This window comes from Ditibartonella choladocola (genome assembly GCF_002007565.1).
In the GTDB taxonomy this organism is placed as follows: Bacteria; Pseudomonadota; Alphaproteobacteria; order Rhizobiales; family Rhizobiaceae; genus Bartonella; species Bartonella choladocola.
On record NZ_CP015625.1, the window covers coordinates 2,532,672 to 2,590,342 of the forward strand.

A 57,671-nucleotide genomic window follows, 5' to 3' on the forward strand; every position below is an offset into this window, starting at 1 on the left:
GTATTGGCAGCCCAATCATTTGAAACCTTGGCCTTTATAGGTTAGGGATGTTTGGGATATACCCATTTAACCGAGATAGTAAAACAAAGCAGGATTAAACGTGCAAGTACTCGTTCGCGATAACAATGTTGACCAGGCGCTCCGTGCGCTCAAAAAGAAAATGCAACGTGAAGGCATCTTCCGTGAAATGAAGATGCGCGGTCATTATGAAAAGCCGTCGGAAAAGCGCGCCCGTGAAAAGGCCGAGGCTGTCCGTCGTGCCCGTAAGTTGGCACGCAAGCGCGCACAGCGTGAAGGCTTGGTGAGCGGCCGCGGTTCTGCCCACTAATATTCGGAATTTTGCCGGAATTCGGTTAGACTTGTAGGGTTTGCGCTCGCAAGGTTTAATATATTCAGGCAGAAGCCGGATTCTGCGAAGTCTAATTTCGCCTCATTCGAGTGGAGATGCAGAGCGCATTTCCACTTTTTTGTTATATAGTCTTGAAATATGTTGACGTGAAAATCGTAGAATCGTCTGTAACAGGATCGTGCCCGATGAAAAAATTGAAACTGTCCGCTTTCTTTCTTTTAGGTGCTGTTGTTTTGGCGGGGTGCAGCACGACCAATAGTGTGCTTGATCCTGAAGACGTTGCTCAAGGTTCGCACGAGAATATCTCCTCGCTTACAGCCGTTATTAAAGCCAATCCCCGTGACCCTGAAGGCTACAATGTACGCGGCTCGGCTTATGGACGTGCCGGACGCAGCAAGGAAGCGATTGCCGATTTTACGTCCGCTATAGCGCTCGACCCCAATTTCTATAAAGCCTATGCCAATCGGGCTTTGATTTATCGTAATACAGGAAATATGTCGGCAGCTATTGCCGATTACAATCGCGCTTTGGCGATCAACCCGAATTATGATGTTGCATTGATCGGACGCGGCAATGTTTATCGTTTAAGTGGCAAGCTTGATCTGGCCTATAACGATTTCAATAGTGCTATTCAGGCTGGTACAACCGACGGGCGTGCGTGGCACAACCGTGCACTTATCGAACAGGCACGTGGTGACCAACAACAGGCTATCGCCGATTTCGGTGCAGCCATGTCGCGCCAACCCAATGCGCCTGCCCCTTATAATGGCCGTGGTCTTTCTTATGCTGCACTTGGCGATTGGGACAATGCGTTCGACGACTTTAATGCGGCTATCCGTCTTGACAGCAACATTGCCGAAAGCTGGTCAAATCAGGCAATGGTTTATGAACACCGTGGTGACAAGAAGAAAGCTTATGCTTCCTATACAAAGGCTGTCAGTATTGATCCGGGTTTCAAACCGGCAAAAGAAGGCCAAAGCCGTACCCGCGGCTAATCACCGCCCGCTTACCATATCAAACAGGTCTGTCGTTACATAAAATCGCAGGTGTTAAAAATCCAAAAGCCCGAACAGGATTTGTTGCGGGCTTTTGTTTATATTTGTAACCAAAATCTTCGCTTTTTGAACGATGCCGCCCGTTTTACAAGCGGCATCAACAAAACGGAGTTTTCCTACATTCTGAACCGGAAAATCGCTGCAAGCGATTGGTGATTGGGAATATCGCTCTTGCGAACGGCAAGCACATGGCCGCCATTGGCAAGAACACGGCTTGCAATCTCGTCGACCACATTATAGGTATCCGGCCCCTCTTTACCGAAACTGACAGCTCCTGTTGTTTCATCAACAGTCCCGTGAACCATTTCGTCCATATCGGCAAGCAATGTATCAATCTGGCCGATGGTAGCCGCACGCGCTGCAAGCGCAATATCTGTTGTGGTACGCCCTTCGGCTGTCAGATGCTCGAACCGTGAACGGATATCGGCAACCTGGCGCTCGTAAAAACGGTCAAGAACGGGGCGCGCAAGATCACCGATTTCTGTCGGGTTTGCCCGATCAAGTCCTGCATTGACAATTTCGCCGATAAGGTTGTTGCCACTATAAACCGAACGGAACGCATTAATCATTGCTTCATTTCCGCCAATAATCAAAGGAACATCCGGCCTCGTCAGATAACGACGCAAAGCTGAATCAATCAGACGGCAATATTGTGTCAACCGCACCGAACTATTGGAACTGATTCTCTCGTTACTGGTTCCGACAGCGCTGTTGATGTCCTTGGGCATATCCGGCACTTTGACTTCAAATGGCTCGATATCACTTGCAATTTCGATAAGTCGGACTTTTGATTCTGCAATAACCACCACGTGAGCCGTATGGGCAAATGTAATCGAACGCAGAAGCGGACTAAGCATAAACCGGTCTGCAACTTCAACAAACGATTTCAAACGGTTTGCAAGACGGAATGTCCAGATACGATCAGGGGTGGCAAGAACCGCGAGACTGCGTGCCTGTTTCAACCAGAAATCTTCATAATCGGAAAGGCCGGTCAACAGTGATTCCAAACTTGCCAAACGTCGCTTGTCCGTCAAAGATTGGGATTGTGCCAATGCTTCCTTTACCTGATTGGCATACTCAATTTTACTGGCACCAATTTCGGATGTAATAGGTGTTGTCGGCAAGTATATTGATACACATGCATCCGCCCTCACCGCTCGTAATTTGTTAAAATCCGTCATTGATGGAATATCGACATGCTGCATTGAGAAATCCCTTTCCTCTCTTGTTTATTCAATATTGATATGGGCATTCAATATGTCCAAAAACAAGACAAATCGGATTTAATTTTTCTATCATGCAAAAATATAGTTAAAAAGCCGCACCAATAACGCTTATTTCAAAAATGATAATGATTGGAAAAATAAAGCTTCTATTTTTTAACGATATTGTCGGGGCTGTCCAATCTGCCTGATAGCCTCTCTTCAGGTTGCCCTGTGCATGAAGAAGTGTTCTCTACCGTTAAATAACCGGTGAGGCACAGTTCCAATCAACCTTCTTGTTCTTGGTAGAAGCCCTATTCTTGGTGCACGCCTTTCAGCTTTATTCCTCAACCAAGCCTTAAAAACAGGCTGCAAAGCCTAATAGGCATATTCCAGAAACACCGGATCGACAGAACCACCCCATACCGAATGGAATTTTGACAACAGACGTTCCGAATCACATTTTCCTGACAGCACAACCTCGAAAAGCGGATCAAGAAAACGCGTTTCATCATCGCCTTCGGCATTCAGCTTCTTCCGGTTGGCAAGGCCTTTGCGGGAAATATCCAGAGCCTGACGGGCAAGTTCGAGAATGGTGGCATTGCGGAATGGTGTTTTCAAACCTTTGACCGGTACATGGTTACGCATATCGAGAACTTCTTCAAAGCCCCAGTCTTTTGTCATTGCAAAAGCGTCTTCAAGTGCTTCCTCATCATAGAGCAAACCGACCCAGAAAGCTGGCAATGCGCAAATACGCCGCCACGGGCCGCCATCGGCACCACGCATTTCCAGAAAACGTTTGAGTCTTACTTCCGGAAATAATGTTGAAAGGTGATTGACCCAATCACCCATATTCGCACGATAATCGTCGATTTTGCCTTTCAAAGCACCATCCATAAATTGGCGGAATGTTATATTGGTGCAATCATGGTAGTGCCCGTCGCGGACAATAAAATACATTGGCACATCCAATGCCCATGCGGCATAATCGGCAAAACCGAAATTTTCATTGAATACAAAGGGCAGAACACCTGAACGCCGGTTATCGGTGTCGCGCCATATTTCCGAACGCCATGACATAAAACCGTTCGGTTTTTCTTCAGTGAAAGGTGATGTTGCAAAAAGCGCAGTGGCAATTGATTGCAATTTCATCGAAACCTGCATTTTCCGGCGCATATCGGTTTCCGATGAAAAATCGAGATTAACCTGAATTGTACAGGTCCGATACATCATATCAAGACCATGCCGCCCGACTTTTGGCATATATTCTGTCATGATATGGTAGCGGGATTTCGGCATTTGCGGTGTTTCATCAAGCTTCCATTTGGGGCTTCCGCCAAGGCCTAAAAAACCGATGCCGAGAGGCGCGGCAATTTCCTTGACCTGTGCAAGATGGGCGTTCACTTCGCGGCAAGTCTGATGAATTGTTTTAAGTGGAGCGCCCGAAAGTTCAAATTGTCCACCCGGTTCGAGTGAAATTGCGCCCGCTCCTGTCGGCTCAAGCAAACCGATAATTTTTCCTTCATCCAGTATCGGCTCCCAGCCAAGCATGGCTTGCATACCTTCAAGCAATGCGCGGATACTTTTTTTCCCTTCATAAGGGACAGGGCGGTTACCTTCGACAAAAAACGGAAATTTTTCATGTTCTGTACCGATACGCCATTTATCGGGAGTTTTCGAGCCGCCAGCGAGATAGTTTACCAGACCGTCAAAACCGTTGATTGTTGTTTCATCTTCAATATCGCGCGCCATAACTCACAATTTCCAATTTGTCTTGATTTGTTTCATCATTGAACTGTTTTCATTGCTCTTTCAAGTACCGCCGGCCTCACATTCTGCTTTACCCGTCATCTCGCCAATCCCCCAAAGTCGCTTCAATAACGGCAAGCGCGGCGACAGCCGCAGTATCTGCCCGCAAAATTCTGGGGCCTAGAGGAATTGGATGAACAAACGGAAATTGCCTGAGTTCGGAACGCTCCTTGTCGCTGAAGCCACCTTCGGGACCGATAAGAACTCCAAGTGGAGCCGGTGTCATTTTTTTCAAGATTTCCAATGGATTTTGCGTATCAGCGGCTTCATCACAAAAGATAAGATGACGTTCCGGCTGCCAGTTTGCCAAAAGTTCTGCAAGCGAAACCGGAGATCGGCAGGAACTGATCGATAAAACCCCGCATTGCTCCGAAGCCTCGATAATATTGGCGCGCATACGCTCTTCATTCAACCTCGTTGCTTGAGTAAAATGTGTGATAACCGGTTGCAAAACCGATGCTCCCATTTCAACCGCTTTTTGCACCATATAATCCAATCGGGCGTGTTTGAGCGGGGCGAAACAATAAACAAGATCGGAAGCGGGGGGTTGCTCTCTTTCTTTGGCGACAAGTTCCACAACAACAGATTTTTTCTTCACTTCGGCAATTTTTGCACGCCATTCGCCATCTTTGCCATTAAAAAGCAGAAGTTCATTGCCCTCCCTCATCCGCAAGACATTTTTAAGATAATGTGATTGATTTTCGTCAAGATCGAATTTTTCGTGAAATGACAAAGGTTCATGAACGAAAAGTCGTTGCAATTTATAATTGGCGCGCATTGCTTGAATCTTTCTCAAAAATGCTTTCGTGTTTTTTTAAATTCGGAACGACAATATCCGAATTGGCAAAGGTTTTGAACTTATTTGATTCCGCGCAAGGTTCGGATATTTTCATGCGTCTTGAAAGTTGTTTTCCAAAATTCAAGGCCAAGAATACCGTGTGCCTATCAACATTCGTAGTCACTTTTTACAGAAAGGTGACAAGTTTTACATAAAGGTGACTAGAAACTTTCTAAAAATAAAACTAAATATGAGAAGAAACTACCTTCTCTCAACGCTGTCAAATTGGTGATCTCGTAGGAAAGCAGCTTTATAGTGTTATTCCGGACAAAGGAGAACTCTCTTTTTGCCCGCTTATTGTGCTTATTTGAAAATATATGACTGTTAGCGTAAAACAACCGACTGTATGGGATGTCGTATTCTCGTTAAAAACTATCGCAGCCGCGGCTTTGGCTCTCTATATCGCCTTTTTGTGTGATCTTCCCAACCCCTATTGGACAATTACAGCCGTATATATTGTTGCCCACCCGCTATCGGGTGCTTTGACATCAAAAGCGTTCTACCGGCTTCTCGGCACTGCAATCGGCGGTATGGCAACAGTCATTATGTTACCGCAGCTTATTCCTTCGCCGGAACTCACAACTTTGGGGCTTGCCCTCTGGCTTGGCGGTTGTTTGTTTATCAGCGTATTGGATCGCAGCCCGCGCGCTTATGTTTCCATGCTTGCCGGCTATAGTGTCTGCATTATCGGTTTTATGATTGTTGACACACCGGAAACTGTTTTTGATTATTCGGCAAGTCGTGTTGAAGAAATCAGTGTCGGCATTATTTCTGCCGCACTCGTCGGCCGCCTTGTTTTTCCCCGCCATGCCGGACCGGTTCTTGCCGATCGTATTGATAAATGGCTGAAAAACAGCGCCGACCTTGCAATTATGTATATTAAAGGGCAAGGCAAAAGCGAAGACGCATTGCAAAAGCGCCAACATCTGGCGATTGATGCTGTTGATTTGCGCGCTTTTACCACCCATGTCACTTACGACTCGTCGACATTGCCATCGACAGTGAATGCAATGCGTGTGTTACAAAGCCGCATGGTCTCGTTGCTGCCAATGGTGGCAAGCTGTAACGATCTCATCAACCAGCGCAACAAAATGCTCGACGAGCAATGTGGCGGCAAGAGCAACAACACCAAACTTGACGAACTTATCGCGGAAACATCTGCATGGTTACAAACCCATGAACCGATGAAGCCGGAAGGCATTGCCCGTATCAAAGCTTTGAAGCAATCCGTATTGGATGATATTGGCCGCTCGAAAGTGTGGCTTGATCTCGTTTCACGCAATCTGACATTGCGCCTTGTCGATATTATGGAAATCTATTCCGACTGTCTGCATTTGCGCAACGACATCGTCAACGGCACCCAACATAAATTGCGTTGGCACCGTTTCGATTTTTTAGGCGAAGTAAGGTCGATTCACTACGATTTCGGCATTGCGTTTCTTTCAGCTTTTTCTGCAATCCTTGCCATTTTTATTACTGTTACTTTGTGGCGTATGACAGAATGGACACAAGGCGCAACCGCTGCCATGATGACCGGTATTTTCAGCAGCCTTTTTGCAACGAAAGATGATCCTGTTCCTGCAATTCGCGGAATGCTCAAGCAAATTCTCATTGTTCTTGTTATCGCCTTTGTTCTTCAATTCGGTCTTTTACCGCTCGTTGACGGCTTTTTGCCACTCATGCTCTGTCTGGCACTTGTGCTGATACCTGCCGGAATCATGATGGCCATCCCTTCAAAATTTGCCATGGGCATGACAATGGCAGTCAACCTGCCCAATCTGTTATTGCTGCAATCCCGCTTGAGTGGCGATTTTTATAATTTCATCAATATCAACACGGCAATGATTCTGGGAATTATTGTCGCTGCCGCAACAGCTTCCATTGTCCGTTCTGTCGGAGCCGAATGGAGTGCTTTTCGTCTCATTCGTGCAAGCTGGAACGATATTATCGAAGTTGCGGAAAGACCGACAGACACCAAAGCCTATAACGAACTTTTACACCGCATGCTTTACCGCTATGGATTGATTGCTCCCCGTTATGCCCTGATACCGATTCATTCACCCGTTCGCCAGACCGACATTCTCAAAGATGTGCGTGTCGGGCTTGATACGATTGAATTGCAACATCTCAAAGAATCACAAGGGCCGACCAATCGCCAAAATCTTGCCAATGTTCTGGAGGAACTGGCATTTTATTACCGTGTAAAAATCAACAGTACCGATGTGCCGGATGGCAAAGAATTGCTGGAAGCAATAGATACAACACTTGATTGGACGCTTGCTCTGCCTGATTCTGAAGATCACCAGAAAATCTCGTTTGCATTAACCGGTTTGCGGCAAAACCTCTTCAGTGATGCCGAACCTTACGAAGCAGTCTTGCCTCCAATTTTCAAAGGACATGACTCATGAACCCAGAGGTCGATATTTATGGTGTCTATATTCCGACAATCGGAATTCTGGCACTGGTCAGCTATTTTTTGAATGTTGGTCTCCAACGGTTCATCTTGCGTAAAGGGCTGGAGCGGTTCATCTGGCACCATGCGCTGTTTGCCGCAGCAACCTATTTCATCATTTTGAGTATTCTTTCTTTCATTGTAACTCGGATTTAACGGATATGAACAAGCTTATAGCCAATTCCGGTCGTATATTCTTCACCCTCGTCATGGCTCTGGTAGCCGGACTTCTTCTGTGGCAGCTATGGAACTACTACATGAATGACCCGTGGACGAGAGATGGCAAAATCAGTGCCGATGTTGTTCGTGTCGCACCTGATGTTTCCGGTTTTGTCACCGAAGTCCATGTGGTTGATAACCAACAAGTCAAACAGGGCGATGTTCTTTTCAAGATAGATCAGGCGCGTTTTACTCTGGCTCTGGAAGATGCTCAGGCTATGGTTGATAATGCCAAAGCCGCCCACGATCAGGCAAAACGCGATCTTGAACGCGACCAGAAACTTGATGACAAAACCATCACCCGCCAACAATTGGAAACGGCCGCAATGCAGGAATTGCAAACTGCCGCCACCTTGCGTAAGGCGATCGTCCAGCTCGATACAGCAAAGCTCGATCTTGAACGTTCGACCGTTCGTGCTGCTGTGAATGGCAAACTGACCAATTTTTCGCTTCAACCGGGAGAATATGTCACGCAAGGTAAGCCGGTTACGGCACTTGTTGACACCGATTCGTTTTATGCCTCCGGATATTTTGAAGAAAATAAACTCGACCGTATTCACATCGGTAGCCGGGCAACAATCCACATTATGGGTTCAAGTGCTGTGTTGACCGGTGTTGTTGAAGGGTTTGCTGCCGGTATCGAAGATCGTGAACGCACACAGACAACAAGCCTTCTTGCCAATGTTGCGCCAACATTCAACTGGGTGCGCCTTGCCCAGCGTATACCTGTTCGTATCAAGCTTGATCCGGTGCCTGATAACGTCCATCTGGTTTCCGGACGGACAGTCAGTGTAGCAATCGAAGAAAAGCAGCAATAACCGACTGATTTTGTCAGGTTTTTTTCGTCACCAAACTGCAACAGATTTAACTTTTTTTTACTTTAATGCAGAAAAAGGGATCACAAAAAAGGGTTCGTTCATTGTCGAAAAATAAACTTCGCTATATGACAACACACAATTTGAGATTCAATAATAGCCTTTGATCGGAGAGATAGAATGTCTGCCAAGAGAGCCACTCTGGTGACCGTCGCTGCTCTATTCACATTTATTCTTGTAGCTGCCGGAATCGGTTCGGTGGGTGCGGGAAATAACGAATTCATGAGTAAAGACGGTTATGGTGTCCATAGCTCGATGCACTAAATTTGGCCGGATTTCCTCGTCAGGAAAAAGCCGGTAACCGGAAACTTGAAAAAGGGGCCTTTTGGCCCCTTCTTTTTCATATATATCAGGCTTTATCTTCGCATTTGTCTTTGCGTTTTGCAAAAATGCCGATGAGGACTGTCTTCAATCCCTATCCGGAATAATAAATCCCCCTTGATTGACAGACCTTGAGGCAGCGCCGCTCAAGCTTGAACCTGCTGGCAGGCAAACTTGAATGAACGGGAAAAATGATTCCGGATTGTGTGGCTGAACGTTCAGATAGCGCAATTTATATTTATTTGACGGTTTTTTCAAAACCTCAAATAGAAGGCTCCCGCTTCTCCTCTTTCCGGTTACAGTTTTTCATCACAACGTTCTTCTGTCTCGTTACAAACCTATTACGCTTTTGAAATAGCATTTTGAATGCTGTGCTACTTTTCCAAAATCGTTTCAGGCTCGTCCGCGGCTGCTTCAAGTTCATTTCCGCGTCACCGGAGCCAACCGGCAAAAGCGAGGAAAAGCCCCCTACAAAAGAAAAAACTTCATGGATATTCCGCCGGAATAGCAATGTGTGGCTTAAAATTTCAGGCTTTTGTGTTCGTTACTTCCCCTAACCGGTAAAACGAATGACGAACACGCATTCATAAACAGGAAGCCCTATTCAATTAAACTTTATGGTAAAAAACACTGCGAATAGGGACAAAACAATAGAAACAACAATATTTAAGCCCGTTAAACCCCGATAACCAAAGCGACGCTGCAAAAAAAAGCGGCACCACAATGAAGGCGCCACTTCGATAATATCAATACAGTGGAAATTTCAACCTTGAAATTCGGCCGGATTTGGTCCCAATCGGCCATCGACTTTGTCGAGGGCTGCAATTGCATCATGATTGGCAGCGGTAAGCGCGAAATCGAATATATTGAAATTCTCGGCCATACGTTCTTTAGAACGGGATTTCGGAATAGCGATTGTGCCCATTTCCATATGCCAGCGCAAAATGATTTGTGCGACTGTTTTATGGTGTTCTGCAGCAATCTTTTTCAACACCGGATCATCAAGAAATTGCCCGCGACCGAGAGGAGCCCATGCCTCTGTCAATATGTTATTCTTATCGTGGAATATGCGTAATTGCTTTTGTTGAAAATGCGGGTGCAGTTCCACCTGATTGACAGCCGGAGCAACGCCCGTTTCCTTGATAAGCCGCTCAAGATCGACAATGCGGAAATTGCAAACACCGATTGAACGAACACGGTTTTCCTGCTTGAGCCTGATGAGAGCTTTCCACGTTTCCACAAAAAGATCGCGTGCCGGAACCGGCCAATGAATAAGATAAAGGTCAATAGCGCTTACACGCAAGCGCTTTGCGCTTTCCTCAAAAGCCTGCATCGTCTTGTCATAACCCTGATCGGTATTCCAGACTTTGGTGGCAAGAAAAATGTTCTTCCGCTCGATACCCGACGCGGCAACGCCAAGGCCGACACCTTCTTCATTGTCATAAGCTTTGGCTGTGTCAATGTGTCGATAGCCGGTCGAAATCGCTTGTTTGACAGCGTTTTCGGTCTCATCTTCCGCTATTTTCCAAACACCGAAGCCCAATTGCGGAATGAACAAGCCGTCATTCATCTTAAGCAAGGGAACCGATTTTTTTTGTGAAAGTTCTGGCATCTATTCTCCTTGATAATCTATTTAAAAATAAATTGTTTCTTCTCCGGCTTTAACGGACAAGCTTATAACCCGACATGTTATCAAAATATCATGTATAAAGATGATATTCCAAATCAAGTTCAACTTTTTCCATGATGCGCTTCAACAGGATTGAATGTCAATCAACTACATGGTTTCCGGTGTGTCAAAAAAAGTTTAAACCGGATTTTTTCAAGTAATATATTCGATTTCAATCGTTTATTTTTACGCATAACAAGTGTTTTTCGGTTTTAAATTATTTTTTAAATAAAAACCGGAGCGATTGATAAATTCAAGTCTATCCGGTTTTGGAGAGTTATTTTTCAAGGTGCGGCTGTAAAATATTGTTCAATCGCGAAATAACCAGACATCTTCCGGTTTGATAATAATATAAACTTCACCTGTCTCAAGTTTTTCCGGACCACTCGCCTTCAATTCCAACGCCCCGTAATGAAGACGGTATTCCCAACGGTCGCCAAGATAAAGACTGGCATCAAGATGCATCGGAATTGCTTCCGGAACCGGTTATTGGCTGACCTTGATATGTTCAAAGCGAATAACAGCTTTGACAGCCTCTCCTATCCTCGTATCTTCGCCTTCCCGCAACATTCCGGTCAAAGACCAGTTTTCAGCGCCGAAAGTGATGAACGCACCGTCTTTTTGCAATATTTGTCCGTGAGCGATGTTGTTGGCGCCAAGAAATTCTGCAGCATAAAAGCAATCCGGATTGGAGTAAATTTCAATCGGGCTACCATGTTGGACAATCCGACCATTTTGTAACAAAAGAATACGGTCAGCCGCCGCAAGAGCTTCTGTCTGGTCATGGGTCACCAGAATTGCACATATATCAAGTTCAAGATTGAGCTTTCTTATCCAATAGCGTGCTTCTTCACGCAATTTCGCGTCAAGATTGGACAATGGCTCATCAAGCAACAAGACACGCGGTTCATAGACCACTGCCCTGCAAATTGAAACACGTTGCTGTTGGCCTCCGGAAAGCTCGCTTGGATAACGGTCGGCGAGACGGGAAAGCCCCATTGTTTCAAGAATCCGGTCAACGCGGTTTTTTATCTCCGCGGCGTCAACATGACGTAATTTCAAACCATAGGCGACATTTTCACGCACTGTGCGATGTGGCCATAAAGCGTAGGACTGGAAAACAAGCCCGATGTCGCGTTGTTCGGGAGGAAGCTGGATATTGGTTTCACTGTCACGGGCAATTTTATCGCCGATTGTGATGCGCCCGACTTCCGGATTTTCCAGTCCGGCTATCGAGCGCAGAAGCGTTGTTTTTCCGGAACCGGAACCGCCGAGCAGAGCGACGATCGAGCCACGTTCGGCAGTAAAATTGACCCCTTTCAATATTTGCAAACCACCAAACCACTTTTCAGGCAAAATCATTTATCCGGTTGCGACCGGGAGCCGTTAACAAGGTTGATATAAAAACCCGCAAAAATGACATGCGCCAATGTTTCGGGAAAGATCTTTATAGGTTTCAGGAAGTATCTTAATAGGTTTCTTGAAGGCTCTTTATGGCAATTATCAAATTTCCCGTAGTGCCGGTGATTCCCCACAGTGCGGTGACAACAACTTTTATGCACACCGGATTTCTTAAAACCGGTTTGCCGTGACAAAGCGTTAAAGCCTGCCCCAAACAACAATTTATTTAAGAATTTTTGGAAACCTGCCGCCCAAGACTTAACCGAGCTTTGTCAAAAGCCCGAATGAGCGTCTCATGCCACACCGTTCAATCTTTTCGTCCAATCTTCTATCTCGTGGCTATCCAACCGCTTTTGTGCAAGCAAACGCCAGCTTGGAGATAATTCGTTCAGTGAAGCAATATGCGACAATTCTTCATAGTCATTTTTTGTCACATAAAAAGCCTTCCATATGCGATGGATAGTCCACATTTCATGGCATCTCTCGATCAATTCGAGTTCGTCACTTGCAGAAACTTCCCCCTCTTGCAAAACGCGGTAATACCAACCTGTTCGCCCGCTATTTTGCGTCCTTAACGCCATATCCGGAACACCGAATCTGACATTGAGCCGGAAACAGGGTTGTCTGCCTTGCGAAACTTCGATAATTGCCTTGCCTAACCGGAATATATCCCCGACAGCGATATTTTTTTCACTCAAGCTTGAGGTTGAAAGATTTTCTCCAAAGGCAGTCGGCGTGTCAAACACCTCTTTATGCCCCAGCTCTTTTTTCCAGAAAGCATAATGGTCAAAATCATAATGGTGGACCGCCTTTTCCGGTCCGCCATGGTGTTTCTTGTCTGCCTGCTCGTCACCGATAAAGCCGGTTTTGGTAAGCAAAAGCGGCCGATCGACCGGTTTTTTATCAATTCCGCTTTTCAAGTTTGCAGACCCGATCGTTGTTATCGGTCCAATCGACAGTGCCAGGAGTTTTACCATTTGTTTTAAAACCGATGCTAACGGACACACCGGTTTATTCCGTTCCTATTGCCTTTAATCCTGTTTTTCTTCTTTCATATTATTGCGTTCAAGGTCAATGGCACCATAGGGAAATTGACTGGCAGACAATGAAAACATCAATGGTTTGATAAGACTGTTGGAAACACATTCGACATCGGGGCAGACTTTATCCGACCGCGGAACTTTTTTAAGCACTGAATCAAGCTTGACTTCGTAGCCGTGGTTCTTACCGTCTTTTATTTGAAGATCGGCAGTGCCTTTCATAAGAAGTCGCCAATTTCCCATGTAGATGGTTGATTTATCAATCACAAGATTTTCGTCGGTGATGGTTGTTTCAATATCCCATTTATCAAAATCGGTTGACGCATGATCGCTTTTTTCTGCCCATGCTTTTTCACCGCTACTCAAGGCAAAACGCAATTTGTCAATGTCATAGCCTTTGAAACTGCCCGACGACATATTCAATGTCAAATGCCCCTGCATTCCGGATATAACTTCCGACCACCGGCTGAAAGGTGCATGCATGGTCAAAATAAGACCGGCCTTTGCATGAACAAAATCGGGATAGTGGAAAGCCCGCGCGATTGATGGCAAATCGACAGAACTTGCAGAAATGCGGCCTTCTATATTGGCTTTATCATTGTCGCGGGCAATCTGTATATTGGATTGAATAGCACCACCAAAAGCATTGGCATTGCCAAGATCGAAAATGCCTCTTCCATTTCTGATCTGGACGGCAGCAGCAAGATTATTGAGGGTGACATTTTGAAGCTTGGCTTCCGGTGCGGACATGCGGATGTCAAGCCCGATCATGTCGAAAACCGAAAGATCAAGAAACTGATTTTTTTCCTCGTCCGGAAAAAATGTAGCAACCAATGTATCAAGATCGAGCCTGTCAAAAGCAAGCGACCCGCTGATGACCGGCAAATCATCCTGATAGCCGGTCGCAAGTGCACCGCGAGCATTATCATTTCCAAGTTTGAAATTGATATTGTTAAACTGCATATGACCGGGTTGGGCGGAAAAATCCGACTCCCAGACAACCGGCGCTTTCAATCCTTGTCCGGGTAGATCGTGATAACCAAGCCACTCCATCGTCCTGTTCCAACCCGGTGAACGGGCCGAGAGCCGCCCGTCAAAAATATAGCTGTCGGAAAGTCGCCCCTTTCCTTCAAAAGTAATACCGCCGCTCAAAGAATTGAGACTGGCTCTTACATCACTCGTTCCACCTGAAAACAGGATCAGCGCTTGCATTGCATCAATACGCAAATCGGTTGCTTTGCCATGCCACGTTGCATTGGCACGAAAACTTGCCGCTCTTGTCGATTCCGGCCATTCAAGAACCGCATTCAGTGCCGTAATTTTTTCCGCCATCCCTCCCATATTCTTGCGATAGAGAAGCTCGCCATTGTCAATCACAATACGCCCGAAAGGCTGGTTGAGAAGGCGTGTTGTATCCGGATGGTCGGGGTTCTTTTTAACAATGTCACGAGCCTCGCGAACAGCCGAACCGAAACTGCCTTGCGAACGGGAAAGAGTGTCAAAAAAATCCGCAACCGTTTTGACCGGTTCTTCCATAACAAAATGCGGGTTGATAATGCGTGTTTGCGAAAATGTAATATGTCCTAACAGCGCATCGATCAGTGACAAGTCGACTTCAATGCGTTCGGCTTCCATCAGCGGAGCGGCCTCATCATTCATCGGAGTGAGTGTTACGCCCGACAATGAAGCCTTCGGATAAGGGAAAAGGTCAAGATGGGGAGCTTCCCGCAATTGCACGTTGTAGCCCGTCCATGCGCTCAAATCCTGCGCAAGGCGGATGCGGATCGCATCTGTCGAAACAAGAACCGGCAATAGCAGGAAAATCGCCGCAACGATCAATCCCGACACCAACACCAGCACCCCGACATATTTTAAAATTTTCTTGTGCACCTCGTCCCTTTACTTTTTATTAACCATAAATGATTAAAACCGAATTACATTTCGGCTTCCAGTGAAAAGCTTGTTTCTGAAATGCCCTTGTTTAAATTTTTGCCGGGTCCATTCGCCCGGCATTTTTTTAAATGAATTTTAATCGCACGACAATGCAATTGGTAAAAAAACGTGATTTATGCCCCGTTTAGCGCAATAAACATTTGGTTAGCGCAATAGACATTTGGCCAAAAAATGCAAAATTGTGTCATTGCGGCGAATACTGTGTCTGGGCAGTTCAAAGTCCCCCTCGTTCCCATGCGCACGTGATTTGACAGTTGTAACAGCAAAACTGTAGCCGGCATTTTTTACAATTGACTGAATTGCTTCATTTTCGTCGCCGAACGGATAGGCAAAAGATATGATTGACGTGCCAAGTTCTTTTTCGAGTTGGTGTTTGTTTTCAGTTATCTGGTGTTTTGCCTCTTCAAGCGGAATATCTTTCAAATGCAAATGGTCGAGCGTGTGGCCACCGACTTCGTGCCCGTGAGCTGCCCAATCTCTCATTTCGTCGAATGTCATTATTTTGTCGCGCTGTGAACGTTCATTGTCCCAAGAATTGTCTAGCCCCATACGCGAAGAGACAAAAAAATTGGTTGCACTGAACCCCAATTCATCAAGAACCGGCATAGCATCCTGATAAACAGATAGAAAACCGTCGTCGAAAGTTATCGCTGCCACTTTTCCCTTTTTCTGGCCCCGAATATAAGGCATTGCCTCTTTGAGTGACAATCCTTGAAAACCGATACGTTTCAGAACATGCATCTGTCTGGTGAATTTTTCGACCGTAACATAATTGGAGCGACCGGGGATCCCTGCCTTGGGGGGCGTGCCTATATGATGATAAAGAAGTATGGGAACAGCCATATCAACCTTCCTGACGTTTCGATAGAACCTTTATGCGATGCCTATAGAGCGGACGGGCCAGTTCCCGATAAAGGCGGGCGAAAAAGGAATGTTTGCTTTTGATCGTCGAGCCGCCGAGTTCGGCAGAAATCTCGCGAACCACCGGAGGTAGAACAACCTCCGGATGGACGCCGGTTTTCCAGTATAATTGTTCGGTCGTATCAACCGGACGATCGAATGTGGCTGTCGCATCAAGTAGTTTTCGGGCAGCGTTCCGGCCTACCAGTTGGGCAACCTGCCCCAAACCGATTTCTGTTGGCCTGATAAGTTTAATATCGCCTTTTTCGGCAATTATTTTGCCTGTTTCACGCACGCGAAAAGGAAAACGGATGAAACTTTCTTCATTGGCTTCCTGAACAGCAAAACGGAAAACTTCCTCAAATCGCTCCTCCAGTGCAACATCGTCTTCAATGATAAATCCTGCGTCCATGCCATCGTCGACAATTTTTTGCCAGGCACGCCGGTGGGATAAAAAACATGCAATTTCGTTTTTTGACAATGTGAAAGGATAAAAAGGGCGATAGAGTTTTTTTCTAAAAAAATGAAAAATTGTCTTGTCATCAAGGTCAAGACTATCAACCGCCTTCAAAACTATAGCAGGACATGGCAGAAGTCTTTCCAGCAATTCGACTTGTATTTGCCTCTCATCCGCCCGATCGAGATGGATAATCAGTGCTTTAATGGTTTTTAGTGAACCGCTCATATTCGACCCGGAGTTTGAAAACAGGCTTTTTCAAAAGCCTGTCATGCATAATAAGGGCGAACAGAAAAGTAAACAATGACGAAAATGTTGCCATTATTGAAGGAAATGGCATGTTCCCTCATCTATGCGCTCACGCACCCATTTTTCTTCTGTTGACCAGGCATGGTGTTTCCACCCCTGCCAGGTAAAACCGCAGATGTAAATTTCCCATTCCGCCAAATCGAACTGTTTCAAACAATCCCAAATGCCGAGATAGCCGGTCGACGGGAACCATTCCTTGAGTTTATTACCTTCAATGCCGATTTCAGCACAAGCTTCAAGATAAAACTGCGCGGATTTTATAACCACATCCTTGTTCGCCCCGCCAAAAACTCTAATAGCCTTATCGGTCCAGTCGCGCCTTCGGTGCTTTAACAATCGCGAGCTCAGGCGGGGAAGTGCAAAATAAGCCTTCAAAATATAGGGATGATAGACCAGTGTAATGAACTCTGCCTGTTTAAAAAATTTGTATTCCAGAAACGAATGATCTTCAAGTTTCCGCTGCATTGGCTTACCGGAGTTGCACATCATCAGACAACTGGTTTTAGTACCACTCCAGCCGTCAAGCAATCTGGGACGATTGAAGCGTAAAACATAGTCTGCACTATCTATCTCTTCAGAAAAATCCCTTGGTAAATCGGCATTTCCAACAACGATGAGTCGTCTTTTTTGTGTTCCCATAAAACTATTCCCAAGTTTGACGCTTCACGCCCCCGCGCTTTTAAATAACCGCACACAAGCGGTAATTTACTGTGTTAAATGGCAGAATAATAGAAATTTAATTGTCGGACGCAAGAACTATTCGCCAATATTTTAAGAGAATTTTGCACTATGTTGCTTCTGCACCTTTTTTCTTGGGTACAGGAAAAAACGGCTCATGATTTTATGCCATTATTTACCTTTAATGTTCCATCATGGTATTCACCTGAAAGCCGCAACCATTCGCGTGCCGCATAGGAAAGATGGCTTTGACTGCGCCAGATTAAAGCCATATGCCATTCAATGACTATATCGGTCATCTCTACCATTTTTACATTTTTGACATTGCGCTTTTCGGCAATCATGCGGGGTAAAAATCCTACACCCATACCGGCTGCAACGAGGCCGAACAGAAAGTCGATCTGGCTTGAACGTGCCGAAACCACCGGCTCCAGCCCCTTTTTACGGAATGTTTCAATGACAAGTGGTGTCAAAGCAAACTGGCTTGCAAAAAGAACAAACGGATATTCTGCAAGCTCTTTGGCGGTAATCTTTGTTCGCTTGCCTGCAAGGCTTGCCGGCATGAGCGCGACAACCGGATCGTTGCGGACATCCTGATAATCAAAACCGCTTGCAATCGGCACAAGCGAACCGGCAAGCTCGATTTCGCCCGACCGCACCAGCTCTTCCAATTTTTTACTTCCGTGTTCGACAATATTGATGTCGATATGAGGATGCGATGAAGTGTAACGCGCAAGAACCGGTGCAAAAAGTTCGGAACTGCCGATAGGCGGAAGCCCGATTTTCAAAACACCACGTTTAAGCCCCTTCAATTCGGCAATCTCGCGTTCCATTTGGGTTTCTTCCGCAAGAATACGTTGTGCGTGACGAAAGACATATTCGCCTGCTGCTGTAAGCTGCATTTTACCTTTGTTGCGATTGATTAATTTGGTTCCATACTGGCCTTCAAGCTGGGCCAGAGACTTACTGACGGTCGATTGCGTCGAGTTCAGAACTTTCGCGGCTGAGGAAAAGCCGTTCTGGCGTATAATTTCTACAAAGGCTTCAAGTGTTCTTATTTGCATAACTATTCTATATAGGAATAGTCTACATGAATTCAATTCATTTTACGAATGACACAGCATCACTTATCTAACGTTTTGTCAGGAGTAAATTAAATGATACATCGTCTTAGAGTTCAAACACGTCATCTCTTCCATCACAATATATTTGCGCAGATGGGACTTTTGTGCGCTTTCTGGATTATCGGCGAGATCATTACATGGGCTTTGAGCCTACCCATTCCGGGTGCAATTATCGGCATGGTGCTTGCTCTTCTTGCGCTCGCTAGTCGTAAACTCAGTATATTGAGCATGAAACGCGGTGCCGACTGGCTCATTGCCGAAATGCTTCTGTTCTTTGTTCCAGCAGTTCTTGCCCTTCTCAACCATAAAGAATTTATCGGCTTGTTGGGCATAAAAATTCTGGTCGTTATTCTGGGTGGCACATTCGTTGTTATGAGTATTACCGCTTTGACAATAGACCTTTGTTATCGCTGGATGTTGATGCGTCATGTTAAACATTGAATCAAATCTCGAACAATATATGGCTGATATAGAGCTTTATACCAGTCCGGTTTTCAAAACGGTTTTCTGGTCGCTCGTTACGATTTTGCTTTATATGGCGGCAAAAGCATTTTACCGCCGTTTTTCCTATTGGTGGCTGACACCATTGGCAGTAACACCACTTTTGCTGATGATCGTGGTGGTGCTGCTCAAGGGTGATTATGCCCATTATATCAAAGCAACCCATTGGCTTGTTGCCATTCTGGGGCCGGTCACCGTTGCCTTTGCTGTTCCGATCTGGCAACAACGCAGAATCATTGCCAAAAACTGGTTTATTCTGACGGTCGGTATTATCGTCGGTTCATTTGCTTCGATGTTGTCGGCATGGGGGCTTGCAACCCTTATGCAACTTGATCCGACTTTGCGGCTAAGTCTTATGCCGCGTTCGATCAGCACACCTTTTGCCATGGAAGTTTCCGGTGACATTGGCGGTATACCCGATCTGACGGCTGTTTTCGTTGTCCTTACCGGCGTTCTGGGTGCTGCACTCGGCGAAGTTATTGTCAAATATCTGCCGCTACGCTCTTCCCTTGCACGTGGTGCCCTTTTCGGCATGGGAGCACATGGCGCAGGCGTTGCCCGCGCCCACCAGATGGGGCGTCAGGAAGGCTCGATTGCAGGCCTTGTTATGGTCATGGTCGGCATTGTCAATGTTCTGCTGGCGCCGGTTCTGGCTTGGCTGCTGAAATAGGTGAGAAATTCTTGAAAGAAGCCGTGTGCAGTTTTGCACCTGCACACGAAAGAGATTGTTGAAACGCCGTAACGTTTCTTAAATCAAAATTTAAAAAAGTTTGAGATGCAAGATAAGATCCGCAATTGTGATAGATCGGCTGATTGAACCTGTTTCAGCTTTGGCAACATATCCATTCAAACAAAGAGTTGGCAGCATATTCATTCAACAAATAACATGACCGGGTCGGAATAGCGTTTTTCCTTGTAATCCCGTTTTTTCCACCCCGTTACCGGCAGAATCCGCTCTATCCGGTGTTTGAACGGGCTTTAACCATTTTTGGTCTTTCTCTTCTCAAAATGGATGACTTTTTGCTTGTCATCCATACCAAAGTGGCTATTTTGCACATCCCTTGTGCCAAACATGTACAATCTTGACACAATGATCTGTTTTATTTCAGGAATATGCTTTAAAGCAGAACAAAAAGCCTAGTGAAAGGAATCCTCTATGGCCAATGTGATTGACGGGAAAAAACTTTCTGAAGACATCCTTGCCAAAGTAAAACAAGAAACCGCGATTTTACGTGAACAACACAATATCCAGCCGGGAATAGCGGTCATCATTGTGGGGGAGGATTCTGCCAGCAAAGTTTATGTTGCTTCCAAGGAAAAACGCGCTGAAGAGTGTGGTTTTCTATCGAACAAATATGAACTGGACGAGAAGACCAGCGAGGCGGATTTGCTCGCCCTTGTCAAAGAATTGAACGAGGACAAAAATATTCACGGCATTCTGGTACAATTACCATTACCGGCACATATCAATGCCGATCATGTCATTCAGACAATCTCGCCTGACAAGGATGTTGACGGTTTCCATTATATCAATGCCGGTAAAATCATGACCGGTGCAATTGGAGACGCATTCGTTCCCTGCACGCCTGCCGGTATTATGGTGATGGTGGAACATGGACTGGGTAAGGATTTATCCGGCCTTGATGCCGTGGTTGTCGGTCGTTCAAACATAGTCGGCAAACCGGTTGCAGCGCTGCTTCTTGCGGCGAATGCGACGGTCACGATTGCCCATAGCCGTACCCGCGAAATTGATGATGTCTGCCGCAGTGCCGATATTCTTGTAGCAGCGGTCGGAAAACCCGAAATGATTAAGGGCGACTGGATAAAACCCGGTGCAACGGTCATTGATGTTGGCATTAACCGCGTTCCGGCACCTGAAAAAGGTCAGGGTAAAACCCGTCTTGTCGGCGATGTCGACTATAAAGCCGCAGAAAAAGTGGCAGGCTTCATCACCCCCGTTCCCGGCGGTGTCGGGCCGATGACAATTGCGATGTTAATGGCAAACACACTGAAAGCTGCCTGCAAAGCAAATAATTTGCCATTGCCTAAAATTTCATAACACCATTTCTAAACATCATTTGCTTCAGGCAAAAAATAAAAACGCTCCGGAACAACCAAATCCGGAGCGTTTTTTTTGAATATAAAACTCTAACCCAGCTATTGGCGCAATGGACCAACGACCACGCTTGCCCCTTGATCTGCCCGTCCGACAAATTCGCGGAAAACGCGGAAAAGCTCGCGTCCTGTGCCGAATTCATGTGCAGAAAGATCAGGATGTTCGATCTGTCTGTTGTTGAACTCCTGTTCATCGACGAGAATCGTCAAAGTTCCGTCATTGGCATCAAGCCGGATCATATCGCCGTCTTTCAACCGTGCAATCGGCCCGTTATCAAGCGCCTCCGGTGTAACATGGATGGCTGCCGGAATTTTGCCCGACGCGCCCGACATGCGACCATCGGTGACGAGAGCAATTTTTTGCCCGCGATCCTGCAACACGCCGAGAACTGTCGTCAGTTTATGCAATTCCGGCATACCATTGGCTTTCGGCCCCTGATAGCGCACAACGGCAACAAAATCCTTGCCGTCAAGTTTACCGGCTTTGAAAGCGTCTTGAAGTTCCAGTTGGTCATTGAAAACAAGAGCCGGTGCTTCAATCAACCAGCGTTCGGGTTTGACTGCCGATACCTTGATAATAGCAGCGCCCATATTGCCGGAAAGTACCCGAATGCCGCCATCCGCTTGAAAGGGTTTCCGCCATCCGGTGAGCACTTTTTCATCGCCACTTTTTTCCGGTGCCGGTTCACGCACAACTTGCCCGTCACTTCCCAGTTTCGGTTCGGTTGCATAAGCATCCAAGCCCTCGCCGACAACTGTGCGGACATCTTCATGAACAAGACCCGCTTCAATCAGTTGCTTGATAACAAATCCCATGCCGCCCGCGGCGTGAAAATAGTTCACATCGGCAAGACCATTTGGATAAACCCTTGCAATAAGCGGAACGACCGACGAGATTTCGGCAATATCGCCCCAGGTAAGATCAATGCCTGCTGCATGAGCCATAGCGATCAGATGAATTGTATGGTTGGTCGAACCACCTGTAGCATTCAACCCGACAATCGCATTGACAAAAGACTTTTCGTCAATCATCGCACCCACCGGCGTATATTCATTGCCAAGGGCGGTAATTTCGAGAGCACGCTTTGTTGCTTCGCGCGTTAATGCATCGCGCAAGGGTGTATTGGGGTTGATGAATGCGGCTCCCGGCATATGAAGCCCCATCATCTCCATCATCATCTGGTTGGAATTGGCCGTTCCATAAAAAGTACAAGTGCCCGGCCCATGATAGGAAGTCGCTTCCGACTGGAGTAACGTTTTACGATCAACTTTACCTTCGGCATAAAGCTGACGGATTTCGGCTTTTTTGTCGTTACCCTGACCGGTTGTCATAGGGCCAGAGGGCACAAAAATTGCCGGAATATGCCCGAATGTCAAAGCGGCAATGACAAGACCCGGCACAATTTTATCGCAAATTCCAAGATAAAGTGCTGCATCGAACACGTCATGCGACAAGCCGACGGCAGCAGCCATAGCAATCACATCGCGTGAAAAAAGCGACAGCTCCATGCCGGTATAACCTTGGGTAATGCCATCACACATTGCCGGCACACCACTGGCAACTTCGGCTACACCGCCGGCTTCACGCGCCGCAGCCCTGATAATTTCAGGAAAAGCTTCAAAAGGCTGGTGCGCAGACAACATATCATTATAGGCTGTGATAATACCGATATTGCCAACGACATCTTCCTCCAACCGTTCTTTATCTAGTGGCGCACAGGCTGCAAAACTATGAGCCTGATTGGCACAAGCAAAAAAACTGCGACGCGGGCGATTACGTGCTGCACGGGTTATCCGATCAAGATAGATTTCGCGACTTTTCTTTGACCGCTCACGAATCCGGTCTGTCACGGCAGCGATTGTGCCCGAAAGAGACATGTTCTTTCTTTCTCCTAAACTGAAACTGTATCAAATAACGAATGGGTTCCATCCGTAATCTGTTTTTCTTCTTCATTGGGCGACCAGTAGACCTGCACAGGATGGCGGGTGTTTTTCAACACTGCGCGAATTGGCAATTCTTCAACCGGTCCGTCCTGCAAAGCACGCTCGAAAACATCCAGTTTTGTCTGACCTTCAATATGAAGGGCAATGAAACGTGCTTCGGCAATCACCGGCAATGTAAGTGTCAGGCGGGCTTCCTTCAAGCCGCGTGCATGAATTGGTAAAACCAGCGCACGCGATTCCGGATCAATGGCCTGTTTCAAACGGTCACCGCCGGGGAAAAACGAAGCTGTATGCCCGTCGGTTCCCATGCCGAGAACAATGACATCGAAAGGCCGTGGCAAACCATTAATGCGGCTTGCTGCGGAAAAAGCCGCAAGCTCTGCAGTAATTGACGGGTTATAAAGGCCGTAAAAGCGGGCTTTTGAAGCAAAATTCTGTAACAGGCTTGAACGCACCAGACGTTCGTTGGAACGATCATCTGTCACGGGCACAAATCGTTCATCCACCAGAGTGACAAGAATGTTTTTCCAATCAATATCTGCCTTGGCGAGATAATGGAAAAAAAGTTCGGGCGTTTTACCACCCGACACTGCCAGCACTGCCTGTTTGCGTTCAACAATGGCAACACTCAATTCGGCCGCCACCCGATCGGCCAAAGCCGAAGCCAATGCAGAAGGCGTATCAAAATTCAACCGGTTTGTATCCATCAAGCTCATAGCAATACCCTAAACTGTATCGTTCCATGTCCGACCGTCCCGCTCGATCAGGGCAATCGACTTTGATGGCCCCCATGTTCCCGCGGTATATCCCTGAACAGGCATGTTTGTTGCTTCCCAACCTTCTTCAATCGGGTCGACAAAGCTCCACGCTGCTTCAACCTCATCACGCCGCATGAACAATGTCTGGTTGCCACGGACAGCATCCATCAACAGACGTTCATATGCATCGGGATTGCGAACCGGAAATGAATCGGCAAATGTCATATCAAGCGGCACATGGTGAAGGCGCATTCCGCCAGGCCCCGGATCCTTTATCATCAGCCATTGTTTGACACCCTCATCCGGTTGCAAACGGATAACCAGCCGGTTTGGTACAATTTCACCAGCTTCGCTGCCAAAAATATTGTAAGGAATGGGTTTGAACGTCACCACTATTTCCGACATGCGGGTTGCAAGGCGTTTGCCGGTGCGCAAATAAAAGGGTGCACCTGCCCAACGCCAATTGTTAATGTCAACTTTCAAAGCAACAAATGTTTCGGTATTGCTTTTATCTTTTTTAAGATCATCAAGATAGGAACCGACAGGCCCGCTTGTCGAAGCACCGGCCTTATATTGCCCGCGTACCGTGTGGGTTGTCACATTATGGCTATCAATACGGGAAAGTGAATGCAGAACTTTAAGCTTCTCGTCACGAACCACATCGGCCGTATTGGCTGAAGGTGGTTCCATCGCGACAAGGCATAAAAGCTGCAACATATGGTTTTGCACCATGTCGCGAAGCGCGCCCGCATTATCATAATAACCGGCTCTTCCCTCAAGCCCGACCGATTCGGCTACTGTTATCTGGACATGGTCGATATGAGCCGAGTTCCACAATGGTTCATAAAGCGCATTGGCAAAGCGCAACGCCATCAAATTCTGGACAGTCTCTTTTCCCAGATAATGGTCGATACGAAAAATCTGGTTCTCGTGAAAAACACTTGCCAATATATCATTCAGTTTTGTTGCCGTTTCGCGATCACGGCCGATCGGTTTTTCAACAATAATGCGGCTATCATCGGTGACCAGACCATTTTTTCCCAAGCGTTCGGCAATGCTGCCGAAAAGAGCCGGACTGACCGCCAGATAAAAAGCCCTGATAGCTTTGACCGAGGGAATCTCGATGGCTTTTTTCAATTGATCCCAACCCGCGTCGGTTGTGGCATCAACCGGAACATAACTCAATCGCTTTAAAAACCTGTCAACTTCACTTTTATCAATATCGTCGGCAGAAACATGTTTCTCGATCGCTTGGCGCGCAAAATTACGGTATTCTTCGTCTGTCAATTTCGAGCGGGATGTACCGATAATACGTGTCGGCTCACTGAACTGCCCTGTGCATTGGCGGTGATAAAGTGCAGGCAATAGCTTTCTTTCGGCAAGGTCGCCCGCACCGCCAAAAACGATACAATCAAACGGGGGAATAGGAATTATTTTACTTACCATGGAAATATCAAAGTCCTCGGACGCTTCACCTTAAGTGCTCAATCTTGTTCATATCACAATATATATGCCTTGAGGTGCTGAATAAGCTGTTAATTTGGCGTTCACTTCACCGTTAATTTTATCTTTCAAGTCATTAAAATTTGTCAGAAACGCTTTTTTTAAAGGTGCTGCGCAAACAATCGGCTTCTTTTCTTGCCGCTTCCGGTGGCTCAACATTTTTTTGCGGCTCGTTCCGCCACTTTCCGCGCCCCGTATTGGTCGGCAATGTAATAAGATTGAAGCCGAGAAAATTTTTAAAAACTTCAAAATCTATCCATTAATGCAAAAAACCGCATTGCCAGCCAAAGAAGCGGCCTCCTTAACGTTTTTCCACCCGGAAAAGGCGAAATTTTCAGCTCTTTGAAAGAGTGGATACGATCACCTTTGCCGGTTATGCTTTCTGCGTAAAGCTTTCCCATAAAAGGAGCAAGCATAACCCCATGACCGGAATAACCGCCGCAATAAGTAACATTTTGCATAATGTCACGGATATAAGGCATCCGCTCGACCGTTATCGCAACAGTGCCACCCCAACAATGCGTCAGTTCGATTTCACTTAATTTCGGAAAAATTTCTACCATTTGCGCACGAATACGATCGGCGAGATGGTCGGCTACAGCTTTATCGTAACTTTCAACACCACCAAAAAGCAGACGGTTATCAACGCTTTTTCTGAAATAGCGCACGACAAAACGCGAATCGTCCACCGCCTCTCCACCACGCAAAATCTCGCTATCAATCGGCAATGGAGCAGTCGCACCGATATAGGAACGAATCGGAATGATTGTGCGGTCTACAAAACCGCGTAAAGTTTGATTGTAGCCATTGGTGGCGAGTAACACATGCGCGGATTTGATATAACCGTCGGGGGTGGTTATAATGCACTTGTCATTCTTGACTTCAAGCGACGTTGCAGGCGTTTTTTCATAAAGTTCCGCTCCCGCTTTTGAAGCGAGAGAAGCAAGTCCGACAACCAGTTTTAACGGATTGATGTGACCGGTACCGGTATCGCGAATACCACCATAATAGAAATCCGACCCCAAACGGTCTTGCGTTTCCTTGCGGTCCATGAATGACAATTGGTCATAACCATAGCGCAGCATGTTTTCGACATGCGCCTGATAAGCTGCAATCTCGCGTTTCTTATGAATAAGCGACAATTGTCCGGGGAAATAGTCGAGATCTATTTTGTTACCAAGTTCCAATATATCTTTTTTGGCTTCTTCCGCCAGATCGAACAAAGCTTTGGCTCTTTCGTGCCCAAGTGCTTTTTCAAGCTTTTCCACCCATTGACGCTGCCCCGTTCCAAGTTGTCCGCCATTGCGGCCGGATGCGCCATCGCCAAAACGCGCCCCGTCGACAAGCACAACGCGAAGCCCTGCTTTTGCCAGATGATAGCTTGCGGAAAGTCCGGTGAAGCCACCGCCTATAACAGCAACATCGCATTCTTTTGTTTCATGAAGAACGGGGTATGTCGGACGTTCGGCTACGCTGAATTCATACCATGATATACCCGGCGAAATGGTATTGTCGTGAAACATCATCCAATATCCTAAACATTGAGCAGCAAATATTCCCGCTCCCAAGGACTGATAACTTCCATGAAGGTTTCAAATTCTTGCCTTTTGATTGCCGAATAGGTGTTTACAAATGCATCCCCCAACACTGAACGCAACCGTTTATTTTCATCAAATAGCGCTACAGCTTCGACAAGGCCCCTTGGCAAATCCACATGATCGGCATTGACAGTTTGCGAGGACGGTTCATCAGGCTTGAGTTTATCGACAAGCCCTATGAGGCCGCAAGCAAGAGATGCCGCAAGTGCGAGATAAGGATTGGCATCGGACGACGGAAGGCGGTTTTCAACCCGTCGTGCCTGAGGCGCCGAACGGGGAACACGGAAAGCGGTTGTGCGATTGTCATATCCCCAATGGAGATTGACCGGTGCCGAAAGATCGGGAACCAAACGGCGATAGGAATTGACATATGGTGCAAGCATGACCATTGCACTTGCCATATGTTTTTGTAACCCGCCCAGAAAATACCGGAAAGCCTCACTTTCACTGCCATCCGCGCGGGTAAAAATATTGTTGCCGGTCTTCATGTCGACAATAGATTGATGAATATGCATGGCCGACCCCGGTTGGCCCTGAATGGGTTTCGCCATAAAAGTCGCATACATATCATGTTTGAAAGCCGCTTCACGTATCGTGCGCTTGAACAGAAAAACCTGATCGGCAAGTTCGATCGGGTCGCCGTGACGCAAATTGATTTCAAGCTGGCCTGCCCCTTCTTCATGAATCAATGTGTCGATTTCCAGGCCTTGCGCCTCGGAAAAATGATACATATCGTCAATCAATTCATCAAATTCGTTAACACCGGCAATGGAATAGCCCTGCCCGCCGCCGATTGCGCGACCGGAGCGGCCGACGGGAGGTGTCAACGGATAATCGGGATCAGGATTTTTCTGGACAAGATAAAACTCTATTTCCGGTGCAACGACCGGCTTCAATCCCAATTTTGTGTAGGATTCAACGACATTGCGCAAAACATTGCGCGGCGTAAATTCAACCCGTTTACCGCTCTGGTAAACAATATCGCAAATAACCTGCGCGGTCGGATCATCTTCCCACGGGACAACGCTTAAAGTCGCAAGATCGGGTTCGAGACGCAAATCACCGTCATCGGCGGGATAATGGAAACCGTTGCCATCTTCGGGATAATCGCCGGAAATTGTTGCCATAAACACAGCAGATGGCAGCGCAAGTGACGTATCGGAGGTAAACTTGTTTGACGGCATCATTTTGCCGCGAGCGACACCGGCCTGATCGGGGGTAATACATTCAATGTCTTCAATACCGCGAAAAGCCAGCCACTCCGACGCTTCGTTCCAATTTTTCACGCCATAAATATTCTTGAGATAAGCGTGCTGTATTTTTGTATTTTTATCTTTTGCCTTTTTTGTTTTTTTTACCGTCATAAAACACCAAATCGAAATTTATATCGTCAACAGAGAATGATTATCTACTTTCAAAAAATGTGACAGGCAAAAATTGTGACGGGCTTGGCCTTTTGTCAACCGGTTGTTCGTTTTTCACGTGCTTTTTGCCAAATCATGAAAACCGTTTTGAATTCATTTTCCGGTTTTGCCTTAAATTTATCGCAGCGGTTGAGTTTTTCCCTCCGACAACAGTGTCGCGCATTTTCATTATATAGATTATACAAGTTCCTGCCTTATAAAGGTTAGTCAAAAGGAAGATATCTTCTAAAAATATTTCTTTTTTCAATGTCCATCATTTGAAAGCAGGCTTTCCATTTTCGCAATGACGAACGCCCCGTTAATTTCTTGTCTTAGCAAAAAAGACAGCCATTTTTCTTTCACTGACGCGCAAAAGTCCCACAAAACAGGCTTATGCGATGAAATGCCTATCCGTTGATATGATTTATCTTTAGCCGGATATAGCTTCAAAAGAATTTAACGTCGCCTGTTCTGCTTGCTATTTTTTACGTTATTCGATCCATCCGCCGTGATAGGGAGTCTTGAAAAACAACAGCCTAATCATTCATTTTTTTAAATTGGATGTTCTGGCTTTTAACCATCTTCAACAGGGATAAAACGCTAACTCCGGAACCACAAAAGGCCGGACTAAAATAAAAGAAATCAAGCTTGAAAAAAAATGGTACGGTTGGTGGGAGTTGAACCTACGACCTCTGGTGCCACAAACCAGCGCTCTAACCAACTGAGCTACAACCGCATCGGCGGAATTAAACATTCCGACCGGTGACATACGGAAGATCGAACAATTTTGCAAGTGCCTTAACGCATTTTAACCCTATTTATTGGTATTTTCGTCGGGTTTTTGTTTTTTATAAAATGCAAAAATAGTGAAGATTGCCGTTTTTTCAAATAGCCGAGCCGAAGAAATCCGCCGATAGCGAAGAAGTTAAAAACTGTCCAAGAGGGTTATTGCCCCTTTGCCATACGGAACGTTGATAGAATCATGGCTAAAAAATCGGCTTTCAACTTTATTGAATGTTTAAGCCCCAAATAGCGATTATCTTCGCGTTATATTTTTCTAAAAAACGCTTCGCACTTTTCAGGCACTGCTTGGGCACTTTCGGGGAACCAAGTCTTTAATGCACTTGGGTTTATCCCAAAACCGTACTTTTTACTTGTCGCAGTGCTTTCTCTGAAAACCGCTTCGCACTTTTCAGGCACTGCTTGGGCACTTTCGGGGAACCAAGTCTTTAATGCACTTGGGTTTATCCCAAAACCGTACTTTTTACTTGTCGCAGTGCTTTCTCTGAAAACCGCTTCGCACTTTTCAGGCACTGCTTGGGCACTTTCGGGGAACCAAGTCTTTAATGCACTTGGGTTTATCCCAAAACCGTACTTTTTACTTGTCGCAGTGCTTTCTCTGAAAACCGCTTCGCACTTTTCAGGCACTGCTTGGACACTTTCGGGGAACCAAGTCTTTAATGCACTTGGGTTTATCCCAAAACCGTACTTTTTACTTATCGCAGTGCTTTCTCTGAAAACCGCTTCGCACTTTTCAGGCACTGCTTGGGCACTTTTGGGAAACCAGGTTTTTAGTGCACGTGCTCCTAATCAGGGATTTTGCGGTTTGCCCATTCATCGAGAGACAGGTCGCGATATTCCCCTATCTTCCCCACTCCATCTTTTTCCATGGTTTCAAGCACATTTTCCAGAATGTGTCGCGCAAGCCCTGCACCTTCGTAAACCATCGCACTATAAAGTTCGACAAGATCGGCTCCGGCTTTGATTTTTTCGAGTGCCGTTTTCGCATCATAAACGCCGCCCACCCCGATGATCGGTTTTTGCTGCTGCAATCTCTTGCGCATTTTTGCAAGAATAATTGTCGAGCGTTCAAATAACGGCTTGCCGGAAAGCCCGCCCGATTCGCCGCTGAAGCTTTTATTTTGAAGACCTGTTCTGGAAAGTGTCGTATTGGAAACAATAAGCCCGTCAACATCCGAGGCGAGAAGTTCGGCGGCTACATCATCAAGCCCTTCTTCAGTCAAATCAGGAGCTATCTTTAAAAAGACCGGAACATGAACACCCGTCTTTTGTTTTTCTTCCGCTCTCGCCCCGCTCACCGACAGGAGCAATTCCTTCAAACTGTCACGGGCTTGCAAATTCCGTAAGCCCGGTGTGTTCGGTGATGAAATATTGATGGTGAAAAAGCTTGCAACATCATAAAAGCAATGAATGCCGCGCGAATAGTCGAGAATACGATCGTCCGAATCCTTGTTCGCGCCGATATTGACCCCGACAATGCCCTGCTTTTTGCGCTTGGCGAGGCGTTTATGGGCAGCTTCATGCCCCTCATTGTTAAACCCCATGCGATTGATAACAGCCTCGTCTTCACGAAGACGAAAAAGACGGGGTTGAGGGTTGCCCGCTTGTGGGCGCGGCGTGATTGTGCCAACTTCGCTAAAGCCGAACCCCAAACGCAATATTTGATCGGGAACTTCGGCATTTTTATCATATCCGGCAGCCAAACCTAAAAAGTTCGGAAATTCCAGTCCGGCTATGTTCACACTCAAACGTTGGTCATGGATTGCCTCCCCCGAACCGAAGCCCGCCTTCAATGCAAGGATGGAAAGCTTGTGGGCTTTTTCGGGTGAAAGGCAAAAAATCAACGGGCGCAAATAAGAACGATAAAGGTTCATGGCAATACCTCGCTGAACTCGAATAGGCCGTTTTCGTCAGCCTCGAAAGGACTGACACCGACAACAGCTTCAAGCGACAAGTTGCCATAAAGATGAGGAAAAAACGCCCCGCCACGAGACACTTCATAACGCAGTGCCTCTTCATCAAGTTCATCTTCGTCAACGGCGATAAGCAAAAGACCGGTTTGACCTTTAAAATGTTTGTTTGCCGTTTCTGCCACCTGTTCGGCAGTTGAAAAATGGATAAAACCATCGGTAATATCGACCGCAGCACCAGAAAAAACGCCTGAATCTTCGGCTTTTTTCCATTCGTCTTTCGACACAATCTTATAAATCAAGGCCATAGCTTTCGAGCCAATATGCTATTTCGTTGAACATCAAAGTCCATTGAACGGGAAATATTTTTGTTCATCCCTATATAAAGGATATGAGAGTTTCAACCAAGGGATAAAAATGTCGACTTTTCTTAAAACACTTGTTCTTGCATCCTGCTGTGCCATCGGTTTGACAACAATCGGTTCTGCAGCCGATCATCGTTTTGAATTTCAAAAAGTCGATGACGGTTATTTGCGCCTTGATACCGATACCGGCAGCATCGACAAATGTCTTGATAAAGACGGGAAAATAACCTGCGCTATCTCCGGTGACGAACGCGCGCGCTATGAACAGGAAATCAAGACGTTGAAAGATAAAATAGCCGAGCTTCAACAAAATAAAGCCACAACGGGTCTGCCTAGCAAACAGGATATGGATCAGGCTTATGACACAATGAAATATTTCTTCGACAAGTTTAAAAACGACTTTAAAAATAACGATAATCCACCCGAAAACGGTGGCAATAAACTTTAATTTTTCAAACTATACGCGATATTTTCGTGGTAATCTGGAGGAAATAATAACAAAAGCCTTTTCTTACTGTTATTGTGCCATATTTTAGGATCGTAGCGTAATCAACGTTGATTATTGTGAGAATTGAAAACGACTATGAAGAGGCGAGGAAAAGGCTAATGCTGAAAGAATTTCGGGAATTTGCACTAAAGGGCAATATGATTGATCTGGCCATCGGTGTTATTATCGGCGGTGCTTTTGGCGGCCTTGTCAATTCTATTGTCAACGATTTGCTCATGCCGGTCATCGGGCTTATTACCGGTGGCATAGACTTTTCCAACATGTTCATCCAGCTTGCCGGTCAAAAACAGACAACTCTTGCAGCAGCGCGCGAAGCCGGTGCTACAATTGCCTATGGCCATTTCATTACATTGCTCATCAATTTTCTTATTATTGCATGGGTGCTGTTCATTGTCGTTAAAGCAATCAATGCAATGCACCGTAAAGAGCAGCAGGCCCCTGCACCAAAGCCGGTTCCCCGGGACGAGGTATTGCTGACCGAAATACGCGATCTGCTGGCTGCCAAAAAATAATGCCGAAAAATAATATTTGTGAATAAGCGTTTTGATAAAGCGCAATTTACAATAAAATTAAAAAGCTCATGAGTGCGATCGTTCAGGCATTGGAATTGCCCTGAGAAATCATACAAAGTGCTGGCCATTCGAGAAACCGGAGTGTGCCAGCCCGCTTAAAAACACTTAAAATTCCGGCTTGATTTAAAGTGATGCAGTTCCCCCTTATCAAATAACGCCTGCATTGAAGATCTTATTTGCGCATATGCTGAGTCAAAAAATGCGGTTTTGAATGCGCTGTTTTAAGACCCGTTATATTTTTAAAAGGCTTTTCAGGACGAGCACTTAAAATTTCCGCTTTATTTCACAAACGGTGAACGGGGAAAAACACTTCTACTGTTGTTCCCTGTCCCGGTCTTGATAGCAGGATAAGCCTTCCGCCAATTTTTTCGACAAGCCCTTTGGTCGTCGGCAGGCCAAGACCGGTACCGGTAAAGACTGCATCTCCCGCACGTCCGTCTTTTCTTGCAACCTGTCCATAAGGTTGAAGGGCGCGTGCCATTTCTTCCTCATTCATGCCGATACCATTATCGCTCACCGATAATTTTACATAATTTTTGTCTGTCGTTGAAAGATGCACCACAATTTGCCCGCCACGTTGGGTGAAACGGATAGCATTTGACAGAAGATTGAAAATAATTTGCCTGAATTCCTGTGCCTCAATTCCGATTGCCGGTATTTTTGGCGGCATGGTAATGCGAATGATAATGCCGTTTTCGTTTGCCTGATTTTCAAACAATGCAACCGATTTTCTCAATTGCTGGATAACGTCAAAACTTGGCACTGACGATTGACGGTTGTCTATTGCCGTTTCGCTATTCGTTTCTCCAGAGCGCGTTTTTTCTTCGTAACGCGATTTTGCCTTTTCAAGAAAGGAGTTGACGAGTGACAAGATATGTTTTCCGGAAGAAACAATATCGCGCAAATAGCCGCGATAACGCTCGTTTTCTATGCGGCCGAACCGTTCTTCCCGCATAATATCGGCAAAACCGATCATGGCATTAAGCGGCGTTCTGATCTCGTGGATGGTTTGCGCAAAAACCTCGTTATCATAAATTGGCTGGCTTGGAACTGATACATTCGTCATATCGCGCAAAAGACCCGCATATCCTTTTTGATTGGTCAGCGGTACAAGAGTGACAAAAACACGAATGTCATCGCCAGACTTTGTTTGAATATCAGCCGATTGACCGCGGTTGAACAATCGTTTTGCACCACCGCTTTCAAGTGCTGCAAGATAGTCGTTTATTGCTTCTTCGGAAGTCGTCCGGAACAAGCTTTTAAACGGTCGACCGGCCACATCCTCTTTATCATAGCCGGTAAGTGCCGAAGCGGCTGCGCTAAACCCCTCTATAGAGCCGTCATTATTGAGAAAAACAAAGCCGTCTGTTGCTGTATCCAGCAAATTGAGAAGCGAAGACCGTTCGGGGATAAACTTGTTTTCTCCGGATAATTGTTCGTCATGAGCTGTTTTATCGGTTTTTACAGCTTTTGAAAGCGGCCGCGCCACGGCGGGCAATTGTAATTCACTGCGCAAACGTTCTGCAATTTCACGAAAAGCCGAGCGTTCCGAACTGTTCAAAGCCGAACCGGTATCTTGCTCTTGCAATGTTTGATTAGATTGATTTTCTTGGCCCCCAAGAGCCGTTTTGTCTGCGTCCTCCGGCGCGCTTCCCGTCGATAATTGCGATTGAATTGTTTCGTTTTCAACCGGCTTTTCCGGTTGTGGTGCTAACTTATTTTCGACGGTTGCAACAGAAGCAGCATTCTGATTCCCGTTCTGTGGATTTAGCTGCCCGTCGACCGGAGCCTTCACTGTGCCAAAGCCGCGAAACCCGTCCAATTTTCCATCAAGCGACAAAACAGGAAGGCCTGACAAAGAGACTTCCAAATTCGCGTGTTCCCTTTTAGTTGGAAAACGAACAACTTCGTCTTGAAAGGCGATGCATTGCGAAATTTTTTCTTTGAGTTTTAGAAAACCGGCATTCTTATATTCATTATCAAGATCGGCAAGCGAACGGCCAAGCAATTTTTCAGCGTCACCACCACAATCATAAAACGCGTCGGAAAAATTGCTGAACGCACCGTTTTTGTCCATTTGCCATGTAAAACGGGCCGGCTTTTCATTTGTCTTCAGATTGTTCCGGTCGGCTGCGTTTTCATTTATAGTCGCGATATTGAAGCAAAGAACGAGAAAACGTTGCGGTGTTTCGCAAAGGCGAATAGCATTGACCTGTACTTTTCCCCCGCCATTTTTCATCAAGGTTTTAACGGGTGAAAAACCGTCAATAGAAGAAAGAAAAATTTGCAATGCATCGCCAAGCGGCTGAAAATTTCCTGTCTGTGCAAGAATTTCGTTTCCGTCACCAAAAATAGCAGCCGAAATATGATTGTCTTCCAGTCCTTCAAGAAGTGCTTCCGGTTGAGTGATTAAAAGATTCCGATTTATTTCATTTGCCGCTTTGCTTGACCCGTTTGCTGCTCCGGTCGAATGAACTTCCGAGACAAAGATAAACTGTTTTTGATCGTCTCGCGCATTTTTCCCATGCATTTCATTTAATGCATGAGCTTCGCCGGATATGAGTGAAAGTTTGAAAGAGCGTGCCGATCCGCTTTTCCCGCGCAAATGAACCGGACGACCGCTTTTGATGCCATTTTCGATCTGGCGCTTGACTGCACTATCGAAAATCTCTTCCCGATCAAGTGCATCGGTGAGTGATGAAAAGCCGAAAAACGAAAGAGCAGCACCGTCAAGCCACAATAAAACCGATGCATTGCGGTCAAGCACGAAAGAACACTTGCCGCTCAAAAAAGCGTTTCTGATTGTACTTTCAGATAGAAAATCCAGAAATGCCAAGAATTGCTCCACCGGTTAAAGAAATGTTAATTTGTTCTTTTACAGGAAAGAGCCGAGAGTTTCAAAAGGAATCAGGAAATATCGTTATCAGCGTTTATAAATTTTTGCCTCGCTCTTCGGCTATCGTTCAAACATATGCCGAATTCCGTCGTTTTTTTGGGAGATTATCAATCACCCCTAATATTTAAAACGGTGCTATCCATTTTTTAAAAATAACGGGATTTGATCTCTAAAAAGCAAAAAGGTGCAGACATCACTGTCTACACCTTCTCGCGAATTATTCCGGCCACTGAATTATCAAAATTCATGACCATGGTTTAGTAGAATTTCACGTTTTCCCACATGGTTGGCGGGACCAACAATGCCTTCAGCCTCCATGCGTTCAACCAATGTCGCGGCCTTGTTGTAACCGATACCCAAACGGCGCTGGATGTAGGATGTTGAACATTTCTTGTCGCGCATGACAACTTTGACCGCTTGCAAATAGAGTTCTTCGACATTTTCTCCCGCACTGCCTGCGGCCACAATATCGGCAATGGAATCAGCGTCCTCGATAGATTCTTCTTCATCTTCGCCATCCGTCACCGTTGCAAGATAATCGGGTGTGCCTTGTGTCTTTAAATGTGCCACAACGTGTTCGACTTCTTCATCCGAAACAAAGGGGCCGTGAACACGAACAATCCGGCCACCGCCTACCATGTGGAGCATATCGCCCTGCCCCAGCAATGTTTCTGCACCTTGTTCGCCAAGAATCGTGCGGCTATCAATCTTGGAGGTAACCTGAAATGAAATGCGGGTCGGGAAATTCGCCTTGATTGTGCCGGTAATAACATCAACCGAGGGGCGTTGCGTTGCCATGATAAGGTGAATTCCCGCAGCACGTGCCATTTGTGCCAAACGCTGGATTGCACTTTCGATTTCTTTACCGGCAACCATCATCAGGTCGGCCATTTCATCAACAATAATGACGATATAGGGAAGGCGCGAAAGATCCATTGCCTCTTCATGATAAAGCATTTCGCCGGTTTCCTTGTCGAATCCGGACTGGACACGACAGGTAATGGTTTCGCCTTTTTCGGCAGCCGCACTGACTCGCTGGTTGAAGCCGTCAATATTGCGCACACCGAGTTTTGCCATTTTGCGATAGCGGTCTTCCATTTCGCGCACCGCCCATTTCAACGCCGTTACAGCCTTTTTAGGGTCGGTCACTACCGGAGTGAGAAGATGCGGTATGCCGTCATAGATAGACAGTTCAAGCATCTTCGGATCAACCATGATAAGGCGGCATTGCTCCGGTTTCAAACGATAAAGCAGAGACAAAATCATGGCGTTAATTGCCACCGATTTACCCGAACCCGTGGTACCGGCAACAAGCAGATGCGGCATTTTTGCAAGTTCTGCAATGACCGGTTCACCGCCGATATTTTTACCCAGAGCAAGCGGAAGCTTGTAATTGCTATCCTGAAATGTCTTGGACTGGATAATCTCGCGTAAATAAACGGTCTCGCGCACTTTATTCGGCAATTCTATGCCGATAACATTGCGCCCCGGAATAACCGCAACACGTGCGGAAATGGCCGACATTGAACGGGCAATATCATCAGAAAGACTGATAACGCGCGATGATTTGACACCGGCTGCCGGCTCGAATTCATACATGGTGACAACCGGCCCCGGACGGACATGGATGATCTCGCCTTTTATACCGAAATCTTCCAGCACGCTTTCAAGAAGTCCGGCGCTGCGTTCGAGTGTTTCCTGAGAAATCACCGCACCATCTTTATGTTCCGGCTCCTGCAAAAGGTCGATTGAAGGGAAAATATAAGAATCGTCGCTTTGGGATTTCGGGCTCGGAATAAAAGCCGGATTGAGCGTGCGGAATGGCGCAGAAATCGTCGCTTTTGTTGCCATTGGCGCAGTTGTTGCATTTTGCGCGGTCGTTGCGACTGGAGCTGTTGTTGCAATTTGCGCAACAGCTTGCGATTTTTCCTTTTGTTCGGGAGCCTTTTCTTCTCCGCTCTGCTGGGGCGTTACAGCCTGTGAAAGCGATTGACCGGAGGGAGCATCGGCGGTTTTTACCGGTTCAATGTCTTCAATAATTCCGGCAGATGGAGCAATTGGCTGTTGCTGCGCCGACGGGGAAGCGGTAGCCGGATTTTGCGGTGCTGCTTGGGATATAGTAACGCTAACAGGTTCACTCGTTTGCGCGTCACCGGCCGTATTTTGCAGATTCTTCTCGACACCTGCATTTTCAATAACCACTTGCCCCTGATTATTGAAGCTGGTGACAACAGAATTGTCAGGCAATGGTGTTACGACTTGTAGAACAGGCGTTTCAGTCAATCGGGGAGTGATTGCCGGACTGACACTCGACAAGGATACATTTTCCGTTACCGCTGTTTGATTGACGATAGATTGCGGTGCGGCATCAAAGATAACTGTATTTGTATTTTCTACACCGGCTCTCGCCGATGTTTCAGGCGCTTGAACTGCCGCATCATGTGCAACAGGAGTTGCAGCCCCTGATTCAGTACTTGTCGACTGAGTAACATCGGGTGTTGCCACCTGTTGTTCTATTGGTTGTTCCGCTTTTTCTGTTGGTTTTTCAGAAACACTTCCATGCTTTTTCGGGAAACGGCATTCCAGCACCCGATAAAGGTCGGCAATAGATTTTTCCTCAACTTTCAAGCCGCTTTTTTCTTCGCTTGCATTGCCCGTCATTAAAGTGGAAGCCACTGGCGGTAATTGGGAAGCAGACGACGTGAGCGCCCCGTCAAGTGACATTTTTTGTACAGTCACAACGGGCTTCTTTTCAACCGCAACAGGAGTTGTATCCATTATAGGCGGATTTACGTTCGTGCTTGTTTCCTGAGCGATGGTGTTTTCACTTTTAAGCGGCGTTTCAACTGCTCGAGGCTCGCTTTCATTTTGCGGCATGAACGTTGCCAGTTTTTCCAGAATATCCGGACCGCATTCAAAAAATGCCGAATCGGAAAGATAAAACGGTTTTATATCGGCAGGCGTATTGATTTCGGATGCCTGTTTTTCTACTTCGACCACCTTTTCTACTTCGGCCACCGCTTCTTGCGTAGAAGTTTCATTCCGGATTTGAGCGGCACCACTATTTTGAGGGCGGGTGTAAACAGATTTGACGCTATAATTCTGTTCGATATTTTTGCGTTGGACAGAAGCAATTACTTCGTCTTGCAAGGAGCGAACTTGAGTCTTTCCCTGCTCCAAGGGCGTGGTTCCGGCAAGTGTAACCGATTCTTTATTTTCTGAAAGCTCCTCTTTCAAGGCCACGTTTTCACGCTTTTGCCTTTGTTCAAGCTCGAAAGCCTTCAATTTTTCCGCAAAATCGGGATCATTTTCAACCCGTTTGCGCACAAGCTCGACTTCCGGTGTGCGTGTGAAACGTACATTCTGGCCGAGGGCAAAAGCCTTTTTCCATATGGTGGGATATTGCGTTTGTGATGGTGCGCCAGAAACCGCTTCATCTGGCTTTGTAGTGGCGCCAGAAGCGGGTTTGGCAACAGGATTTAAAGAGACCGGATTTGTTTTCAGATTACGCATGGCACTCAAACTGGATTGCGGCAATTTTTAAAGATTGCCTTTTAACGAAACTCATTTTTTCAACGTTAAAGTGCGAAAGTTAATAACCTTTTTCCAAAGTCGCTTTATCAACAAAAAAACCACCGGAACGGATATTCCGGTGGTGATGACTATATCTGCAATCAGCAATAATCATTGCCGGTCTTCAGCCGATTGTCATCAGGCTTGCATTGCCCCCTGCTGCGGCTGTGTTCACCGAAGTCGAAACTTCTTCAATAAGATAACCTAGATTATAGGGGAGTTCACCTGATGCAAGCTCCTCGCTTGTTGCTGCTTGTGTGAGAATTATAGGACCTGAAAGGGCTGCTATAATTTTCTGTTTCTCTATAATGCTATTTTCATCGCCTTCAATGAGCGCACCCGCATAAGGCCCGTCGGCATTCAAATTTTCTGACCATTTGACATTCGGTAAAAGCTGCTTTGGCAAATCCGAAAGCGATTGTTGCAATTTGCAAGCCGCGTCAATCACGGCAATATTGCCGGTTGCAAATGTCGCTGCAAGCTGCCGGTAAAGCCCGCTTTTTGTTTGCGGAAACAAGAGAATTTTTCCGCGGCTATGAAGGGAATAGACATTGCTTTCCCCAACCGGCCCCGGCAAATTGATGGCGACGCCAAGCGGTGACTTCCCGTTTAATGATTTTGCAAAAGCTGCATCGGATGAGTCTCCGTTTTTTTGAAGCCAATCGGCAAAACTGTCGATGAGTTCATTTTTGCTTTGCCCAACAGAAAATTGCGGGTCGGGAGCCTGTTTGACGAGGCGGCCGATATATAAAGGCCCACCGGCTTTGGGGCCGGTTCCGGATAATCCCCTTCCGCCGAATGGTTGCGAGCCGACCACCGCGCCGATGATATTGCGGTTGATATAAATATTGCCCACTTGAATATGGCTTGAAACATAATCGACAAAATCATCCAGTCTTGTATGAAGCCCGAATGTCAGACCATATCCGGTTGCATTGATTTCGTTGATGAGCTTTTCAATATCTTTGCGTTTATAACGCACAACATGCAAGACCGGCCCGAAAACTTCACGCTTCAATTCACCAATCGAATCGATCTCGATAAGAGTGGGGCTTACATATGTTCCCTCTTTTGCAATATCGGGAAGGGAAACTTGGGTCACTTTATGGCCCATAGCGCGCATTGTTTCGATATGCGTTTCGATATTATCCCTGGCTTCTGCGGTAATCACCGCGCCAATATCGGTACCGATAAAATCGGTGCGTCCGATACGCAATTCCTGCATTGCGCCTTTAAGCATGTCCAGAATGCGGTCGGCCACATCTTCCTGTAAACACAAAACCCGCAAAGCCGAACAACGTTGGCCTGCACTGTCAAAAGCCGAGGCGATAACATCTCCCACAACCTGTTCGGCAAGAGCTGACGAATCGACAATCATGGCATTCTGCCCGCCGGTTTCGGCAATAAACGGAATGGGTTTTTTATCCTTATTAAGGCGGGTTGAAAGCTCTTTCTGGATGAGACGTGCAACTTCGGTCGAGCCGGTAAACATAACACCTGAAGTCGCTTTCTCGCCAATCAGTGCCGCACCGATTTTTCCATCTCCCGGACAAAATTGTAAAACGTCCTTCGGGATTCCCGCTTTATGCAATATGCGCACACCTTCAGCAGCAATAAGCGGTGTTTCTTCGGCCGGCTTTGCCAGAACGGTATTGCCCGCCGCCAATGCAGCCGATAATTGACCGATAAATATCGACAACGGGAAATTCCACGGGCTGATACAAACTATCGGCCCCAAAGGTTGTTCATTGCCTTTAAAAGTTGCGCGCAACTGTCCGGCATAAAAGCGCAAGAAATCAATTGCTTCTCTCACTTCGGCAATAGAGTTCGGAATAGATTTTCCGGCTTCTCTTGCCGCAAGTGCCAGAAGTGAAGGCATACGTGCCTGCATAAGATCGGCTGCTTTTTCAAGAATTTCGGCGCGCGATTGATGGGAAGTCTTCGCCCATGATGAAAACGCTTTTTCAGCATGAGAAACCATCTTTCTGGCTTCACTTTCATCAATCTCGATAACCTCGCCCACTTTGTCGCGATGGTCTCCGGGATTAACGATTGGGCGTGATTTTGCGCCCTTTTCGACATTCGCCGGTGCTGCTTGCCAGCTTAATGCCGAACTTTTCTCAAATTCTTTCGAGAGTTCTGCAAGCACTGTTTCGTTCGATAAATCATAGCCGTCGGAATTGCGGCGGTCTTTCCCGAAAAGATCGGCAGGTGAAGCAATCTTGTCATGCTGGGCACCGGGAACAGGCATATTACGCACCACATCCACCGGATCCACAACAAGTTCATCAACCGAGATAGACTTGTCGGTAATGCGATTGACAAAAGAAGAATTGGCACCATTTTCCAACAACCGCCGCACCAGATAAGCAAGCAAAGTTTCATGTGTTCCGACCGGTGCATAAAGGCGCGCGGGACGCTGCATTTTATCTTTGCCTACGACCTCGTCATAAAGCGGTTCCCCCATGCCGTGGAGACACTGGAACTCGAATTGTTCGACAGTGTATTTATCAGGCCCCGCCAAATGATAGATCGTTGCCATGGTTTGCGCATTATGCGTTGCAAATTGCGGGAAAACAGCATCGGGAGCGGAAAGAAGTTTTCGGGCATTGGCAACATAGGAAACATCTGTATAAACTTTACGGGTATAGACGGGAAAACTTTCAAGCCCGTCAACCTGCGCGCGTTTGATTTCAGCATCCCAATAGGCACCTTTGACAAGGCGCACCATCAACCGATGGTGACTGCGGCGGGCAAGATCAATGAGATAATCGAGTACAAACGGGCAGCGACGGCCGTAAGCTTGCACAACAAAGCCGATACCGTTCCACCCGTCAAGATCAGGATCGAAACAAAGGCTATCCATAATATCGAGTGAAAGTTCGAGCCGGTCGGCTTCCTCGGCATCTATATTGAGGCCGATATTGTAATTTTTACACAGCAAAGCCAATTGTTTGACGCGCGGCATGAGTTCGCCCATGACGCGGTCGGCTTGCGAGCGGAAATAACGGGGATGAAGTGCCGACAATTTAATGGAAATACCCGGCCCCTCATAGACGCCGCGCCCGTTCGAGGCTTTGCCGATAGCGTGGATAGCCGTTTCATAATCGCGATAATAGCGATCGGCATCGTCAGCCGTTGTGGCGGCCTCTCCCAACATGTCATAAGAATAACGAAACCCGCGTGCTTCCAGCGGTTTCGAGCGCTCCAGCGCTTCGTCAATGGTTTCGCCGCGCACAAATTGTTCGCCCATCATGCGCATGGCCATATCCATTCCTTTGCGGATAACCGGCTCGCCGCAACGCGCGATAAGCCCTGTCAAAGAGGAAGACAGTTCCCCTTCCCTGACACTCGATGATAATTTGCCGGTAACCACAAGTCCCCAGGTTGCAGCATTGACAAAAAGCGATTTTCCACCACCCAAATGCGCTTTCCAGTCACCGCCTGCCACCTTGTCGCGAATGAGAGCATCACGGGTTGCTTTGTCGGGAATGCGCAACAGCGCTTCTGCCAGACACATAAGCGCCACACCTTCCTGCGACGACAAGGAATATTCGTGAACCAGACCTTCAACGCCATTGCCCTTATATTTTGCCCGCATTGTTTCGATAAGATGACGGGCTGTGGCAGCAATGTCTTTTTTGGTTTTTTCGTCAATTGTTGCTGCTTCGAGAAGCGGTTTCAGACATTCGGTTTCCGGACGGCGATAGGCTGCGGTGATTTTCTTGCGAAGTTCGCTCTGCTTGGAGACGGGAGGCGCAAATTCGGCAAAAAGTTTTTGTGTTCTGGTCATTATTTCATTCCACTCTGGATAAGATTTCTAGAACTTGAAAAAGATTGGGGGATATGCATTTAAAGCTTGTTATGCCGCGATCATAGCACCGGCTATAGTTTACTTCTTGCATAAAAAACGGTATTTTTTAGCGTTTTTTCTTATTTTATAGCTATCTATTGGGGTTTTTTACATTAATGGAAGAAAAAATAGTGAAATTGACCGCATTGATAATCGTATTATTGATGCGCTTGTTGAAAACGGCCGTATATCTATTACCGAACTTTCCGAGAAAGTCGGCCTATCCAAAACGCCTTGCCAATTGCGTTTGAAAAGGCTTGTCAATGAAGGCTATATCACCGGCTTTCGTGCCGTTCTTAACCCTGCAAAAATGGGACTTGAACATATTGCTTTTGCGGAAGTGAAACTTTCCGACACAAGAGAAGAAGCTTTGCGGGCTTTCAACGCCGCCGTTAAAAAAATACGGGAAGTGGAAGAATGTCACATGATTGCAAGCTCGTTCGACTATCTTTTGAAAGTGCGAACCAGCGACATCAAGCGTTACCGTATTGTTCTTGGCGAAAAAATTTCGACCTTGCCCTATGTGGCAAGTACATCCACCTTCGTCGTTATGGAAAATGTGGTTGATGCCGGTTTCAGACGCTGAATGATAAGCCGGAAACCTCCGGCACCTGCCCTGTATCTATCAGGTCGGCCAACGGGCTTTGAGGGCAAAAAGCCGGTTGGTCGTCAACAAGCCGCAACAAACACATTTTTCAATCACAACAAACACATTTTTCAATCAATTGAGTTTCGGGTGTTGATCGACAAGATTTTGTCTCTGTTCCTCAAGGTCGGAGATTTTGTTTTCAATCTCGTTGACCTGATCTTCGATATAATCGAAATGTTCCTGCAAAACTTCTTTTGCTTCGGTTTTGGATGAAGCAACCGGCGTTGCGTCTTTTAACGGGCGATTGGCCGTTTCGGGCATTTTGACTGCTGCAATAAAGCCGAAAACCGCAACCACCATAAGATAATAGGCCGGCATATAAAGAGATTGTAAAGTTTCAACAAGCCAGGCTGCAATGGGAGGCGTAAGACCGGCAATCAACACCGCAATATTAAAGCAGATTGCAAGCGTTCTGAAGCGTACATCTGTCGGGAAAAGTGCCGGAAGGATAGAAGCCATAACACCAATGAAACAGCAAAGAAGAACCGCAAGAATGGCAATTCCCCCTGCAATCATAAACACATTGTGATGCATAACCATATAAAAAGCGGGAATTGCAAGAAAGAATTGACCGACAGAACCTATAAACAGAAACGGTTTGCGACCGATTTTATCGCTTAAAAAACCGACAAGCGGTTGCACCAGAAGCATGAAAGCCATAACAACAATGATAATAAGAACACCATGGTCATAGCTGTAACCGAGATTGACGGATAAAAAGTTCGGCATATAGGTGAGCAACATATAATAGGTCGAGTTCACCGCAACCACCAAAAGACAACTGATAACAATGCCGTTGAGGTTTTCCTTGATGATCGTACCGACAGATGTTGTCTCGACTTTTTCCTGTTCTTCTGCCTCGATCGAATTGTTATTTTGGGCTTCATAAGTGGGCGATTCATCCAATGATTTTCTCAAAAAAAGGCCGATTAACCCCAGCGGCAGTGAAATGAAGAAGGGGATACGCCAACCCCAATCGCCCATTGCATCCTGCCCGATCACAAGAGAAATCGTCGACACCACCAGAGCCCCGACGAGAAAACCGGCAATGGAACCGAAATCGAGCCAGCTTGCCATAAAGCCGCGTTTTCTATCCGGTGAATATTCGCTGACAAAAACCACCGCACCGGCATATTCGCCACCAACGGAAAGCCCCTGTATGATTTTAGCGAGAAGCAGCAAAAGCGGGGCAAATACCCCGATTGTCGCGTAAGAGGGAATGAGGCCGATGGCAAATGTGCTTGCCGACATCAAAATGATTGTAAAAGAGAGAATGTTTTTGCGACCGTATTTATCGCCAAGATAACCGAAAATGGCGCCGCCCATCGGCCGGAACAGAAAAGGAATGGAAAAGGTTGCAAGCGAGGCAATCAATTGAACCGATTGGGGAGCGGAAGCAAAAAACGTGTGTCCGATAATGACTGCCAGAAAACCGTAGACACTAAAATCGAACCATTCAATGGCATTTCCGAGACCTGCTGCACAGATAACTTTTCGCAGTTCCTTGTTTCCGACAATGGGAATATCTTTGACAGTGAGTGGTTGTAGTGTCGTTTCTGACATATGTTCTTCCTTCTTCCTGATATGTCTTTTTTAAAGCCCGCATTTTTTCTGCGCGCAAAACATATCTCTTCATCAATAAGCGTGCGAATGACGCGCAAATGAAGACCGTTGCATTACCAAATCTCACGATGTTGAGGTTTGCCCTTTTCCCGAATAAAAACAAACAGATTCGCTTCAATCAAATCTTCCGTCAAACAAAACTGAAAATTTGATAAAGGGCTAAAGACGATTGGATAATTGCCCACAACAACGATAAAGTTTATCGTAAAAATTAGGGTCGGATCAATAACCGTCAACCAAAATCACATATATGAGGGGTATAGTATAATAACATAAATTAAAAATAACAACCCGACCGCTTAAGAAGGAACTTTTGATGTGGATATATCCTTTCAACTGTGAGATGTGGAAAAGCATATTCCGTCTGTTATCATCTTATAATTAAGAATTCTGCTTTATAATTCGGCCCGAATGAAATTGACGATGACCAAGCCATGGAAGAACTGATCTATATATTGCCATTTGACCTGCACGGTATCGAGATCGTCGTTACGATACTCATAATCGCGTTGGTATTGTTCTCTATCGTCATGAGGCTCCTGAAAGTACCACAGAAACTCATGGTGATTGCCACCGGTGCTCTTGCAATGAGTGCCTATATGGCTTTCCAGACCGAAGGGCCAAGCCCGATCCAGCCATTAATCAACCTTGCCCAACGCCAAAAACAGCTTGATCGGCAATTCAAACACAGCGTGCTGAAGTTCGACGTTGTAACCTTGACCCATGTTAAAGTGCGCGCGCATTCGCTTACGCTGACTTTGAAAACGAACGAGCCTCTTGCCGAAGGTTCCACAAAAGACGATCTTGAGGCCTATGCCAACAGTTATCTCAATAAAAATCTCGGCCAATATTGCCGAATTCTCAAGGCCGAACAGGCGCTTCCCTACCGTAAAACCAATCAACGATATTTTGATTTGACGATCAATTCCTATTACGTCAAATTTATCGACGCAAACCGAACTGCAAATATGGAAATTCCCGTATCAAGTTGTGAGAACAGGACAATAACAAGCCCGACAACCGGAACAGGCCCGACAACCGGAAAATAGATCTTGCCAAAAACCGGAAATTGAAAATCCGGAAATTGCAGGCATGGATTTTATGAAACCGGATTTCAGGACGTTAAGGTTTAAACAAGCGCATTTTTTGGACTTGTCCGGTTTTGTGCTTGTCTGACACCGATAATTCTGAAAAATTGGGTTTCCTACAAACCGGCTTGATTTTTCAAAAACCGGAATTTTCAAAAAGCCGGTTTGTTCGCACATACCGGAATGGCATATTTTTAACATAAAAGTTTTGCCGACATCAGCGTCTTATCGCTTTGGATAGAGGTGAAACGGATATAAACGAGTTGGCGAGGACTTGAAGGGATAAACTATGTTGGATAAACGCAAATTCTATATAAATGGTGCATGGGTGGAACCGGTTGAAGCACGCGATTTGGAGGTCATTGATCCTTCAACCGAAGAAGTTTGTGCTGTCATCAGCAATGGCACCGAAAAGGATGCCGATCGGGCCGTCGAAGCAGCAAAAGCAGCCTTTGAAGGGTGGAAACACACCGACCCGCAAAAACGTTTGACTTTTGTCGAAAAGATATTGGCCATCTATAACCAGCGCAAAGGCGAGATGGCAAAGGCAATTTCGACCGAAATGGGTGCGCCTATCGATATGGCTATTGAACAGCAGGTCGGTGCAGGCGGTCGCCATATTGAAACATTTATCGACAGTTTTTTACATTTTTCATTCCAGTCCGAACTTGTCAAAGGTCATAAGGATAGTGCTTTACAATATGAGCCTATCGGCGTCGTCGGTCTCATTACGCCATGGAACTGGCCAATGAACCAGATTACTTTGAAGGTCATTCCGGCATTGCTTGCCGGTTGTACCATGGTTTTGAAACCGTCGGAAATTGCACCTCTTTCCGCTTTGCTTTTTGCCGACATCATCGATCAGGCAGGGGTTCCGAAGGGTGTGTTCAATCTTGTCAACGGCGATGGTGCGGGTGTCGGTACACGTCTTTCCGGCCATCCTGACATTGCAATGATAAGCTTTACCGGCTCTACCCGCGCAGGCAAGGCAATTTCCAAAAATGCCGCCGACACATTGAAACGTGTGGGGCTGGAGCTTGGGGGCAAGGGCGCCAATCTGGTTTTTGCCGATGCCCGTGAAAATGCTGTCAAATGGAGTGTTTTAAGGTGTTTCAATAATAGCGGCCAGAGCTGCAATGCACCGACCCGTATGTTTGTCGAGCGTTCGATTTATGAAAAAGCCAAAAAAACGGCGAAAGAAGTAGCAAATAATGTCAAACTTGCTGTGGCAAGCGAACACGGTAACCATCTGGGACCGGTTGTATCCAAAGCCCAGTTTGAAAAAATCCAGGGCCTTATCCAATCGGGTATCGACGAAGGTGCAACACTTCTTGCTGGCGGAACGGGTTTGCCCGAAGGCATCAATCACGGCTATTTTGTTCGCCCGACTGTTTTTGCCGATGTCACACCGAATATGAGAATTTTCCGCGAGGAAATTTTCGGGCCGGTTCTGTCGATGATTCCTTTTGACAGCGAAGAAGAAGCCATAGCGATGGCCAATGATACAGATTATGGCCTGACCAACTATGTCCAATCCGAAGACAAGGAAAGATGCCACCGCGTTGCCACAGCATTGCGTTCCGGCATGGTTGAAGTCAACGGTTTGACCTTGCCGAAGGGAAGCTATTTCGGCGGTGTCAAATATTCCGGCCATGCCCGCGAAGGTGGCATTTGGGGAATTACAGAATTTCTTGATACCAAAGCCATCTCGGAATGGTAAAATAAAGTGACTGTTTCCGGCAAGAAGGAGATGACTTTTTGCCGGAAATGCAAATTTACGACTTTCGCATATGAGCAGGATAAAATTTGATCAGACTGGTAAGTGATGACTCGGCCGAAGGCCAACGTGTCGACCAATGGCTGGCAAAAAAATGTCAGGAAATGTCGCGTTCGCGTCTTCAGGCACTCATTCGCGAAGGACAATTGAAAATTAATCGGATTCCGGTTCTGGAGCCGAAAACCAGATTGAAAAATGGCGATTCAATCGAGTTTTCTTTGCCGGAACCGGTGGCTGCGCGCCCACAAGGTGAAGCAATAGATCTTGATATTCTTTATGAGGATGACGATCTTATAGTTATCGACAAGCCTGTAGGCCTTGTTGTCCATCCCGGCAACGGGAACGAGACGGGAACAATGGTCAATGCTCTCATTCACCATTGCGGCTCTTCGCTTTCGGGTATTGGTGGCGTAAAACGCCCCGGAATTGTTCACCGGCTGGACAAGGATACGAGCGGGGTCATGGTGGTCGCCAAAAATGACCATGCCCATAATATGCTGAGCCGCCAATTTGCCGACCATGGCCGACAGGGTGCGCTTGAGCGGAGCTATCAGGCTGTCGTTTGGGGTGCTTTCGAGCGACAAACCGGCGTGGTTGACACCTATCTTGGACGTTCATCGCGCGATCGCACGAAAAGAGCTGTTGTCTCGCCAACACAGATGGATGCCCGCCATGCAATTACGCATTATCGGGTCATAGAAACATTCGGGGGCAACAATGAAAAAGAAGCGATTGCAAGTCTGATCGAATGCCGTTTGGAAACAGGCCGCACACACCAGATCCGTGTACATATGGCTCATATCGGCCACCCTTTGGTCGGCGATCAGGTTTATGGCGGTGCTTTCAAAACCAAAGCCAACATATTACCCGAAGAATTGAAAGCAATTGTCAGCACTTTCCCGCGACAGGCTCTTCATGCCGCGACACTTGCCTTTGAACATCCATCCAGCGGGAAAATCATGCGCTTTACGAGTGGCCTGCCAACTGATATGCTCGACCTTATCGGGGCATTTCGGAAATTTAGGTGAAACTATTCTGGCTTTGGCGGGTTTGTTTGATGGAACGTCAACCTGACATCTGCTTGTTTCTTAAAAAGGCCATATAGAAGGTGTAATATGCTTGTTACATCCTATTCTAAAAGGATATTTTTCGTTTTCGCCTATGACGGGAGAACGCGCTAAAGGAGGGTGCTTTATGGCCCAGACAAATTTACCATCAGTTGCCAACGGTGATGGGGGACTTGCCCGGTATCTGGAAGAGATACGCCGGTTTCCTATGCTGGAGCCGCAGGAAGAATATATGCTTGCAAAGCGCTATCGCGAGCATAACGACCCGAAGGCAGCACATAAACTTGTTACCAGTCATTTAAGACTCGTTGCGAAAATTGCAATGGGTTATCGTGGTTACGGGTTACCGATCGGCGAGGTTATTTCCGAGGGGAATGTCGGCCTGATGCAGGCTGTCAAACGTTTCGAGCCGGAACGCGGTTTCAGACTTGCCACTTATGCTATGTGGTGGATCAAGGCTTCCATTCAGGAATATGTTTTACGCTCGTGGAGCCTTGTTAAAATGGGCACCACCGCCAATCAGAAGCGGCTGTTTTTCAATTTAAGAAAAGTCAAAAGCAAAATTCAGGCTCTGGACGATGGAGACCTCAATCCTGAACAAGTGAAAGAAATTGCAACCCGCCTCAATGTCAGCGAGGATGATGTCATCTCGATGAACCGTCGTCTGTCGGGCGACACATCGTTGAATGCACCGATCCGTGCCAGCGAAGGTGAAAGCGGAGAATGGCAGGATTGGCTGGTTGATGATTCAAGAAGCCAGGAACAGCTATTGATCGAAGAGGACGAGCTTGAAAATCGCCGTGCCATGTTGGAAAAGGCTATGGATAGCCTGAACGATCGTGAAAAAAAGATTTTTAAAGCCCGCCGTCTGTCCGATGATCCTGTCACTCTGGAAGAGCTTTCGACCGAGTTCGGAATTAGCCGTGAGCGTGTTCGTCAAATTGAAGTGCGTGCTTTTGAAAAAGTGCAAAACGCAGTCAAAGCAGAAGCTATTGCCCAAAAACATGCGCTTTTACCGACCACACAAAAGAAAATTGCATCGGCAACTGCGAAGTAAAATGGCTTGAACAGCGTTTCAAGCTTTTTGATTTCGCTTTTAAAGCAATAAGAATAAAAACGGTAGAATTTCCTCTCGATCCGGCAAATCAAAAAGGCTCGCAAGAGCCTTTCTGTTTTTAATGTTCAGCCGTGACGGGAGTGAACCAATCATCGTGAAAGCAACAGCAAAAGATACTATTGCCATTCTTAAAGCTGTAACCGGAATTTTATCGCCCGCATCCGGTTATTGTCTTTTCTTTGCTTTCTACCAATTGCCGGAAGAGTGAACTGTAAGGTCAATTGTTTGCCGACAGGCCATGAAGAATTGAGCTGGATGTCGGGATTAAGAGGAAAACGAATAGAAGATATTATTCGGTATCCTCTTCCCCTCCATCGGTTGCCTCACCGTTATCCGGTGTCTTACCGCTATTTGTTCCTTCAATATTCAAATTCGATTGATTATCCTGCGACTGACTATCAGGATTACCTTCCCCATTATGACCGGTTTCGCTGTTTTCACCGGAATTGCCCTGTGGCGCAACTCCACCATTTCCGCCTTCCTCACCTCCCTGATTATCGGTATTTTTAGTGGTAGAATTCTGCTTCTGATCGTAGAGGGTAGGCTTGTTGTTCTGGTTCAACCAGCTATCGATAACCTGATTGAAAATAGTTTCACCATTTGGTCCTTTGGAAAAAGTCAATTCCGAAATACGGCTGTTTTTGTCGGTAATAACCAGCCGGATCCACCCCAATTGCTTCATAAGTTGCAAGTTGCGATCCCTGAACGGATTGGCACCACTTAATGCAAAGAGGAAGAAATCATCGTCGATCTTCGCCTCGACTGTTCCAGTCAACTGTTGTCCGGGAGCCTGTTCGCTATCCTTGAATGTCAATTCATGAACATTGTCGATTGCCTTGCCTTCAAAATCATCGGGGACAATAAAAATAGCTTCAATAAGATAGGCAGCAGGTAATGACGGATCCGTATTGCGCCGGATCGTCAACCTTAAAGATAATTTCTCGTCGGGAATTGTAACATTGCCGCGCACCGCAAGTTCTTCCGGATTTTGCGCATTGGCTTTGTCCTTGACCAAAGACCATTGAACTGTACCTGTCTCGACTTTTTCGTCCTTCTGATAGGTGCGCGCCTGATAGAATGTTGCCTCTCCGGCTTGTTCCTGCTGGTTTGCGGTTCCGGTTGTGCCAGCCGATGTTGACGTGCCTTCGCCCGGTTTGGCTGCCGCTTTCGCAGGGCCTTCATCAACTTCGCTGCCATCCTCCAGCAATCGCTGTGTGAATTTTTCTTTGGGTTGTTCGCTCACACTGTTTCCGGCAACATGTTTTTCCGCTTCATGTGATTTGTCTTTGCCTGAAAGGAAACTCCAGGCTGTCAAAAGAACACCGGCCACCACAATAATGACTGCTGCACTTGACAGACCGATCACAATCGCCCGCTTTCGCGCAGCACGACGTTCCGTACGGCGGGCAGCTTGCACAAAAATATCCGAAACAATATCATAATCGCCATTTTGTTGATTATTGCCCAAGGCTTTCGCCGATTGTTGTTCTTTTTCGGCTTGTTCTTCCAAAGCCTCTTTTTCAGCCGCAATAATGGCTTCCATGTTGACCGGTTCGGCATCCGGCACTGTTTTATAGGCGCGATAATTGTCGGGTTGTTGTGCTGCCACAGTGGAAGCGTCTTCCGACCTGCTGTACGCTTCTTCCTGTTTACCCGACCCTGACGACGGGATTTCACTATTTCGGGAAACGGCTTCGCCGGAAGCAACGGGTGTTTCCCTATGGCTCACATGTTCTTTATTTTCATTTCTGCTTCCATGATGGACTTCTCCTCGTGAAGCATAAAACCGGTTATCAGCCCCCCCGACCGGAATTTCTCTTTCATGATTTGTTAGAGAAGCGGCAGACTGTTCTTCCCGTTCCGAACGTTCAGGAACCTGCCCATGGACATCATTGCCCGCATTTTCATGCGAAAACGGAAACGGGTGTGCTGACGTTATATTTTTTTCGATTTCCGGATTGTTTATTGCCGATTTTGCAAAATCGGTATCAGGTGCCGGCGAATGTTCATCCGGTTTCCTTACCATGATGGTAGAAAGCAATTCCTGTTCAACCGCGACATAGTCGGCTTCAACACTTTTGATAGCATAATCAAGTGCTTTCATTTGTGCTTCAGCAACGTTTTGAGGAACATTGGTCTCGGCAAGTTTCCGCTCGACCGTTTCACGTGCGCGGGCATAAACCCGCGCCCGCAACTGTGGTGTGGGATTTTCCTGAGCGTCGATCGTCTTTTTCAATAAACCTGCGAAATTCGCCATCGGTTTTTTGCTTTCTCATATTTACAACAACCGGCAACCGATTAATCGGTCGGTTGCTACCGATTGTTGACCAATATTGTTCTTAAACAACTCTATCCGGTAAGCTTATATTTTGAGACTAAATAAATATAGCCTTATAAAACAATCGTCAATTTCTGACATCTTCGCATAATGTCAAGAAAAATAACGTCATTTTACCTGTCTTCAAACGGATCCGTCACAAGAATTGTATCCAGACGTTCCGGACTCGTTGACAAAAGTGCTACCGGAGCACCGATCAATTCTTCAATATGACGAACATATTTTACGGCTTTTGCAGGCAATTCTGCCCAGCTTCTTGCGCCGGCAGTGGTTTCTTTCCAGCCTTCCATTGTCTCGTAAATAGGTTTCAGGCGGGTCTGTGCGCCCATGGAGGAAGGCATATAGTCGATTTTTTTGCCATCAAGCTCATAGCCGACGCACAATTTGATCTCGTCAAGCCCGTCAAGAACATCAAGCTTTGTCAAAGCAATGCCGTTAATGCCGCAAACAGCAATCATCTGGCGCAACAATACCGCATCAAACCATCCACAACGACGCTTGCGTCCGGTTACAACGCCATATTCATGTCCGTGTGTTCCGAGATATTCGCCTGCTTCATTTTTCTGTTCGGTCGGAAACGGGCCTTCACCAACGCGCGTGGTATAGGCCTTGGCAATTCCCAGAACATAGTTGATTGCCCCCGGCCCCATGCCCGATCCTGTCGCAGCCTGACCGGCAATCGTATTGGATGAAGTCACATATGGATATGTGCCGAAATCATTATCAAGAAGCGCGCCCTGGGCGCCTTCAAAAAGAATGCGCGAACCGGCGCGACGCTGTTCATCAAGCAACTTCCATGTGCGATCCATAAAGGGAAGAATGTCGGCGGCGACTTCCATCAGTTCGTCATAAAGTGTTTTCGGGTCGATTTCAGGTTTTCCCATGCCGCGGCGAAGCGGATTGTGGTGGGCAAGCAGACGTTCGATTTTTGCCATCAAAGTATCAGGTTCTGCAAGATCCATCACGCGAATGGACCGACGGCCGACCTTATCTTCATAAGCCGGACCGATGCCGCGTTTTGTCGTACCGATTTTGAGACTCGATGTGGCATCCTCACGCGCTGCATCAAGATCGCGATGAAGCGAAAGAATGAGCGGTGCATTTTCAGCAATACGCAAATTGTCAGGTGTAATTTTAATTCCCTGATCTCTGAGTTTTTTCAGCTCTTCAACAAAATGGTGCGGATCAACAACAACGCCATTGCCGATAATTGACAGTTTTCCACGAACAACGCCCGACGGGAAAAGTGACAACTTGTAACTTGTTCCATCTATAACCAATGTATGTCCGGCGTTGTGTCCGCCTTGATAGCGTACAACAACATCTGCACGCTCGGATAACCAGTCAACAATCTTGCCTTTTCCTTCGTCGCCCCATTGTGCGCCGACAACCACTACATTGGCCATAATTTTCTCCGTCCTATGTGAAGGTTCTTTTACCTTCCTTCAGAAATAAACGGTTTTCTTATACCGAACTCTATTGGCGAGTGCGACTCCTCTTTTGTGCTTTTACGCCAAAAAATTTTGTACTTTTATGCCGGAAAATTATGTCGGAGAATGAATTATTCCGGATAATCGCCCCATATTGATTTCACGTAAAAATCGGGTTTGCTAGAACCGCTTTTTAAGCCCATGATTTTTTATCAGAGAGAAAAACCGGAAACGCCGAAAAGATAACCCGATATCGTCCTCCTTATTTCCTCGATTTTCTCCCTCTATCCCCTCTTTTGTCCCTCTATCCGCGCCTTCGTCTCTCTATCTGCTTCCTCCTTTCTGCGTCTTTGTTCCTCTATCCGTGCCGTTATCTATCGCCATTATCTATCCGCGGCTGCTGTCTTGTCTCCGCCTCTCTGTCCCTCTTTCCGCCTCCTTGTCTATCTATCGCAGCCTAAATCCAGCTATCCGCGTCGGCATCTATCTGACGGCGACGGCTTTTCCTCCATCCACGCTTTTTGTCTATATATCCGGATAACCGCGTCTTTGTTCTTCTATCCGCGCTGTTATCAATCTATGTCTTTCTATCCTTGGCTGCTGTCTTGTCTCCGCTTCTTTGTCCCTCTTTCCGCCTCCTTGTCCATCTATCGCGGTCTAAATCCATCTATCCGTGTCGGCATCTATCTGACGGCGACGGCTTCTCCTCCATCTACGCTTTTTGTCTATATATCCGGATAACCGCGTCTTTGTTCTTCTAACCGCGCTGTTATCAATCTATATCTTTCTATCCCTGGCTGCATCCCTCCTTGTTCCACTATCCGCGCCGTTGTTTATCTATGTCTATCTATCGCAGTCTAACTCAAGCTATTTGCGTCTGCGTCTAACTGTTGACGCCCAACTCCATCCACCCACGGTTTCGTTTTTCCCTCTCCTTAACCTATCCTCACATTTTCATTCGGTCCGTTTTTCCGTTCCCGTTTCTGCTTTTCTTTTAAACCTCGCCGCTTCAACACCCGTAAACGCCCATCACGGAATTCCATTCGATTTTTTAAGAGCAAAAAACCGTCCATTCTTTCTTGCTTTATAACGTTGCATCTTCTGTTTCACCCGTAACACCACTTGTTCTGTATCGCCCTTTAACACCGCTCCTTCTGCATTACCCGATGATACCCGCCTCTTCGCGCCTGCTGGTAATAGTGGCCTTTTTAACCGTGGTGATATGAAACTTTCCATCTGATAAAGAAGACCGGCTATGAAGACCGTTTTATTCTTTCAATCTTTTTAAATCGATTTAAATTATAAATGACGTAACTTTAGTGATTCCCTGTACAATTGTTCCCTATTGGGACAATATTTTTCAAAACTGCGGTTTCACTGTTAAAAAATTTTTGAAAAGGGTATTTTTGCGCGCTTGCACAGGCTAAAAAACTGAACATTGTTCAACAATCGGTGATAATTGTAGGGCGACACAAAAACGTTTTATTATCCTATTGTTTTTAATGATTTTTTTGATTTATAAATTATTTAATCGGCAAAATACGAGGTCAAAAATAGTGCAGTCAAAAGCCAAAAAAGATGACAAAAACATTTGTTTATTTAATTTGTTTATTTAAAAAGAAATGAAAAAATTTAAATTATTTAAAAAAATTATTTTTTAAAAACAATTGGTTAGTCATCTATTGCCTTGGCATTCAATGTTGTTTGGTGTTTCTTTTTAAAAACGAATGCCGCCGGTTAACATTGTCTTTTTCGTCTTAACCATTTATTCGTATTTAATTGTGGATTGTTCAATATTGAAATTAATTGAACTCACAACGAAAACATAACGTGTTACTGTGCACAAATTGGATCATATTATCATTGGAATGTAACAGCTATGCGACGTTTTCTTGTCCTTGCGGTGGAAATTTCACCGATTTGCGCATGAAACGCCAAATTTTTTCAGGTTGCGTTCTGTCGATATCTATGGGAGGCAGTTCATGCTAAACATTTTTCAACACGCGCCTAACAAGCCGCGTGTACCCGAAGCGGAAATCGACCCGCTTTATCGTCGTCTGCGTTGGCAGATTTTCCTTGGGATATTCTTCGGTTACGCCGCCTATTATCTCGTACGTAAAAACTTTGCTCTGGCAATGCCTTCGCTGGTCGAGCAAGGCTTTACCCGTGGTGATTTGGGTTTTGCGCTATCGGCTGTTTCTATAGCTTACGGCATTTCAAAATTTATTATGGGGGCGGTATCCGACCGTTCCAACCCGCGTGTTTTTCTCCCTGTCGGTTTGATTCTCGCGTCTGTTGTCATGCTGATTATGGGCTTTGTCCCTTGGGCTACATCCAGCATTGCCGTCATGTTCGTGCTGTTGTTTATTTGCGGCTGGTTTCAGGGAATGGGTTGGCCTCCCTGCGGGCGCACAATGGTGCACTGGTGGTCACAAAAGGAACGCGGGAGCATCGTTTCCTTATGGAACTGTGCGCATAATGTCGGCGGTGGTCTTCCGCCAATTCTGTTCATGCTTGGTATGGCCTGGTTCAATGACTGGCACGCAGCCTTTTATATGCCGGCTTTTGCGGCCATTCTGGTGGCAATTTTCGCCTTTGCAATGATGCGCGATACACCGCAATCATGTGGTTTACCGCCAATTGAAGAATATAAAAACGACTATCCGGAAAACTATTCGGAAAAAAACGAAGTCGAGCTCACCACAAAGCAGATCTTCACCCAATATGTTTTGCCCAACAAGCTCCTCTGGTATATCGCTTTTGCAAATGTCTTTGTTTACCTCTTGCGTTATGGCGTTCTTGACTGGTCACCGACTTACCTGAAGGAAGTCAAGCATTTTGCCGTTGACCAGTCTTCCTGGGCGTATTTCTTCTATGAATATGCAGGTATTCCCGGCACACTTCTGTGCGGCTGGATGTCTGATAAGGTATTCAAGGGCAATCGTGGTGCAACCGGTGTTTTCTTCATGACATTGGTGACCATTGCCACTGTTATTTACTGGCTCAACCCCGAAGGACATCCCAATGTCGACATGATCTGCATGATCGTTATCGGCTTCCTGATTTACGGGCCGGTTATGCTGATCGGTCTTCACGCTCTCGAATTGGCGCCGAAGAAAGCTGCCGGTACGGCTGCCGGTTTCACCGGTCTTTTCGGTTATCTTGGCGGTTCGGTTGCTGCTAGCGCGATCGTCGGTTACACTGTCGATTATTTCGGCTGGAACGGTGGTTTCCTCCTCATGATCGGTGGTGGCGTTATCTCTGTATTGCTTCTTGCCATCGAAATGGTGGGAGAACGCAAACAACATGCCCATGCCGAAAAATAAGTCGTTATAGACTTTAAAAAATATACGCGCTGGATTTATTTTGATTCAGCGCGTTTTTTGTACCCTATCCTTATTTAGCGCGTTTTTTTACTCCATGAACGCTTCTTGATAGGAGCGTTTTATATGACCGTTTTCTGCACACCGTTGCTGCTTTTCATTTGTCTTCTGTGATATGTACAGAACATATCTATGTTGTGTGCAAAACCTGATTGTCATCAAGGCCTATTTATATTCTTGATTGATATGAATAACCGGACACACCGGCCTATAGCAGAGAGAATTAATCACCCCTTCAAACAATCAGG

At 46.3% G+C, this 57,671-nt stretch carries 44 protein-coding genes and 1 tRNA gene; 17 read left to right on the plus strand and 28 right to left on the minus strand.

Features of this window, described 5'->3' with window-relative positions; translation table 11 throughout:
- The first annotated feature begins 100 nt into the window (after nucleotides 1-100).
- Nucleotides 101-328, plus strand: a complete 228-nt coding sequence (gene rpsU / locus BBC0122_RS10985; protein WP_077972783.1) for a 30S ribosomal protein S21 — start codon at nucleotides 101-103, stop codon at nucleotides 326-328.
- Between the two features lie 206 nt (nucleotides 329-534).
- Nucleotides 535-1,344, plus strand: a complete 810-nt coding sequence (locus tag BBC0122_RS10990) for a tetratricopeptide repeat protein (RefSeq protein ID WP_077993794.1) — start codon at nucleotides 535-537, stop codon at nucleotides 1,342-1,344.
- Between the two features lie 176 nt (nucleotides 1,345-1,520).
- Here the strand turns inward: BBC0122_RS10990 and BBC0122_RS10995 are convergent, their stop codons facing one another.
- The 3 genes from BBC0122_RS10995 to BBC0122_RS11005 form a co-directional block, all read right to left on the minus strand.
- Nucleotides 1,521-2,609 carry a baeRF11 domain-containing protein gene (locus BBC0122_RS10995; protein WP_077993796.1) on the minus strand — a complete coding sequence of 363 codons (1,089 nt, stop codon included), beginning with the start codon at nucleotides 2,607-2,609 and terminating at the stop codon, nucleotides 1,521-1,523.
- Between the two features lie 375 nt (nucleotides 2,610-2,984).
- The gene (locus BBC0122_RS11000; protein WP_077993798.1) at nucleotides 2,985-4,358 is read right to left on the minus strand and encodes a glutamate--cysteine ligase; all 1,374 of its coding nucleotides are present in this window, start codon (nucleotides 4,356-4,358) and stop codon (nucleotides 2,985-2,987) included.
- 88 nt (nucleotides 4,359-4,446) lie between these two features.
- On the minus strand, nucleotides 4,447-5,193 hold the full coding sequence (locus BBC0122_RS11005) for a 16S rRNA (uracil(1498)-N(3))-methyltransferase (protein ID WP_077993799.1): 747 nt from the start codon (nucleotides 5,191-5,193) through the stop codon (nucleotides 4,447-4,449).
- A 377-nt stretch (nucleotides 5,194-5,570) separates the two neighbouring features.
- Between BBC0122_RS11005 and BBC0122_RS11010 the strand changes: the two genes are divergently transcribed.
- The 4 genes from BBC0122_RS11010 to BBC0122_RS13065 all read left to right on the plus strand — a co-directional run bounded on the left by BBC0122_RS11010 (nucleotide 5,571) and on the right by BBC0122_RS13065 (nucleotide 9,063).
- A complete protein-coding gene (locus BBC0122_RS11010; protein ID WP_077993801.1) occupies nucleotides 5,571-7,661 on the plus strand; it encodes an FUSC family protein in 2,091 nt (696 codons plus the stop codon).
- A complete protein-coding gene (locus tag BBC0122_RS11015; RefSeq protein WP_077993803.1) occupies nucleotides 7,658-7,861 on the plus strand; it encodes a DUF1656 domain-containing protein in 204 nt (67 codons plus the stop codon). Before BBC0122_RS11010 ends, BBC0122_RS11015 begins: the two co-directional genes overlap by 4 nt.
- Before the next feature lie 5 nt (nucleotides 7,862-7,866).
- Nucleotides 7,867-8,742: an efflux RND transporter periplasmic adaptor subunit gene (locus BBC0122_RS11020; RefSeq protein ID WP_077993805.1), complete on the plus strand. Its 876-nt coding sequence runs from the start codon at nucleotides 7,867-7,869 to the stop codon at nucleotides 8,740-8,742.
- Nucleotides 8,743-8,919: 177 nt separating this feature from the next.
- Nucleotides 8,920-9,063 (plus strand): hypothetical protein, encoded by a 144-nt coding sequence (locus BBC0122_RS13065; RefSeq protein ID WP_188318047.1) that lies wholly within the window; start codon nucleotides 8,920-8,922, stop codon nucleotides 9,061-9,063.
- An 820-nt stretch (nucleotides 9,064-9,883) separates the two neighbouring features.
- Here BBC0122_RS13065 and BBC0122_RS11025 read toward each other — a convergent pair.
- From BBC0122_RS11025 to BBC0122_RS11060, 9 genes are all read right to left on the minus strand, one after another.
- Entirely contained in the window at nucleotides 9,884-10,732 is an 849-nt protein-coding gene (locus BBC0122_RS11025; RefSeq protein WP_077993807.1) for an aldo/keto reductase, read from the minus strand.
- A 366-nt stretch (nucleotides 10,733-11,098) separates the two neighbouring features.
- Nucleotides 11,099-11,254: a hypothetical protein gene (locus tag BBC0122_RS13225; protein WP_225868114.1), complete on the minus strand. Its 156-nt coding sequence runs from the start codon at nucleotides 11,252-11,254 to the stop codon at nucleotides 11,099-11,101.
- 21 nt (nucleotides 11,255-11,275) lie between these two features.
- The gene (locus BBC0122_RS11030; protein WP_225868115.1) at nucleotides 11,276-12,145 is read right to left on the minus strand and encodes an ABC transporter ATP-binding protein; all 870 of its coding nucleotides are present in this window, start codon (nucleotides 12,143-12,145) and stop codon (nucleotides 11,276-11,278) included.
- Between the two features lie 338 nt (nucleotides 12,146-12,483).
- Complete coding sequence (locus tag BBC0122_RS11035; RefSeq protein ID WP_077994680.1) at nucleotides 12,484-13,167, minus strand: MOSC domain-containing protein; 684 nt, start codon at nucleotides 13,165-13,167, stop codon at nucleotides 12,484-12,486.
- Between the two features lie 54 nt (nucleotides 13,168-13,221).
- Nucleotides 13,222-15,120 carry an AsmA family protein gene (locus BBC0122_RS11040; RefSeq protein WP_077993812.1) on the minus strand — a complete coding sequence of 633 codons (1,899 nt, stop codon included), beginning with the start codon at nucleotides 15,118-15,120 and terminating at the stop codon, nucleotides 13,222-13,224.
- A 207-nt stretch (nucleotides 15,121-15,327) separates the two neighbouring features.
- Complete coding sequence (locus tag BBC0122_RS11045; protein ID WP_077993814.1) at nucleotides 15,328-16,026, minus strand: polysaccharide deacetylase family protein; 699 nt, start codon at nucleotides 16,024-16,026, stop codon at nucleotides 15,328-15,330.
- A gap of 1 nt (nucleotide 16,027) precedes the next feature.
- A complete protein-coding gene (locus BBC0122_RS11050; RefSeq protein ID WP_077993815.1) occupies nucleotides 16,028-16,768 on the minus strand; it encodes a glycosyltransferase family 25 protein in 741 nt (246 codons plus the stop codon).
- A 93-nt stretch (nucleotides 16,769-16,861) separates the two neighbouring features.
- The gene (locus BBC0122_RS11055; protein WP_077993817.1) at nucleotides 16,862-17,488 is read right to left on the minus strand and encodes a glycosyltransferase family 29 protein; all 627 of its coding nucleotides are present in this window, start codon (nucleotides 17,486-17,488) and stop codon (nucleotides 16,862-16,864) included.
- Nucleotides 17,489-17,682: 194 nt separating this feature from the next.
- Nucleotides 17,683-18,591 (minus strand): LysR family transcriptional regulator, encoded by a 909-nt coding sequence (locus BBC0122_RS11060; RefSeq protein WP_077993819.1) that lies wholly within the window; start codon nucleotides 18,589-18,591, stop codon nucleotides 17,683-17,685.
- Between the two features lie 93 nt (nucleotides 18,592-18,684).
- Here BBC0122_RS11060 and BBC0122_RS11065 point away from each other — a divergent pair, with 93 nt between their 5' ends.
- The 3 genes from BBC0122_RS11065 (at nucleotide 18,685) to folD (ending at nucleotide 21,211) form a co-directional block, all read left to right on the plus strand.
- Nucleotides 18,685-19,092: a CidA/LrgA family protein gene (locus BBC0122_RS11065; RefSeq protein WP_077993820.1), complete on the plus strand. Its 408-nt coding sequence runs from the start codon at nucleotides 18,685-18,687 to the stop codon at nucleotides 19,090-19,092.
- A gap of 19 nt (nucleotides 19,093-19,111) precedes the next feature.
- Nucleotides 19,112-19,822 carry an LrgB family protein gene (locus BBC0122_RS11070; RefSeq protein ID WP_077994681.1) on the plus strand — a complete coding sequence of 237 codons (711 nt, stop codon included), beginning with the start codon at nucleotides 19,112-19,114 and terminating at the stop codon, nucleotides 19,820-19,822.
- Between the two features lie 486 nt (nucleotides 19,823-20,308).
- Nucleotides 20,309-21,211 (plus strand): bifunctional methylenetetrahydrofolate dehydrogenase/methenyltetrahydrofolate cyclohydrolase FolD, encoded by a 903-nt coding sequence (gene folD, locus BBC0122_RS11075; protein ID WP_077993822.1) that lies wholly within the window; start codon nucleotides 20,309-20,311, stop codon nucleotides 21,209-21,211.
- A 98-nt stretch (nucleotides 21,212-21,309) separates the two neighbouring features.
- Here folD and edd read toward each other — a convergent pair whose 3' ends face one another.
- The 10 genes from edd to BBC0122_RS11120 all read right to left on the minus strand — a co-directional run bounded on the left by edd (nucleotide 21,310) and on the right by BBC0122_RS11120 (nucleotide 31,492).
- Entirely contained in the window at nucleotides 21,310-23,145 is a 1,836-nt protein-coding gene (edd, locus tag BBC0122_RS11080; RefSeq protein WP_077993823.1) for a phosphogluconate dehydratase, read from the minus strand.
- A 14-nt stretch (nucleotides 23,146-23,159) separates the two neighbouring features.
- Nucleotides 23,160-23,927: a 6-phosphogluconolactonase gene (gene pgl, locus BBC0122_RS11085; RefSeq protein WP_077993825.1), complete on the minus strand. Its 768-nt coding sequence runs from the start codon at nucleotides 23,925-23,927 to the stop codon at nucleotides 23,160-23,162.
- Between the two features lie 9 nt (nucleotides 23,928-23,936).
- A complete protein-coding gene (gene zwf / locus BBC0122_RS11090) occupies nucleotides 23,937-25,415 on the minus strand; it encodes a glucose-6-phosphate dehydrogenase (RefSeq protein WP_077993827.1) in 1,479 nt (492 codons plus the stop codon).
- A gap of 48 nt (nucleotides 25,416-25,463) precedes the next feature.
- Nucleotides 25,464-25,721: a hypothetical protein gene (locus BBC0122_RS12905; RefSeq protein ID WP_149866697.1), complete on the minus strand. Its 258-nt coding sequence runs from the start codon at nucleotides 25,719-25,721 to the stop codon at nucleotides 25,464-25,466.
- Nucleotides 25,718-26,995: an NAD(P)/FAD-dependent oxidoreductase gene (locus BBC0122_RS11095; RefSeq protein ID WP_077994683.1), complete on the minus strand. Its 1,278-nt coding sequence runs from the start codon at nucleotides 26,993-26,995 to the stop codon at nucleotides 25,718-25,720. The genes BBC0122_RS12905 and BBC0122_RS11095 overlap by 4 nt, the downstream gene beginning before the upstream one ends.
- 11 nt (nucleotides 26,996-27,006) lie before the next feature.
- Nucleotides 27,007-28,434, minus strand: a complete 1,428-nt coding sequence (locus tag BBC0122_RS11100) for a glutamine synthetase family protein (RefSeq protein WP_077993828.1) — start codon at nucleotides 28,432-28,434, stop codon at nucleotides 27,007-27,009.
- A 698-nt stretch (nucleotides 28,435-29,132) separates the two neighbouring features.
- Nucleotides 29,133-29,209 (minus strand) — tRNA-His (locus BBC0122_RS11105).
- 311 nt (nucleotides 29,210-29,520) lie between these two features.
- Nucleotides 29,521-30,015: a hypothetical protein gene (locus BBC0122_RS11110; RefSeq protein ID WP_077993830.1), complete on the minus strand. Its 495-nt coding sequence runs from the start codon at nucleotides 30,013-30,015 to the stop codon at nucleotides 29,521-29,523.
- Between the two features lie 44 nt (nucleotides 30,016-30,059).
- A complete protein-coding gene (locus BBC0122_RS11115; protein WP_077993832.1) occupies nucleotides 30,060-31,148 on the minus strand; it encodes a quinone-dependent dihydroorotate dehydrogenase in 1,089 nt (362 codons plus the stop codon).
- Nucleotides 31,145-31,492 carry a DUF952 domain-containing protein gene (locus tag BBC0122_RS11120; RefSeq protein ID WP_077993833.1) on the minus strand — a complete coding sequence of 116 codons (348 nt, stop codon included), beginning with the start codon at nucleotides 31,490-31,492 and terminating at the stop codon, nucleotides 31,145-31,147. The genes BBC0122_RS11115 and BBC0122_RS11120 overlap by 4 nt, the downstream gene beginning before the upstream one ends.
- A 109-nt stretch (nucleotides 31,493-31,601) precedes the next feature.
- Here BBC0122_RS11120 and BBC0122_RS11125 point away from each other — a divergent pair, with 109 nt between their 5' ends.
- Nucleotides 31,602-31,997, plus strand: coding sequence for a hypothetical protein (locus tag BBC0122_RS11125; RefSeq protein WP_077993836.1), 396 nt, complete (start codon nucleotides 31,602-31,604; stop codon nucleotides 31,995-31,997).
- Between the two features lie 158 nt (nucleotides 31,998-32,155).
- On the plus strand, nucleotides 32,156-32,569 hold the full coding sequence (gene mscL, locus BBC0122_RS11130; protein WP_077972829.1) for a large conductance mechanosensitive channel protein MscL: 414 nt from the start codon (nucleotides 32,156-32,158) through the stop codon (nucleotides 32,567-32,569).
- 343 nt (nucleotides 32,570-32,912) lie between these two features.
- Here the strand turns inward: mscL and BBC0122_RS11135 are convergent, their stop codons facing one another.
- The 3 genes from BBC0122_RS11135 to putA all read right to left on the minus strand — a co-directional run bounded on the left by BBC0122_RS11135 (nucleotide 32,913) and on the right by putA (nucleotide 42,891).
- A complete protein-coding gene (locus BBC0122_RS11135; RefSeq protein ID WP_077993840.1) occupies nucleotides 32,913-35,465 on the minus strand; it encodes a PAS domain-containing sensor histidine kinase in 2,553 nt (850 codons plus the stop codon).
- Nucleotides 35,466-35,762: 297 nt separating this feature from the next.
- Nucleotides 35,763-39,062 carry a DNA translocase FtsK gene (locus BBC0122_RS13230; protein WP_225868116.1) on the minus strand — a complete coding sequence of 1,100 codons (3,300 nt, stop codon included), beginning with the start codon at nucleotides 39,060-39,062 and terminating at the stop codon, nucleotides 35,763-35,765.
- Nucleotides 39,063-39,222: 160 nt separating this feature from the next.
- The gene (gene putA / locus BBC0122_RS11145) at nucleotides 39,223-42,891 is read right to left on the minus strand and encodes a trifunctional transcriptional regulator/proline dehydrogenase/L-glutamate gamma-semialdehyde dehydrogenase (RefSeq protein ID WP_077993841.1); all 3,669 of its coding nucleotides are present in this window, start codon (nucleotides 42,889-42,891) and stop codon (nucleotides 39,223-39,225) included.
- A gap of 196 nt (nucleotides 42,892-43,087) precedes the next feature.
- On the opposite strand from putA, the gene BBC0122_RS11150 reads away from it, so the two are divergent.
- The gene (locus BBC0122_RS11150) at nucleotides 43,088-43,537 is read left to right on the plus strand and encodes an Lrp/AsnC family transcriptional regulator (protein WP_210188154.1); all 450 of its coding nucleotides are present in this window, start codon (nucleotides 43,088-43,090) and stop codon (nucleotides 43,535-43,537) included.
- Nucleotides 43,538-43,672: 135 nt separating this feature from the next.
- On the opposite strand, the gene proP is transcribed toward BBC0122_RS11150, so the two are convergent.
- Nucleotides 43,673-45,163, minus strand: a complete 1,491-nt coding sequence (gene proP, locus BBC0122_RS11155; RefSeq protein WP_077993844.1) for a glycine betaine/L-proline transporter ProP — start codon at nucleotides 45,161-45,163, stop codon at nucleotides 43,673-43,675.
- Between the two features lie 494 nt (nucleotides 45,164-45,657).
- Between proP and BBC0122_RS11160 the strand changes: the two genes are divergently transcribed.
- From BBC0122_RS11160 to rpoH, 4 genes are all read left to right on the plus strand, one after another.
- On the plus strand, nucleotides 45,658-46,272 hold the full coding sequence (locus BBC0122_RS11160; RefSeq protein ID WP_149866698.1) for a hypothetical protein: 615 nt from the start codon (nucleotides 45,658-45,660) through the stop codon (nucleotides 46,270-46,272).
- Nucleotides 46,273-46,600: 328 nt separating this feature from the next.
- Nucleotides 46,601-48,031 (plus strand): aldehyde dehydrogenase family protein, encoded by a 1,431-nt coding sequence (locus tag BBC0122_RS11165; RefSeq protein WP_077993846.1) that lies wholly within the window; start codon nucleotides 46,601-46,603, stop codon nucleotides 48,029-48,031.
- A gap of 86 nt (nucleotides 48,032-48,117) precedes the next feature.
- Complete coding sequence (locus BBC0122_RS11170) at nucleotides 48,118-49,116, plus strand: RluA family pseudouridine synthase (RefSeq protein WP_077993847.1); 999 nt, start codon at nucleotides 48,118-48,120, stop codon at nucleotides 49,114-49,116.
- Nucleotides 49,117-49,282: 166 nt separating this feature from the next.
- On the plus strand, nucleotides 49,283-50,212 hold the full coding sequence (rpoH, locus tag BBC0122_RS11175; RefSeq protein ID WP_077993848.1) for an RNA polymerase sigma factor RpoH: 930 nt from the start codon (nucleotides 49,283-49,285) through the stop codon (nucleotides 50,210-50,212).
- A gap of 349 nt (nucleotides 50,213-50,561) precedes the next feature.
- On the opposite strand, the gene BBC0122_RS11180 is transcribed toward rpoH, so the two are convergent.
- Together BBC0122_RS11180 and BBC0122_RS11185 are read right to left on the minus strand one after the other, a co-directional pair.
- On the minus strand, nucleotides 50,562-52,529 hold the full coding sequence (locus tag BBC0122_RS11180) for a hypothetical protein (protein WP_077993849.1): 1,968 nt from the start codon (nucleotides 52,527-52,529) through the stop codon (nucleotides 50,562-50,564).
- 194 nt (nucleotides 52,530-52,723) lie between these two features.
- A complete protein-coding gene (locus tag BBC0122_RS11185; RefSeq protein ID WP_077993850.1) occupies nucleotides 52,724-54,016 on the minus strand; it encodes an adenylosuccinate synthase in 1,293 nt (430 codons plus the stop codon).
- Nucleotides 54,017-56,022: 2,006 nt separating this feature from the next.
- Here BBC0122_RS11185 and glpT point away from each other — a divergent pair.
- Nucleotides 56,023-57,366, plus strand: coding sequence for a glycerol-3-phosphate transporter (gene glpT, locus BBC0122_RS11190; RefSeq protein WP_077993851.1), 1,344 nt, complete (start codon nucleotides 56,023-56,025; stop codon nucleotides 57,364-57,366).
- The last annotated feature ends 305 nt before the right edge of the window (nucleotides 57,367-57,671 follow it).

What these genes read in the sequence shown, in the direction of transcription:
- BBC0122_RS11020 (WP_077993805.1), top strand. Translation starts at nt 7,867, where the DNA reads ATGAACAAGCTTATAGCCAATTCCGGTCGTATATTCTTCACCCTCGTC.
- BBC0122_RS11060 (WP_077993819.1), bottom strand. Translation starts at nt 18,591, where the DNA reads ATGCAAATAAGAACACTTGAAGCCTTTGTAGAAATTATACGCCAGAAC.
- proP (WP_077993844.1), bottom strand. Translation starts at nt 45,163, where the DNA reads ATGTCAGAAACGACACTACAACCACTCACTGTCAAAGATATTCCCATT.
- BBC0122_RS11005 (WP_077993799.1), bottom strand. Translation starts at nt 5,193, where the DNA reads ATGCGCGCCAATTATAAATTGCAACGACTTTTCGTTCATGAACCTTTG.
- BBC0122_RS11065 (WP_077993820.1), top strand. Translation starts at nt 18,685, where the DNA reads ATGATACATCGTCTTAGAGTTCAAACACGTCATCTCTTCCATCACAAT.
- BBC0122_RS11100 (WP_077993828.1), bottom strand. Translation starts at nt 28,434, where the DNA reads ATGACGGTAAAAAAAACAAAAAAGGCAAAAGATAAAAATACAAAAATA.
- BBC0122_RS10995 (WP_077993796.1), bottom strand. Translation starts at nt 2,609, where the DNA reads ATGCAGCATGTCGATATTCCATCAATGACGGATTTTAACAAATTACGA.
- edd (WP_077993823.1), bottom strand. Translation starts at nt 23,145, where the DNA reads ATGTCTCTTTCGGGCACAATCGCTGCCGTGACAGACCGGATTCGTGAG.
- BBC0122_RS11185 (WP_077993850.1), bottom strand. Translation starts at nt 54,016, where the DNA reads ATGGCCAATGTAGTGGTTGTCGGCGCACAATGGGGCGACGAAGGAAAA.
- BBC0122_RS11125 (WP_077993836.1), top strand. Translation starts at nt 31,602, where the DNA reads ATGTCGACTTTTCTTAAAACACTTGTTCTTGCATCCTGCTGTGCCATC.
- BBC0122_RS11160 (WP_149866698.1), top strand. Translation starts at nt 45,658, where the DNA reads ATGGAAGAACTGATCTATATATTGCCATTTGACCTGCACGGTATCGAG.
- BBC0122_RS11165 (WP_077993846.1), top strand. Translation starts at nt 46,601, where the DNA reads ATGTTGGATAAACGCAAATTCTATATAAATGGTGCATGGGTGGAACCG.
- BBC0122_RS11000 (WP_077993798.1), bottom strand. Translation starts at nt 4,358, where the DNA reads ATGGCGCGCGATATTGAAGATGAAACAACAATCAACGGTTTTGACGGT.
- BBC0122_RS11070 (WP_077994681.1), top strand. Translation starts at nt 19,112, where the DNA reads ATGGCTGATATAGAGCTTTATACCAGTCCGGTTTTCAAAACGGTTTTC.
- rpoH (WP_077993848.1), top strand. Translation starts at nt 49,283, where the DNA reads ATGGCCCAGACAAATTTACCATCAGTTGCCAACGGTGATGGGGGACTT.
- BBC0122_RS11045 (WP_077993814.1), bottom strand. Translation starts at nt 16,026, where the DNA reads ATGGCTGTTCCCATACTTCTTTATCATCATATAGGCACGCCCCCCAAG.
- BBC0122_RS10990 (WP_077993794.1), top strand. Translation starts at nt 535, where the DNA reads ATGAAAAAATTGAAACTGTCCGCTTTCTTTCTTTTAGGTGCTGTTGTT.
- zwf (WP_077993827.1), bottom strand. Translation starts at nt 25,415, where the DNA reads ATGGTAAGTAAAATAATTCCTATTCCCCCGTTTGATTGTATCGTTTTT.
- BBC0122_RS11050 (WP_077993815.1), bottom strand. Translation starts at nt 16,768, where the DNA reads ATGAGCGGTTCACTAAAAACCATTAAAGCACTGATTATCCATCTCGAT.
- BBC0122_RS11025 (WP_077993807.1), bottom strand. Translation starts at nt 10,732, where the DNA reads ATGCCAGAACTTTCACAAAAAAAATCGGTTCCCTTGCTTAAGATGAAT.
- BBC0122_RS11180 (WP_077993849.1), bottom strand. Translation starts at nt 52,529, where the DNA reads ATGGCGAATTTCGCAGGTTTATTGAAAAAGACGATCGACGCTCAGGAA.
- BBC0122_RS11095 (WP_077994683.1), bottom strand. Translation starts at nt 26,995, where the DNA reads ATGTTTCACGACAATACCATTTCGCCGGGTATATCATGGTATGAATTC.
- BBC0122_RS11055 (WP_077993817.1), bottom strand. Translation starts at nt 17,488, where the DNA reads ATGGGAACACAAAAAAGACGACTCATCGTTGTTGGAAATGCCGATTTA.
- mscL (WP_077972829.1), top strand. Translation starts at nt 32,156, where the DNA reads ATGCTGAAAGAATTTCGGGAATTTGCACTAAAGGGCAATATGATTGAT.
- pgl (WP_077993825.1), bottom strand. Translation starts at nt 23,927, where the DNA reads ATGAGCTTGATGGATACAAACCGGTTGAATTTTGATACGCCTTCTGCA.
- BBC0122_RS11015 (WP_077993803.1), top strand. Translation starts at nt 7,658, where the DNA reads ATGAACCCAGAGGTCGATATTTATGGTGTCTATATTCCGACAATCGGA.
- BBC0122_RS13225 (WP_225868114.1), bottom strand. Translation starts at nt 11,254, where the DNA reads ATGCATCTTGATGCCAGTCTTTATCTTGGCGACCGTTGGGAATACCGT.
- BBC0122_RS13065 (WP_188318047.1), top strand. Translation starts at nt 8,920, where the DNA reads ATGTCTGCCAAGAGAGCCACTCTGGTGACCGTCGCTGCTCTATTCACA.
- BBC0122_RS11010 (WP_077993801.1), top strand. Translation starts at nt 5,571, where the DNA reads ATGACTGTTAGCGTAAAACAACCGACTGTATGGGATGTCGTATTCTCG.
- folD (WP_077993822.1), top strand. Translation starts at nt 20,309, where the DNA reads ATGGCCAATGTGATTGACGGGAAAAAACTTTCTGAAGACATCCTTGCC.
- BBC0122_RS11120 (WP_077993833.1), bottom strand. Translation starts at nt 31,492, where the DNA reads ATGGCCTTGATTTATAAGATTGTGTCGAAAGACGAATGGAAAAAAGCC.
- putA (WP_077993841.1), bottom strand. Translation starts at nt 42,891, where the DNA reads ATGACCAGAACACAAAAACTTTTTGCCGAATTTGCGCCTCCCGTCTCC.
- BBC0122_RS11035 (WP_077994680.1), bottom strand. Translation starts at nt 13,167, where the DNA reads ATGGTAAAACTCCTGGCACTGTCGATTGGACCGATAACAACGATCGGG.
- BBC0122_RS11115 (WP_077993832.1), bottom strand. Translation starts at nt 31,148, where the DNA reads ATGAACCTTTATCGTTCTTATTTGCGCCCGTTGATTTTTTGCCTTTCA.
- glpT (WP_077993851.1), top strand. Translation starts at nt 56,023, where the DNA reads ATGCTAAACATTTTTCAACACGCGCCTAACAAGCCGCGTGTACCCGAA.